This is a genomic window from Lonepinella sp. BR2271 (assembly GCF_051851515.1).
Classification (GTDB): Bacteria; Pseudomonadota; Gammaproteobacteria; order Enterobacterales; family Pasteurellaceae; genus Lonepinella.
Map to the genome: position 1 here is coordinate 1 of NZ_JBPDVF010000012.1, position 57,671 is coordinate 57,671.

The window sequence follows — 57,671 nt, forward strand, 5'->3', positions numbered from 1 at the left end:
AAGCTCGGGTAAAACCGACCCGAAAGACGCTCAACGTCTTGCGGCTTACGCTTGTATGCTAGACTCTCAAGGCGAAAGCGAAGTGTATTTGCACCGCATTTTATCGCCTGAAGAAATTGAGCTTCAAGCCTTGGTTACTCGCCATCAGCAGTTGGTTGAAATGCGTGTTATGGAGAAAAACCGTCTCCACACAGTGCATAAAAGCCAACGGCATAACGTACAAAATGTCATCGATTATCTTGACGAACAAATTCGTGCGTTAGAAAAAGATATTGATAAGATGAACGATCATTTTAACGATCAAACCGAAAAATTTATCAACATCAAAGGTGTCGGACGCAAAACCGTTGCCGTGCTGATGGCGTGTTTGCCAGAGCTAGGAAAGGTGTCAAACAAAGCTATAGCTGCCTTGGCGGGCGTTGCTCCCTATCCTAAAGATAGTGGAAACCTACAAGGCAAACGTCATTGCCGTGGTGGTCGAGCGTTACCACGCAGTACGCTTTATATGGCAACACTTTGTGCCGTGCGACACGAACCCGCGTTCAAACATTTTTACGAACGACTGCTAGAAAAAGGCAAATCCAAAAAATGTAGTTTAGTTGCCTGTATTCGTAAAATGATCGTCATCATCAATACCCTGTTGAAAACAGGGCAAAAATGGGACGCTGAACGTTATTTATTAACAGCTTAAAAAATGAGCAATTAGTGAGTTAACACGGTTGCTACAATATTAATATAAAATTCGAACATAGCCAGAAAAGAGATAACAGAATGACAAAATTAACTCATATCAATCAAAACGGTGAAGCCAATATGGTGGACGTGTCGGCGAAACAAGATACGGTACGAGAAGCACGAGCAGAAGCCTTTGTGACAATGTCACCTGAAACCTTGGCAATGATTGTTAATGGTAATCACCACAAAGGGGATGTGTTTGCCACCGCTAGAATTGCAGGGATTCAAGCCGCCAAACGGACGTGGGAATTGATTCCTTTATGTCATCCGTTATTGCTGTCAAAAGTCGAAGTGAATTTAACCGCACTTCCCGAGCAAAATCAGGTGCGGATTGAAAGCCTATGTAAACTCACGGGCAAAACAGGCGTGGAAATGGAAGCCTTAACCGCTGCAAGTGTGGCGGCGTTGACGATTTACGATATGTGCAAAGCAGTGCAAAAAGATATGATTATTTCAGGCGTGCGTTTATTGGAAAAGTGCGGTGGAAAATCGGGGAATTTTAAGGCGGAATAATGCTAAAGATTTTATTTTTTGCTCAAACTCGAGAACTGGTGGGTGTGGATCAGTTGGAACTGAACGCCGAATTTGACACTGCAGAAAGCGTGCGCCAGCATTTGGCTCAACAAGGCGATAAATGGGCATTGGCGTTACAAAAGGGCAAGTTACTGGTGGCGATTAATCAAACCTTGCTACCGTTAGAAAGTGCGGTTAAATCAGGCGATGAAATTGCGTTTTTTCCGCCAGTGACGGGGGGGTAAGCGATGGACGATATTTTAATTACAGTACAAGAACAACCCTTTGATCAAAATGCGGTGTATCGTTGGTTATCGGAACAACATAGCGTCGGTGCAACCACGATTTTTGTGGGCAAAGTGCGGGAAATGAATTTGGGTGACAAGGTGTCGAGTTTATATTTAGAACATTACCCCGCCATGACTGAAAAAGCGCTACATGAAATCGTACTAGCCGCCAAACAACGTTGGAATTTGCAACGGATCGCCGTGATTCACCGTGTAGGCTTGCTGCATACAGGAGATGAAATCGTGCTAGTTGGCGTGAGTACCGCTCACCGTAGTGATGCTTATGCGGCGAATGAATTTATAATGGATTACCTGAAAACCAAAGCGCCTTTTTGGAAAAAAGAGCAGACGGAACAAGGGGAACGGTGGATTGAGGGGCGTGAAAGTGATCTAGTTGCGGTGGATAAGTGGTGATAAAATTAGCCCTGTGTTTTTATTTTCAGGAAACAAGGCAAAATCGGGGGTGTGCTTTCTTTTTGATTACTTTTGCTTTGCACAAGCAAAGAAAAAGTAAGTCGCCCCAAGGGCGAAATTCAACCCTTTAGCCATCTAAACGTCTAAAAATTCTTGACAATTCCCCCCATAATCGGTAGTTTATAACCACTTTATTCAATATTATCTCTAAGGTATTCATGGCTGTACAAAAAGTTACCTTGTTTGAGCAAGAGCCGTTAAAACTCGTGTTTGGTGGACAGCTTGAGCAGATTGAAGTTGCTTACCAAACTTACGGTAAATTAAATGCCGATAAGAGTAATGCGATTTTGTTATGTCATGCTTTAACTGGAGATGCGGAACCCTATTCTATGGACCCTCATGCTGCGGGTTGGTGGCAGAGTTTTATGGGGAAAGGGTTGGCCTTTGATACAGAGAAATATTTCTTTATTTGTTCCAATGTGTTGGGTGGCTGTAAAGGCACAACAGGGCCTGCGTCAATCAATCCGCAAACGGGTAAGCCTTATGGTAGCCAATTTCCCAATGTGATTGTACAAGACATTGTGCGAGTACAAAAAGCCTTACTTGATTATCTCGGGATTACGCATTTACATGCGGTGGTCGGCGGATCTTTTGGCGGTATGCAAGCCACACAATGGGCAGTGTATTATCCTGATTTTGTGGATAATGTGGTGAATCTTTGTTCCTCTTTAACCTTTAGTGCGGAGGCCATTGGCTTTAATCATGTCATGCGCCAAGCGATTTTGAATGATCCTAATTTTAAGGGCGGGGATTATTATGACAGCGAACCGCCCGCTAAAGGATTAGCCATTGCACGGATGTTGGGCATGCTAACCTATCGTACCGATGTACAGTTAGCCAAAGCCTTTGGACGCGCCACCAAAGCCGAGGGGCAATATTGGGGCGATTGGTTTCAAGTGGAAAGCTATTTGACTTATCAAGGGAAAAAATTCCTTGAGCGCTTTGACGCCAATAGTTATTTGCATTTATTGCGGGCCTTGGATTTATACGATCCCGCTGTAGGTTTTGACAATATTAAAACCGCCTTAGCACGGATTAAGGCTCGTTATACTTTGGTGGCGGTGACCAATGATCAGTTATTTAAAATAAATGATTTACATAAAAGCAAAGCCTTATTAGAACAAGCACAGGTAAATTTGCAATATTTTGAATTTGCTTCGGATTATGGGCATGATGCGTTTTTAGTGGATTATGATATGTTCGACAGCAAAATTCGGGCTGGCTTGGAAAATGCCAATGCTCCCCCAACTAGTATAATGATTGATTTTATGATATAACTAGGCTAACAGTAGTTAGCCTTTTATTTTGGGAAAAAACATGCTAAATACCACCGCACTTACCCTTAAATCCACCCCTTTAACCAAAACCACGCTGATTGAGGCCTCCGCCGGAACCGGCAAGACCTACACCATGGCGAGCTTGTATATTCGTTTGCTATTGCAAGTGGGTGAACATAATTTTTCTCGTCCATTGTCAGTGGAAGAAATCTTAGTCGTGACCTTTACCGAAGCCTCGACGCAAGAGTTAAAAGAACGTATTCGTCAGCGAATTCATTTATCCAGAAAACAGCTAATGGCCTATCAAGTCACGCCGGATAAGGCCGTGTTTAAGGATAATCAAGCATTAGCGGAAGTGGTTGACTATATTGATGATATGGATCTTGCCATCCAACGCTTGCGTTTAGCGGAACAAAATATGGACTTGGCGTCGATTTATACGATTCATGGTTTTTGTCGCCGTATGTTAATGCAATATGCCTTTCATTCGGGGATTCAGTTTGAATTAGAATTGGTTAAAGACGAAACCCTATTATTAAAGCGTTTTGCCAATGAAGTGTGGCGTGAAAATTTTTATTCTTTGCCTCTGGTGTCCACTCTTTTTATTCAGCAACACTTCATATCGCCTCATTTTGTGATGTTTACGGAGGAAAATGGGAAACGTTCAGGGTTTAATTTAAGTCGGTATGTGGGGCGAGATAGCTTAGCGGTTAAGCACATTCCTCCAGCCTTGTTGCGTCTTTCGCTTGCTGATTTTCTTGAGCAGCAGCTCTATCCTAAGTTACAGCAAATTCAGCAATTAAAAGAACAATGGCAAAAAAGTGCGGTGGAAATTCGTCGATTAATTGAGGATGAGTTAGCGAAAAAATATGGCAAGGGTGAGAACAAACGGTTAAAACGCGCGAATTTTAAATCTAATCATGTGCCAAATTGGTTAAATCAAATGGAAAGTTGGGCGAATGATGATTATCAGTTGGATTTTCCAGATTGTGTGAAATATTTTTCACAACAAAATTTAAATACGATTTATGTAGAAGAGGGCGCAGAACCTATATCACATCCTCTTTTTAGTCGAGTAGATGAGATCAATAATCTTGACTTCACTCAGGAGCAGAACCTCATTTTGTATCATTTTTTGCAAGCGTTAAACCAAAAAATAACCGCGTATAAGTTAGATCATACAGAAAAAGGGTTTAATGATTTATTACGATTGTTGCGTGATGCGTTACGTGGTGAACAAGGGGAGGAATTGGCGCAGTGCATTCGTCAACAATATCCTTTTGCTATGATTGATGAATTTCAAGATACCGATAATCAGCAATATCAAATTTTTGCGAAGATTTACCAAAGCCAAGCCGATTGCGGTTTTATTATGATTGGCGATCCGAAACAGGCCATTTATAAATTCCGTGGCGCGGATATTTTTACTTATTTACAAGCTAGTCAGCAAGCACAACAACGTTTTACACTCGAAAAAAATTATCGTTCCAATGGTGCATTAATAGAAGCCATTAATCAACTGTTTGATTTCCCAAATCCGTTTATTTATCAAGACATTGCTTTTCATCCGGTGGGCGAGGGAAGTCGTCAAGCGGATTTTCTTTTCCAAGGTGAAAAACAAGCCCCTTTTGCGTTTTATTTAGGGGCTATGCAAAATGATAACAAAGACGAAAGCCAAATATTATTTGCTGAAACCTGTGCCAATGCCATTGCGCAATGGCTAAAAAGTGCGGATAAAAATACCGCAGTTTTTGTGAAAGAAGCGCAACAAAGCAAGGTGCAGGATAATGATATTGCAGTGTTAGTAGAAAATTGGCGAGAGGCGGAATTAATTCAACAAAGTTTACGCAAACGTGGCATTGCGTCTGTGTATTTGTCAGATAAAACCAACGTATTTGACAGTGATGAGGCGGTGGAATTAAGCCGAATTTTACAGGCTTGTTTACATCCGCAACATACCCAAAGGATTTTAAATGCCTTGTCGACCAGTTTGTTTGCCTTTAGTGCCTCTGAAATCAATCAAATCAAACAGCAAGATCGCTTATTGGAGCAGTGGGCAAATCGGTTTGAGCTTTATCGTCGCAGTTGGTTACATCAGGGCGTATTGGCCATGCTGTATCAGCTCTTTTTGTATAGCGATGAAAATCAGCCTAGCCTGTTAGAAAAAATTAAGGCCATGCCAAATGGTGAACGTCGGGTGACGAATTTATTGCATTTGAGCGAATTGTTACAACAAGCCACGCCAAAACAAGAAAGCGAGGCCAGTTTATTACGTTGGTTTGAGTTACAAATTCAAAATAAACAAGATCGTGATGATGAACAACAATTACGGCTCGAAAGTGAAAATCAGTTGGTGAAAATTGTCACCATTCATAAATCCAAAGGCTTGGAATATGGCTTGGTGTGGTTGCCGTTTATCGCGTTTTCGGCGATTAAAGCGGATCAGATAAAGACATATCATGATGAACAAGATAAACAGGAATATTGGGATATACAAGAACAGCAAACGGCGCAAACACGTCAAGAACAAATGGCTGAAAAAATGCGTTTGTTGTACGTGGCATTAACGCGGGCGAAATATCAGGTCAACATTGCGTTACCTTTGACTTTGCGAGAGGATTGGTGTGCGATTGGCTATGCGTTAACTCAAGGTGAGATGGGCTTAAATGAAAAAATAAATACTGCCTATGATAGCCAAATGTTATTAACGGATTTACAACAAAAATGGGGACAGGATAAGTTACAAATTACCCCGATTGGCGAATTGGAATTATCTGAAAAAACTGAATTGACAGCAATATCGCCATCTGATCATTTAACGCCAGCAACCTTTGAGACGGAGATTGAACGCAATTGGCGCGTGGAAAGTTTTACGGGGTTATTGAGAAATCATCAACAAAATGCAGGATCTTCCGTGAAAACGCCATTATCTTCAGGGATACATACAGAAAGTGCGGTGAAAAATAATTTCCTTTTTGATGGTGTGAAAGATAATGATCAGTTGGTGCAAGCGCATGAGTTAGCAACCTTGGATAGAACAACGGTTTGGCAAGATTATCCTGCTCAACGCGCGCCGGTAGATTTTCCCTATGGGGCAAAAGTAGGGACGGTGTTACATAGCTTTTTGGAGAAAATCAATTTTAACCAAGCCGTATCACCTGAACTGGCAGCAAAATATTGTCAACGCTTGGGATTAGATGAAAGTTGGCAAGCGCCATTTATGCAATGGATATCACGCATATTACAGACGCCATTGTTAGCGGACGGTTTTTCATTGGCGCAATTAGCCCCGAAAGATGGCTTAAAAGAACTGCAATTCTATTTTAATTTGCACCGCACTTTTGATGTTAAGGCTTTTAATCATGCGTTAGAAAAACATCACCCATATTGGCAAAACCCATGGCAATTTGATGAAATTCAAGGCATGTTACGTGGCTTTATTGACTTGGTTTTTCGTTATCAAGGCAAATACTATATTGTGGATTATAAATCCAATTTATTGGGTAAATCACCACAAGATTATCAACCTGATCAGTTAGTTAAGATCATGCAGCAAGAACATTATGATCTGCAATATGTGCTTTATGTGTTGGCCTTAAATCGTTATTTACGTTTACGTGATCCGGATTATGATTATGAAACCCATTTCGGTGGAGTGATCTATACTTTCTTACGGGGAATGAACGGCGAAACCACCTCTGGTGTCTTTTTTGATCGACCAAAGGCAGACTTAATTTCAACATTGGAGGCCTTATTCCATGCTTAATTTATTATTTACCCTTTGCCAACAGCAACATATTAGCCAAGCGGATTATTATTTTGCTAAATTGATTGCCGATAAACAGCAAGGTTTGGGTTATTCAGACCCCCAACAGCAATTGGCTATTTTATTGGCAGCACTTTGCCAACATAGCTTATCGCAAGGGAATACTTGTTTGTTTTTAGATCAGGATTTAGCCCATCATTATTTTGGTTTGCGTTCGGTTAAAGATGAACATCATGTGGATTATATCGCTCAAATTGAGCAAAAAATTGACCATTTGCCGTTATCACAATGGGCCGAAGTATTGCAAGATCATGTGGCTTTTACGCTCAATCCAACGGAAAAAATCGCACCGCTTGTGTTGCAACATAATGCGCTTTATTTTTACCGCACTTGGCAAGATGAATATCGTTTAGCCGACTATATAAAAAGTGCGGTGAAAAATACCGCAGATCTTGATACTGCAAAAATTAAGCAGAGTCTACAACGTTATTTTGGTGACGTTGGGGCGAATACGAATTGGCAAAAAATCGCTGTAGCGGTGGCGTTACGACAATCTTTTTGTGTGATTTCTGGCGGGCCGGGTACCGGCAAAACCTATACGGTGGCACGTTTATTGGCGGTACTGCAACAATTACATCAAGGCCAATTAAAAATTGGTTTAGCTGCGCCCACGGGGAAAGCAGCGGCACGATTAAGTGAGAGTATTTCGGCGGAATTTAATCCGAAAAAGGAAGATAAGGAGAAAGGCATTTTCCCCACGTTGTTAAAACAAGATGGCTTATTTGAAAAAATGCCAACCTCAGCACAAACCTTACATAGCTTACTGGGCGTACGACCTTTTACAGAGCAGACAAAATATCATGCGCAACAGCCCTTGCCTTATGATGTTTTAATTATTGATGAAGCCTCAATGATTGATTTATCTTTGATGAATAAACTGAGATCTGCTCTTGCGCCGCATTGTAAATTGATTTTATTAGGCGACAAGGATCAGCTTTCTTCCGTGGAAGCCGGTGCGATTTTAGGGGAACTAGGGGAATTTTTAGGGCTGTATTTTGATCCGCAACGACAAAAAAAGATCGCTTGTTACGATCAAGATTTTACCGATTATTTAACCGAGGTGACAGGGGAAAAATTAGTCGTCAGTAAAACGCCATTATCACCGATTTCCCGTTGTCTATGTTATTTGCCAGACAGCCGTCGTTTTGATGAGCATTCGGGCATTGGCCATTTAGCCACCGCCGTGAATAATATTGCGCCCACTTGTGGTGAAAAAAGTTGGGCGTTATTTCAACAAGAGTTTGACGAAGGTCAACTACATGTGGTGGAATTTTCATCTTCAATAGCAACGGATGAAAAGGCCTTTATGCAAGATTGTGTGCGACCTGTAGTGCAAAGTGCGGTGCAAAATTATCGAGATTATTTAGCATATTTACAGCAACATTCGTCACCATTAGAGAATTCAGATTATCAAGTTTTATTTGAGAAATTTAATGCCGTGCGTCTTTTAACGGCTTTGCGAGGCGGTGAATTGGGTGTGGAAAAACTGAATCAGCGGATTGCCTATGCCTTACAACAAGCTGGGCTAGTGAGTTTTAAAAATGAACGAGATTGGTATTTGGGTAAACCGATAATGATTACGCAAAATGATCGTAATGTGAATTTAGCTAATGGCGATATTGGCATTTATGTGGGGAATAATCAGGTCTGTTTTGATAGTTTGGATAAGCAAGGAAAATACCGTTTGATTTCTCGCCATCGAATCCCCGTGCAATATGAGCCAGCTTATGTGATGACGGTACATAAATCACAGGGATCTGAATTTAATCATACCTTGTTGGTGTTACCGCCGAATAATACGCCAGTATTAAGCAAAGAATTGATTTACACTGCCATTACTCGAGCCAAAAAAGAATTTACGGTATTTTCTAGTAAAGCCGTGTGGCAAACAGCAGTACAGCGAAAAAGCAAGCGCCAATCGGGTTTAAAATTTGTTTTGGATCAATAAATTGTAATAAAATCGGTAAAAACCGCCAAAAACTTGCGTTAGCGCAATAACGCTTTGGGTAAGTTGCCTTACAATCGTTTCCGTTTTATCGGAAAAGGATGTAGTTATGAGTAGTTTTTTTGTAACAGGTACAGACACCAATGTGGGAAAAACCGTGGCAACGCGGGCAATTATTCAGGCGTTACAAGCGCAAAATATTGAAGTTGTGGGCTATAAACCGATTGCTTGTACGCAAGATGATGAAGTCGTAGAAAATGATGTGGTACAAGAGGGGGATTATGGCGCAGAGGACAATGCGGATGTATTAACCTTGATGAAAACCACGCAGCAAGCGGTGAGCTATCGAGATATTAATAGTTATACCTTTGGGCATACCATGCCGTTGTTTACGGATCAGGGGGAGCAAATCCAACTGGAAAAAATTAACCAAGATTTAGATCGCTTAAATCAACGCTATCAAACCGTGGTGGTGGAGGGCTGTTTTGGTTGGTTGTCACCGATTAATAAGCATTTTAGCTTTGCCGATTGGGTAGTGACACATCAAATGCCTGTGGTATTGGTGGTGGGGATTAAAGAAGGGTGCATTAACCATACCTTGTTAACGGTGCAATCGCTGATGAATCTCGGCGTGCCGTTAATTGGTTGGATTGCCAATCGGATTAACCCGTGTTTGGGGCATTATGCGGAAATGATTGATACCTTGTGTGAAAAAATTGAGGCGCCGTTATTAGGGGAAATTCCCTATATTTATAAGCCCGAAACCCAAGATGTGGGAAAATATATGACCAATATTGAGCGTTTAACTTATTTTAAAACAGAATGGGTGAGATAATTTCTCATTTTCCGATAATATACTCAACTGATAATATACTCAACCGATAGCGATTTATGCTGTCGGTTTTTTATTTGTCGTGTTAAATTGCAAAAATTTCACTGATCACGACTTAAATTCTGATATTTCGTGCTTTGTTAATAAATTGTTATGCTATACTTTGAAAAAAGAAACTAATCATATTGAGAGGAATGCTTTATGCAACAAAAAACTTTTTTTGGGCATCCTTATGCGTTGTCTAGCTTGTTCCATGTTGAATTATGGGAACGTTTTTCATTCTATGGGATGAAAGCCATTTTATTCCTGTATTTGTATTATGAATACAGTCAAGGTGGTTTAGGAATAGATAAAAATATTGCGGGCGGGATTGTGGGTGCCTATGGCGGAAGTGTTTATCTTTCTTGTTTAGTCGGTGGTTGGGTGGCTGACCGTGTGCTAGGCGCAGAAAGAACCTTGTTCTATTCGGGTATTGTGGTGATGCTAGGGCATCTTATATTAGCCCTTGTTTCTGGATTAGAAGGGCTGATAGTCGGAATGATTTTGATTGCATTAGGTAGTGGTGGCGTGAAAACCACAGCCAGTGCAACCTTGGGATCTTTATATGAAACGGATGATACACGTCATATGCGAGATGCGGGCTTTTCCATTTTCTATATTGCGATTAATATTGGCGCGTTATTAGGTCCGTTGTTTACAGGCGTATTGCAAGAATTCTGGGGTTTCCATTATGGTTTTGGCGTCGCCGCCGTGGGGATGGCTTTGGGATTGATTATATATTCTCGGGGACGTAAAAATCTACCACAACGTCCCGTACCTAATCCGTTAAATCAAAAAGAGAAAAAACAAGCGGGTTTATCTTGGCTCGGTCTGGTTGCCATTGTCGCTGCCGCTATTTTTTCTGGTTTCCTCACTTTGCAAAATTTCCCCCAAATATTGTTAATTTGTGTGATTTGCTTAACTATCGGTTATTTTGTCCGTTTGCTCATCAGTCGTGATGTGGAAAATAAAGGCAATATTGTGGCGTTTATTCCGTTATTTATCATCATTAGCATTTTCTGGTCTTTATGGGCACAGTTTGATACGGCTATGATTTTGTATTTTGAACAAACAATCGATCGCAATATTTTCGGTTTTTCCATGCCTATTGCATGGTTAGGTTCATTACAAGGTCTATGGGTGATCATGTTAGCCGGTTTACTCGCGACACTTTGGACAAAATTGGGCGATAAACAGCCGAAAACGCCAATGAAATTTGTGATTTCCATGTTATCACTTGGTATCACGTATTTTGCTTTTTCTTTTATGGTGTCAGCGCAAGGTACGAGTTTCTTGTTGTTCTTTTTCTTTATTTTATTGATTACTATCAGCGAGTTGTTGTTAAGCCCAGTCTCTTTATCTTTGGCCACCAAAATTGCACCGAAAAATTTCCAAGCCTCCATGGTCGCCTTGACCTTTTTATCTTATTCGCTAGGTTTTACTTTAAGCGGTGTGATCTTTAAAAATGGCTTTGATGAAAACGATCCGACGAGTTTCTATGAAATGATTGGCGGGATTGGATTAGTGACTGCCGTCATCTTGTTATTATTGGTTCCGACGCTTAATCGTTTACTAAAAGGTAAGGATTAATTTAGGGCTTGTTGATTGTTAAAGAGAGCAAATTTGCTCTCTTTTTTGTTTATCGCTATAAAATATACAGAAAAATGACAAATTCTATTAAAAATCACGTGATTTTTTAATAAGTTAATATTATCATTAAGCGTATTTTTGAAAAACACATTAAATTTAAGAAGGGTAGGTATGCAAAACCTTAAAGAGATTACGGAACAGGCTCGGGTAGCCTTGGATGAATTACAGGATAAAGGCTTAGAGGCATTAGAAAATTTCCGTGTAGAATATTTTGGTAAAAAAGGACATTTTACTCAGTTAATGCAAGGGTTGCGTGATGTGGCCGCTGAAGAACGTCCTGCCGTGGGGGCGAAAATTAATGAAGCCAAACAGGCTATTTTAGATCATTTAAATGCGAAAAAAGAGCAGTTGGAACAAGCCGTATTAAATGCCAAATTAGAACAAGAACGTGTGGATGTCAGTTTACCGGGTCGCAAAGTTGAAACGGGTGGCTTGCATCCTGTGGCGATTACCATTGAGCGTGTAGTGAAGTTTTTCTCTGAATTAGGTTTCTCCGTGGAAAGTGGACCAGAAGTGGAAAGCGATTATTATAACTTTGACGCCTTGAATATTCCAAAACATCACCCCGCACGCGCCGATCATGATACGTTCTGGTTCAATCCCGAATTGTTATTACGTACCCAAACTTCTGGCGTGCAAATTCGCACCATGGAGAAAATGCAACCACCAATTCGAATTATGGCGCCAGGTCGGGTTTATCGTAATGACTACGACCAAACCCATACGCCAATGTTCCATCAGATTGAATTATTGTATGTGGATAAAAAAGCCAATTTCACCGAATTAAAAGGCTTATTACATGATTTCTTACGGGCATTTTTCGAAGAAGATCTACAAGTGCGTTTCCGTCCCTCTTATTTCCCGTTTACCGAGCCATCTATTGAAGTGGATATTATGCGCCAAAATGGCAAATGGTTAGAAGTCTTAGGTTGCGGCATGGTACATCCAAATGTCTTGCGTAATGTGGGGATTGACCCAAATGAATACAGCGGTTTCGCGGTGGGGATGGGTGTAGAGCGTTTAACCATGTTGCGCTACAACGTGACGGATTTACGTTCATTCTTTGAAAACGATCTGCGTTTCTTGAAACAGTTTAAATAGGAAAACAATTAAATGAAGATAAATAAATTAGTCACATTAGGTGTTTTAAGCCTATTTTCCACCGCACTTTTCGCGGTTAATAAGGGCGACTCGCCAAAAGTCTCTCATTTGCCAGCGCATCCGCAAAAAGAACCCATGGCTGCGTTGTTTGTATTGGACACTTCTGAGAAAACCCCTAAATTAATGGAAGGTACTCAGTTGTCACGCCATAAACCACGCAAACTGTGTTTTTCCTTGACCAATGTTAATCCGCAGGCAGAAAATCGTTTGGTGGAATATTTGGGTTCACCTGCACCGATAAAGGTAAAAACCTTGCCTAGCTCACAAGTTAAAGCAGAAGATGATAGCCAAACGCATTTCTTGATTTTTACGCCAGTGAAACAAGCGGAATTTAACAATAATGAATATGTGCGTTGTTGGATTTTTGATACCAGTGACCCTGTGGGGAAATATAATTTTGAAATTCAGTTTAATGACACTGTATTTAAAGGCTTATCCTTTGAAGTATTGAAATAAGAGAGAAGAATAGATGAAATTTAGTGAACAATGGGTCAGAGAATGGGTAAATCCTGCCATTACCACCGAACAATTATGCGACCAGATTACCATGCTAGGTTTAGAAGTGGATGGCGTGGAAAGTGTTGCGGGCGAATTTAGCGGTGTAGTTGTTGGGGAAGTGGTTGAATGCGCACAACATCCTGACGCAGATAAATTACGTGTGACCAAAGTCAATGTGGGCGGCGAACGTCTATTAGATATTGTTTGCGGGGCGCCAAACTGTCGTCAAGGCTTAAAAGTCGCCTGTGCAACAGAGGGGGCGGTATTACCCGGTGGTTTTAAAATTAAGAAAACCAAATTACGTGGTCAACCCTCCGAGGGGATGTTATGTTCTTTCAGTGAACTTGGTATTACAGAAGATCATAGTGGCATTATTGAATTGCCGGCTGATGCACCAATAGGGACTGATTTACGTGATTATTTACAATTAAATGATCAAGCGATTGAAATTAGTTTAACCCCAAACCGTGCAGATTGTTTGAGTATTGCGGGGATTGCTCGTGAGCTTGGTGTGGTCAATAAACTGGCGGTAAATGCACCGCAGTTTGCTAAAGTGCCAGTGACGATCAGCGATAAAGTTGAAATTAAGGTATCCGCCCCCGAGGCTTGCCCTCGTTATTTATTGCGTGCCGTGAAGAATGTCAATGTCAAAGCCGCTACACCAATGTGGTTAAAAGAAAAGTTACGCCGTTGTGATATTCGTTCTATCGATCCGATTGTAGACATTACAAACTACATCCTACTTGAACTTGGTCAACCTATGCACGCTTTTGATGCGGAAAAAGTGACGCAACCATTTGATGTGCGTATGGCCAAAGAGGGGGAGCAATTAGTCTTATTAGATGGTTCAACAGCAACCTTACAACCCAATACGTTAGTGATTGCCGATCAAACCGGTCCTTTAGCCATGGCGGGGATTTTTGGTGGTCAAACCAGTGGCGTAGATGCGGAAAATACAAAAGATGTGATTTTAGAGGCGGCTTTCTTTAATCCTTTAGCGATTACTGGACGTGCTAGACAATATGGCTTACACACCGACAGCTCACACCGTTTTGAACGTGGCGTTGATTTTGAGTTAGCTCGTCAAGCCATGGAACGAGCCACAGCCTTATTGATTGAAATTTGTGGCGGTCAAGCGGGTGAAATTTGCGAAGTGGCAAGTGAGGCAGATTTGCCGAAAGTCAAACAGGTTCAATTACGTCGTGAGAAATTAGACAGCTTATTGGGGCATTATATTGATAATGATACGGTTACTGATATTTTCCAACGTTTAGGTTTTGCGGTGAGTTTTGCCAATGATGTTTGGACGGTCACCTCAACCAGCTGGCGTTTTGATATTGAAATTGAAGAAGATTTAGTGGAAGAAGTGGCACGTATTTACGGCTATAATGAAATTCCGAATAATTCACCGTTAGCCCATTTAAAAATGCGTGAACATCATGAGGCAGAGGTGGATGTATCTCGCTTAAAAACCGCGTTAGTGGGAAATGATTTCTATGAGGCGATTACATACAGCTTTGTGGATCCGAAAATTCAGCAATTATTACACCCCGATCAACCAGCGTTGATTCTACCGAATCCGATTTCGGTGGAAATGTCGGCCATGCGTGTTTCCTTATTAACAGGCTTGCTCGGGGCGGTATTGTATAATCAAAACCGTCAACAAAACCGCATTCGTTTATTTGAATTAGGTTTACGTTTTATTCCAGATGAAAAAGCCGAATTTGGTGTGCGTCAAGAACGTGTATTTAGTGCCGTGATGACGGGGGCGCGTTTAAATGAACATTGGGCGAGTAAAGCAGAAACTGCGGATTTCTTTGATCTAAAAGGGTATTTAGAAAATCTTTTATCCTTGACGGCTTATGCAAATGAGGTTAAATTTATCGCTAAAGCTTTCCCAGCATTTCACCCTGGCCAATCGGCAGCGATTGTATTGCATGGTGAAGAAATCGGCTTTATCGGGCAAATTCACCCAAGTATTGCACAAAAAATTGGCTTAAATGGTAAAGCCTTTGCTTGTGAAATTTTGGTGGATAAAATTGCACAACGTAAAGTGGCCGTGGCGAAAGAGATTTCAAAATTCCCAGCCAACCGTCGTGATTTAGCCTTAGTGGTGGAAAATCATGTGGCTGCCAGTGATGTGCTTGAGGTGTGTCGCACGGTAGCGGGTGAAAAACTGACTGGCGTGAATTTATTTGATGTTTACCAAGGTCAAGGGGTGCCAGAGGGGTATAAGAGTCTGGCGATTAGCTTAACCATTCAAGACACTGAAAAAACCTTGGAAGAAGATGATATTAATGCGGTGATTTCTGTTGTATTAACCGAATTAAAACAACGTTTTAATGCTTACTTGAGAGATTAATTATGACATTGACAAAAATTGAAATTGCAGAAAACCTCATTGACAAATGTGGATTAACCAAACCCGAAGCAAAAGAATTTGTAGAAGGTTTTTTTGAGCAAATTCGTGTTTTCTTAGAAAGCGGCGAAGATGTAAAATTATCGGGTTTTGGTAATTTTGAATTACGTGATAAATCCACTCGCCCAGGACGTAATCCTAAAACCGGCGAAAGCGTACCGGTTTCAGCACGTCGTGTGGTGGTGTTTAGACCGGGTCAAAAACTACGTGCTCGAGTAGAAAAAGCAAAACCAAAAGGTTAAACTTTATGCGAAAAGCCGTTCATTTTGCTGATGAATGGCTTTAACACAACGTTAACGCAAAATAATAAAAAGGAAGATCGATGAACTATTCTCAGCGATTAGGTTTTCTATTCTTATTAATCCCCTTATTTTTAACAGGGTGTTCTTCATCTTCGCCATTTTCTTCTGCCGATAAAGAAGATTATGACGGGATTAATTATAAAGGTCAGTTAAATGACCCGATCATGGTGATCACCTTATTAAGCGAACAACAGCGAGAATGGGCGGGAGTACCTTATTTATTAGGTGGAAATACCCGATCGGGTGTGGATTGCTCAGGATTTACCCGCACGACGTTTAAAGACCGTTTTAACATTCAGCTTCCTCGAACAACAAAAGAACAATCTCATTATGGGAAAAAAGTGCCTCGTTCACAAATTCAAACAGGCGATTTAGTGTTCTTTAAAACAGGGCGAGGGCCTTTCGGCTATCACGTGGGCATTTACGTGAAAGAAGATAAATTTTTACATGCGTCAACCAAAGGTGGGGTGATTTATTCCTCATTAAACAGCCCTTATTGGACCAAGGTATTTTGGCAAGCTCGCCGAATTTAAGGGATAACGTTATTCGTGATATTTCCTAAATTTTGACGTCATTGTCATTTATTATTACATTTGCTTTATTTGGACATTCTTATGCAAGCTAAATACAGAAAAAATTATCGTACTCCCGATTTTACTATTCAACACATTTCTCTTGATTTTCAATTAGATCCCGTTCATACCGTGGTCACGGCGGTTAGCCAAGTGGTGCGTTTAAATCCAGAATCCACCAGCTTACGTTTAGACGGACATAGCTTTCAATTTGCCAGTATTAAATTAAATGGCACTGATTTTACCGCCTATCAACAAGATAAAGAAAGTCTAACCTTAGATTTAAGCGAACTAAGTGCTGAAAGTGCGGATCAATTTACGCTAGAAATTGTGACGTATTTGGTGCCATCAGAAAATACCTCATTACAAGGCTTGTATCAATCGGGGGATGGCATTTGTACACAATGTGAAGCAGAGGGGTTCCGTCAAATAACCTATATGCTTGATCGTCCTGATGTCTTAGCTCGTTATGATGTCACCATCACCGCAGATAAAAGCAAATATCCGTATTTATTATCTAATGGTAACCGCATTGCACAAGGGGATTTAGATGATGGTCGTCATTGGGTGCAATGGCAAGATCCCTTCCCGAAACCTTGTTATTTATTTGCCTTAGTAGCGGGAGATTTTGATTTATTACAAGACCATTTTGTCACCAAAAGTGGCCGTGATGTGTTGCTTGAATTGTATGTGGACCGTGGCAATTTAAATCGTGCCGAGTGGGCCATGCAAAGCCTGAAAAAATCCATGAAATGGGATGAAGATCGCTTTGGGTTAGAATATGATTTAGATATTTACATGATTGTGGCGGTGGATTTCTTTAATATGGGTGCCATGGAAAATAAAGGCTTGAATGTATTCAACTCGAAATTTGTGTTAGCCAACCCACAAACCGCCACTGACACCGATTATTTGGATGTAGAACGGGTGATTGCCCACGAATATTTTCATAACTGGACAGGAAACCGTGTGACTTGCCGTGATTGGTTCCAATTAAGCTTAAAAGAGGGCTTGACTGTTTTCCGTGATCAGGAATTTTCTTCCGATACGGGATCACGTGCAGTAAATCGTATTCAAAATGTACAATACTTGCGTACCCTGCAATTTGCCGAAGATGCAAGCCCAATGTCGCACCCTATCCGTCCAGAAAAAGTATTAGAAATGAATAACTTCTATACGGTGACTGTGTATGAAAAAGGGGCAGAAGTAATTCGCATGATGCACACTTTATTGGGCGAAAAACGTTTTCAAAAAGGCATACAACTGTATATTGCCGAAAATGATGGTAAAGCAGCCACTTGTGAAGATTTTGTGTCTGCCATGGAACGTGCCTCTGGTGTGGATTTAACCCAATTCCGCCGTTGGTATAGCCAATCTGGCACGCCAGAATTAACTGTGACTGACAGCTATGATGAGAAAAAACACAGCTATAAATTGATTGTGTCCCAAATGACGCCGCCGACAGCGGATCAAATGAATAAAGTGAATTTACATATTCCGCTTAAAATTGCCTTGTATAACCAAAAAGGCATTCCATTTACCTTATTGAAAAATGGCGAATTGGTGGATGACGTCTTGAATGTCACGGAAAATGATCAGGTATTTGAATTCCATGATATTACGAGCCGCCCCGTGCCAGCATTATTGTGTGATTTCTCTGCCCCCGTGAAATTAGATTATGATTACAGCCCTGAACAGTTAGTGATCTTATTAAAATCTGCGCAAAATGAATTTGTGCGTTGGGATGCGGTGCAAATGTTATTCAGCTTAGAATTACGCCGTTTATTAGAAGCCTATAAAAATGGTCTACCACTTGAATTTTCTCCAGAAATGTTAACCGCACTTTCTCAAGTATTAAGCAACTATCAAAGCAATATTGAGTTAACCACCTTGATATTAACGTTGCCAAAAGAAACGGAATTTGCAGAGCAATTTAAAGTGATTGATCCAGAAGGCATTGCCATTGTATGTGATTTTCTGCAACGCACTTTAGCAGAAAGCCTCAAAGCGCAATGGCTAGATACCTATAATCAAATTCGTTTAGAGGATTATCAAATTAATACGCAAGACATTGCAAAACGTGCCTTACGTAATCTTTGCTTGCATTATTTAGCCTTTACCGAGGTGGGTAATGTCTTAGTGAACAAACATTATTTGCATGCCAACAACATGACTGATAGCCTTGCTGCATTACAGGCTGCCGGCAAAGCGCAATTAGCTTGCCGTGATAGCCTGATGGCGGATTTTGAACAAAAATGGCAACAAGATGGCTTAGTGATGGATAAATGGTTTAATTTACAAGCCACCCGTCCTGACGAAAATGTGTTGAGCATTGTCCAACAACTTATGGATCACCCAAGTTTTAATTTTAACAATCCAAACCGCTTGCGTGCTTTGGTGGGCAGTTTTATTAATCAAAATCCACGGGCATTCCATGCGGTAGATGGTTCGGGTTATCGTTTCTTAACGGAAATTTTGCTCCGTTTAAATCAAAGTAATCCACAAGTAGCCGCCCGTTTAATTGAGCCATTAGTGCGTTTTAGACGTTACGACAGCCAACGTCAACAGTTGATGAAACGTGCGTTACAACGCTTATTTGAAGTGGAAAATTTGTCACGAGATTTATTTGAGAAAATTGAAAAAGCGTTAAATAGTTAGTTGAACCCTCACCCTAGCCCTCTCCCAAAGGGAGAGGGAATATTATAGCGAGCGTTATTTTTATGTATTCCCTAATTCGTAAAGCCCTATTTTCCTTGCAACCCGAAACCGCTCATCATGTGACGATTCAAGCCTTACATTGGGCGGGAAAACCGTTGTTGCAACCGCTGTTAAAAACGATTTTCCCTTGTCCGCAAGGCGTAGAAAAAAACGTCATGGGGTTGAAATTTCCCAATCCTATTGGTTTAGCTGCAGGGGTAGATAAAGACGGTGAAGCCATTGATGGCTTTGCGGCATTAGGTTTCGGTTTTATTGAGGTCGGAACCGTCACGCCATTGGCGCAAGACGGCAATGCCAAACCCCGCCAATTTCGCTTACCCGAAGTCGAGGGAATAATTAACCGTAATGGTTTTAATAACAAAGGGATAGATCATTTAATTGAAAATGTGAAAAAGGCTCGTTTTAACGGCATATTAGGCATTAATATTGGCAAAAACAAAATCACGCCGATTGAAAAAGGTAAGGACGATTATCTGTTTTGTTTAAACAAAGCCTATAATTATGCCGATTATATTACGGTGAACATTTCCTCGCCTAATACGCCTGACTTACGTCAATTACAATATGGCGAGGCCTTAGAAGATTTATTACAAAGCATTAAAGCCAGACAACAGATATTGTCGGCGCAATATCATAAATACGTGCCGATTGTGGTAAAAATTGCCCCAGATCTAACCGAGGCAGAACTGGTACAACTGGCGGACACCTTACGCCGTCACAACATGGACGGCGTCATTGCAACCAATACGACAATCGATCGAGAAAATGTCACAGGTTTAAAATATTCACAAGAAATCGGTGGATTAAGTGGCAAGCCATTACAACAAAAAAGCACTGCGATTATTCGTCGTTTACAGCAAGAATTGCAAGGCGAAATCCCGATTATAGGGAGTGGGGGAATTGATAGCGTACCGCATGCACAGGAAAAAATTGAGGCGGGTGCTAGTTTATTACAACTGTATTCTGGCTTGATTTATCATGGCCCCGCTTTAGTGAAAGCCTTGGTTAAGAATATCAAATAACAGAATATGAAAGTGCGGTGAAAATAACCGCACTTTTTCCGTTTGAAGTGAAAAAGATGAACGAAAAAATTTACGATCTGCATTGCCATAGTACCGCCTCAGATGGCGTGTTAAGCCCCGCCGAACTGGTACAGAGAGCGGCTGAAAAAGGGGTGAATGTGTTGGCCTTATGTGATCATGATAGCATTGCAGGATTAGCCGAGGCCAGAACAGCATGCCAAAAGCAAGGTATCCACTTGATTAATGGCGTGGAAATTTCCACCTGTTGGTCAGGGCAAGGGAAAGATCGGGGCATTCATATTGTGGGATTAGGCTTTGATGAAACTTCGCCAGAAATGACCGCACTTTTAGCCAAACAAGCCGCCTTACGTTTAGATCGAGCGATACAAATTGGCGAAAAATTAGCACAATTAGGCATTCCCGACGCCTATCAAGGGGCCAAAGCCTTAGCCAGTGGGGAAGTGACCCGTGCGCATTATGCTCGTTTTTTGGTGCAAATAGGCAAAGTCTCCAACGACACACAAGCCTTTAAACGCTATTTATCCGCCGGTAAACCCGCCTATGTAAAAGCCGATTGGGTGGATATTGCCACGGCCATTGACGTCATTCATCAAGCCGGTGGATTGGCGGTATTAGCCCATCCCTTGCGTTATAACATGACCAATCGTTGGATAAAACGTTTAGTGGTGGATTTCAGCCAATGGCATGGTGACGGAATTGAAGTCGCCGGTTGTGGACAATCGCCTGATCAACGCCAATTAATCGCCCGTTGGGCCAATGAACATCAATTATTGGCCTCGGTAGGGTCTGATTTTCATTTCCCTTGTGCTTGGATTGAGTTAGGAAAATCCCTCACCTTGCCTGAAAATGTGCTACCGATTTGGCAAAGATTGCTACAATAGGCTTGAAATTGAAATGGAAAGGCTTATAATAAAGAAAGGTCGTGGATAGGTAGCGAACCCACCCACTTCCTAGCCGTTAGGCTATTTTGCTTACAACTTCAAGTAGTATATTCAGTATAGCGAACACTTTAATACTACTTGCAAGTGCTAGTAAAACTAGCAACAAGATCAGAGTAATAACTTCTGATGTTTTCACATAAGTCACCCCCTTAGTGCTACAAGACTAAGCGACTAGGCAATGTGCTACTGGAATAGCACAACGCCCACGCCGATAGCACGAAAGGGATTATAACACAAACAACTGCTTTTCAAAGTGGTTGTTTGTTTTTTTATATAGTATTGATAAAAAATACAGCAGAATTAATATTTCCAACCATCACTTCTCATTTACGCTATTTTCTACAATAACACATTGTGCAAAAAAAAAACAATGTTAGTATTTAAATTATTCACTAATAAAAAGGAAACATTATGTTTAAAAAAATGAAATTGATGGCTTTATGTCTGTTTGGATTAACGATCCCATTGAGTGGTTATGCTGAAAATGATTGGCATGCTGATTGGAGTTCAAAATGGCATTTTGATTATGCAGATAAATTATCATCCAAGAAAAACGCAGAGTTTCTCGGTATGTATATAGGGCTATTAAATGTTGATATAATTTCAGATGCACATTTAAAAGAATGTCGTTCTAGTAAGGATAAAAATAGGATTTTGCTTGTTTGTCATAGGCTTGGGCAATTGTATTTATCACAAGAAAATTATTCAGAGGCAATAAAATACTTAAATAGATCTGCTAATGCGGGACATCCAGAAAGTCAAGCTCTGCTTGGAGAAATGTATTATTTTGGGACTGGGGTAAAGCAAAATAAGCGTACAGCTGTGGAGTGGTTGAAGAAAGCAATAAATCATAAATTTCCTTACCCAGGCGCGCAACATGATCTTGCTGCTATGTATTATTTTGGCGAAGGAGTTAAGCAAGATAGAGCTAAATCCAAAGATTTGTTTAATAAAGCCTGTCAAAGTGGCTTGCAAGAAGCCTGTAATGAATTAAATACAAAGTTTTAGAAAGCCCAAAACAGCCACTTTAATCGTGGCTGTTTTTTATCCCCCTAACTTCAACCCTTGCAAAAATCCCACAAACGCTTTGACTTTCGCCGCCAAATGGCGACGGTGTGGGTAAATGGCGTGTAAGTCTAGGGTTTGTGGTTTGTAATGGGTTAACAGTTCCACTAATTCACCAGAGGCCAGTTCTTTTTCAATGAGAAAATAAGGCTGATGGATAATGCCTAAGCCGGCTTTAGCCATTTCTACAAGGGTGAGGCCGTTGTTGGAAATGAGTTTGGACGGCATTTTTATGCGTTGAACTTGACCATCGTTATGAGTAAACGCCCAATAAATCTGATTGCCAGAATTTTTGTAGAGTAAACAATCGTGCTGTTGGAGTTCCGTGAGCGTTTGTGGTTGGCCTTTTCGTGCAATATAATCAGGCGAGGCAACGAGGTGCATGGTTGTGGTGGCGAGCTTTTGGGCCACTAAGGAACTGTCTTGCAAGGTGCCGATACGCAAGGCGACATCATATCCCTCCGATAACAGATCGACACGACGATCACTAAAATCCATTTCAATATGTAAATTGGGATTGGCTTTGGTAAAGGCGGCTAAATTCGGCGCAATAAAACGTAAACCAAAATCCATTGGGACAGACACCACAAGGTTGCCTTGTAAGGAAGAAGATAGATTACTAATGCTTGCGTCGGCCTCATGTAATTCTGTTAATATGGGTTGGCAATGTTGATAATAAACCAAGCCGGCCTCGGTCGGGGAGATTTTTCGGGTTGTGCGTTGCAATAAACGTGTTTGTAATTGTTCTTCCAGTTGAGCGACTAATTTACTCGCCATGGCAACAGAAATATTTTCAAGTTGGGCGGCTTGGGTGAAACTTTGGGTTTCAATCACCTTACAAAAGACCGAAATTGCGTTTAGTTTATCCATTTAACACCCTTTTGAAAAAAAATTGTTGACCTAATAACCATTCCTTAGGCAATATAAAAAAAGAAAGTAATCAATTTTACACAAATTAAACAAAATTAGGTATCTAAATATGAGCAAATCCTTAGTGATTGTGGAATCGCCAGCCAAAGCGAAAACCATTAATAAATATCTGGGCAGTAACTATGTGGTGAAATCCAGTGTTGGGCATATCCGTGATTTGCCGACCACAGGGACAGTTAGCGGCGAAAAAGCAAAGCCTATTTCCACCAAAGGACTCAGTGCGGAAGAAAAGGCCAGTATCAAAGCAGAGAAAGATCAGAACGCTTTAGTCAAACGTATGGGGATTGATCCTTATCATGGCTGGAAAGCCAATTATCAGATTTTGCCAGGCAAGGAAAAAGTGGTGGCAGAATTAAAATCCCTTGCCAAAAAAGCCGACCACATTTATCTGGCCACCGACTTGGATAGAGAGGGGGAGGCCATTGCTTGGCATTTGCGTGAAGTGATTGGCGGGGATGACGAGCGTTTTAGTCGGGTGGTGTTTAATGAGATTACTAAAAACGCCATTAAACAAGCCTTTGAAAAGCCAGAACATTTAAATTTAGACCGAGTGAATGCACAACAAACCCGCCGTTTTTTAGACCGAGTGGTGGGCTTTATGGTGTCGCCGTTACTTTGGAAAAAAGTCGCTCGAGGCTTATCCGCAGGGCGTGTGCAATCGGTGGCGGTGAAATTATTGGTGGAACGTGAGCGTGAAATTAAAGCCTTTTTGCCTGAAGAATTCTGGCAAGTGGCGGTAGATACGCAAACGGCCCAAAAACAAAAAATTCGTTTAGATGTCACCGCACTTCAAGGCAAAAAATTTGAGCCGAAAAACCAACAACAAGCACAAAGTGCGGTGGATTTTTTGCAAAAATCCGCCTTTGTGGTGTCTGATTTAGAAACCAAACCGACCACATCAAAAGCACGTCCACCGTTTATTACTTCCACTTTACAACAAGCGGCCAGTACAAGATTGAGTTTTAGCGTGAAAAAAACCATGATGTTGGCACAACGCTTATATGAGGCGGGTTACATTACGTATATGCGTACCGACAGCACCAATTTAAGTGCGGATGCGTTAAACATGGTTCGTCATTATATTGAACAACAATTCGGAACGGATTACTTACCCGCTAAACCGAATTTTTATTCCAGTAAAGAAAATGCCCAAGAGGCGCATGAGGCCATTCGTCCTTCTGATGTTAAGGTATTAGCAAGCCAATTATCAGGCATGGAAAAAGATGCTGAACGTTTATATGATTTAATTTGGCGTCAATTTGTGGCGTGCCAAATGCCACAAGCGCAATATGACAGCACCACGTTAACGGTAACGGCAGGGGAGTATGAATTAAAAGCCAAAGGCCGTATTTTACGTTTTGATGGTTGGACAAAAGTCTTGCCACAATTAACCAAATCGCCTGAAGATCAAGAATTGCCGTCCGTCAAGGTGCAAGACACATTGCAATTAGACGCCGTGTTACCAAGTCAGCATTTTACGAAACCACCGGCACGCTTTACTGAGGCCGCTTTGGTGAAAGAGTTAGAAAAACGAGGTATTGGCCGTCCGTCAACCTATGCAGCAATTATTTCTACCATTCAAGAACGTGGTTATGTACGCACCGAAAATCGTCGTTTTTATGCGGAAAAAATGGGCGAAATTGTGACCGATCGTTTAAATCAATCGTTCAGTGAATTGATGAACTATGATTTCACCGCAAACATGGAAGATACGCTAGATAAAATTGCTAACGGTAGCAAAAATTGGAAAACCGAACTTAATCAATTCTTTAAAGATTTTTCTGAGCAACTTAGCACCGCAGAATTAAATGAACTAGACGGTGGCATGAAACCGAATAGCTTGGTGGAAACCGATATCGCTTGCCCAACTTGTGGTCGCAAGATGGCGATTCGTACTGCCAGTACTGGCGTCTTTTTAGGTTGCACAGGCTACGCCTTACCGCCAAAAGAACGTTGTAAAAGCACGGTGAATTTAATTCCAGAGGCAGAGCTGTTAAACGTGTTAGACAGCGAAAGCGAGGCAAAAGCCTTGATTGCTCGTAAACGTTGCCCAAAATGTGATGCCGCCATGGACAGCTATTTATTGGATCCGCAACGTAAATTACATATTTGTGGGAATAATCCAAATTGTGATGGTTATGTGATTGAACAGGGCAGTTTCAAAATCAAAGGCTATGACGGCCCTGTAGTGGAATGTGATAAATGCGGTGCGGACATGCACTTAAAATTAGGGCGTTTTGGCAAATACATGGCCTGTACGCAATGTGATAACACCCGTAAAGTATTGAAAAATGGCGACGTTGCCCCACCAAAAGAAGATCCAACCCATTTCCCAGAATTGAAATGCGAAAAATCCGACGCTTATTTTGTGTTGCGTGACGGCGCCAGTGGCGTATTTATGTCTGCGCATAATTTCCCGAAATCTCGTGAAACAAGAGCGCCGAAAGTGGCTGAATTAGCGTTATATCGAGATCGTTTGCCTGAAAAATTGCAATATTTAGCCGATGCGCCACAAAAAGATCCTGAGGGTAATGCGGCGATTGTGCGGTTTAGTCGTAAGGAAAAACGGCAGTATGTGACATCGGAAGTAAATGGGAAGCAGACTAAATGGATTGTTGATTTTGATGGTAAGCATTGGGTTGAGCGGAAAAAATAAAATAATACTCTAACAAAATGGGGTCCCCGTATTTTTAGGAAATAAGACAAAGTTGGGGCGTGTTTTCTTTTTGCTTACTTTTTCTTTACACGAGTAAAGAAAAAGTAAGTCGCCATCGGCGAAACCCAATTTAAAAACAACAACATATTGTAATAAAAAGAAAAAATGACATTATTCAACACACTACAAAACGGCCAAACCTACCAAAAAACGTGGTTCCCTCACCCCAAACTCAACCAAATTTTCCCTGAAAATCGGGTCATTAAAACCACCAAATTTGCCCAAACCCTCATGCCTTTTATTGCCGTCTTTGCCATTGTCTGGCAACAATTTTTCGTACCACATAGTCAAGTAGCATTGGCGGCGGCAATATTAACAGCGTTGTTTGCCTTGTGTATTCCGCTACAAGGACTATATTGGCTCGGTAAACGTGCCCAAACCACATTACCTAAGCAAACTGCGGTGAAATTTCAGCAAATTTCTATGCAACTTCGCCAACAAGGTGTAGCGTTGCCACAGATGGATAAACCGACTTATCAAGATTTAGCTTTTTTATTAAACAAAGCCAACCAACATTTACCCGACACATTCTGGCAAGACCTCTAAATCTAAAAGCAATCGTTTTCTTTTTGCGGAATTTTCGGTAGAATAGCCAACGTTGTTTTTCCTATTTTTGAGATGATTATGTCAGTGATTGATTATATTATTATTGGTATTATTGTATTTTCCGTGATTGTGAGCTTATTACGGGGCTTTGTGCGTGAAGTGTTGTCACTGGCAACGTGGATTGTGGCATTTATTATTGCTAGTCAGTTTTACCCTTATTTAGCCGGTCTGTTAACCCAAATTGATTCTGAATATATCCGTAACGGCGTGGCTATCGGTATCTTGTTTATATTAACCCTGATTGTGGGGGGGATTGTGAATTATGTCATTTCGCAATTAGTGGATAAAACAGGGCTGTCAGGCACGGATCGGGTGTTGGGCGCCTGTTTTGGCTTTTTACGTGGTGTATTGATTGTTGCCGCTTTACTGTTCTTTGTGGATACCTTTACTAATTTTGAGCAAAGTGACGCATGGAAATCGTCGCAATTAATACCGCACTTTGGTTTTGTGGTCGAGTGGTTTTTCCAACAATTACAAGCCAATTCCAGTTTCTTAAATTCAACCTTAACCCCCGTGAAATAAAAGGAGCATAGCAAATGTGTGGCATCGTCGGTATCGTTTCTCAAACTCCCGTTAATCAAGCCATTTATGATGCGTTAATGGTGTTACAACACCGTGGGCAAGATGCCACAGGAATTGTCACTGTTGATGATGAAAACTGTTTCCGCTTACGCAAAGCTAATGGTTTGGTCACGGATGTGTTTCAGCAAGTGCATATGCAACGATTACAAGGGAATGCCGGAATTGGGCATGTGCGTTATCCAACGGCGGGCAGTTCAAATGTGTCGGAGGCGCAACCGTTTTATGTGAATTCACCTTATGGGTTAGCCTTAGTGCATAACGGTAATTTGACCAATTCGGATGAACTGAAAGAGAAACTATATAAACTAGCTCGTCGTCATGTTAATACCAATTCTGATTCTGAAGCCTTACTGAATATTCTTGCTCACCATATCGATCAGATCGACAAAGAAATCCTGTCTCCGCAAGATGTATTTTGCGCCATTCGTGCCACGAATCAGGATATTAAAGGCGCTTATGCTTGTGTGGCAATGATTATTGGGCATGGCTTAGTGGCGTTTCGTGATCCAAATGGTATCCGTCCGTTGGTGTTAGGACAACGGGAAGAAAATGGAAAAATGGAATATATGTTTGCCTCTGAAACCGTGGCGTTAGATACCGTTGGTTTTGAATTTGTGCGAGATGTAAAACCGGGTGAGGCCATTTATGTGACCTTTGAGGGGGAGCTTTTTTCTGAAATTTGTGCGGAACAGACGCAACTGACACCTTGTATTTTTGAATACGTCTATTTTGCCCGCCCTGACAGCACCATTGATGGCGTTTCGGTGTATGCGGCGCGAGTACACATGGGCGAACGTTTAGGCCAGAAAATTGCTCGAGAATGGAAAGATATTGACATTGACGTGGTGATTCCTGTACCAGAAACTTCCAATGATATTGCTTTGCGAATTTCGAACGTATTGGGCAAACCTTATCGTCAAGGCTTTGTGAAAAATCGTTATGTAGGACGTACCTTTATTATGCCCGGACAAACCCAACGGGTGAGTGCAGTACGACGTAAATTAAATACGATTTCTGCGGAATTTAAAGGCAAAAACGTGCTATTAGTGGACGACTCCATTGTGCGTGGCACGACCTCCGAGCAAATTGTGGAAATGGCACGTGCGGCGGGGGCGAATAAAATCTATTTTGCCTCGGCGGCACCCGAAATTCGTTATCCGAATGTGTACGGCATTGATATGCCAACCAAGAATGAATTAATTGCTTATGGCCGTAACGTTGAGGAAATTGCGCAGTTAATTGGGGTGGATGGTTTAATCTTCCAAGATCTGGAGGCATTAAAAATTTCCATTCAGCAAGAAAACCCTGCTATTCGGGAATTTGATGCGTCGGTGTTTACAGGCCAATATATCACAGGCGATATTACGCCTGAATATTTAGAACGTATAGCGGAAAAACGCAATGATAAAGCAAAAACAAAACGTGAGAAAGACGCGGCGAATTTAGAAATTCATAACGAACGCTAATCTCAAAAATAATGAAAAATTTACCGCACTTTGTTAAAAATAATGCAACGTGCGGTATTTTTTAGACAAAAATTTAGCTCTATTAAATTAATTGATTTTTACTGCTAAAAATCCTTTTTAATTTCTCTTTATTTAGGGTAGAGTTAGTGTAGTTTGACTTTTTTGTCATATTGACGGGTTGGATAGCCAGAAATGTTCTGGCTTATCCATTTATTTGTAATCAACCAATTTGAAGGAAACATTATGTTAATTGGTGTACCTAGAGAACTGCTTGAGAATGAAAGTCGGGTAGCGGCAACGCCAAAGACGGTTCAGCAAATTCAAAAACTCGGCTTTGATGTACTCGTAGAACAGGGTGCGGGGTTTAAAGCCAGTTTTGAAGATCAAGCCTTTATAGATGTCGGCGCAAAAATCGGTTCGGCGCAAGATGTTTGGAATGCGGACGTGATTTTTAAAGTCAATGCGCCAACGGATACGGAAATCGGGCTAATTAAAGAAGGCGCCACCTTGGTGAGCTTTATTTGGCCTGCGCAAAATCCAGAATTAATGGAAAAATTATCGGCGAAAAAAATTAATGTGCTAGCCATGGATTCGGTGCCACGTATTTCTCGTGCGCAAGCCTTGGATGCGTTAAGTTCTATGGCCAATATTTCGGGGTATCGTGCGGTGATTGAGGCCGCCAATTCATTCGGTAGTTTCTTTACGGGACAAATTACTGCAGCGGGTAAAGTGCCACCGGCTAAAGTGTTGGTGATTGGTGCGGGTGTTGCAGGCCTTGCAGCGATTGGTGCGGCAAATAGCTTAGGCGCCATTGTACGCGCCTTTGACAGCCGTCCAGAAGTAAAAGAGCAAGTGAAATCCATGGGTGCAGACTTCTTAGAAATTGATTTTGAAGAAGAAGGTGGTTCTGGTGACGGTTATGCGAAAGTGATGTCAGAAGAATTTAACCGTCGTGCTATGGAACTTTATGCCGCACAAGCCAAAGAAGTGGATATTATTATCACCACGGCAGCGATTCCGGGCAAACCTGCGCCACGTTTAATCACTAAAGAAATGGTCGATTCCATGAAACCGGGTTCAGTGATTGTGGATTTAGCGGCAGCGACTGGCGGTAACTGCGAATACACCAAAGCAGGTGAAATTTTTGTCACTGATAATCAAGTGAAAGTGATTGGTTATACCGACTTCCCAGCGCGTTTACCAACCCAATCTTCTCAACTTTATGGTACTAACTTAGTTAATTTATTGAAATTATTAGCACCAAATAAAGATGGTCAAATTGATATTAATTTTGAAGACGTTGTGTTGCGTGGCGTGACTGTCATTCGTGATGGTGAGGTCACATGGCCTGCTCCGCCAATTCAAGTATCGGCTCAACCGCAAAAACAAGCGGCAGCACCAGTAGCGAAAAAAGAAGAAAAACCAACCAATCCAAAAGTTAAATATGGTGTATTGGCATTAACGGGTATCTTGTTCCTGTGGCTTGCTTCTGTTTCGCCTGCGGCATTTTTATCTCACTTCACCGTGTTCGTGTTGGCTTGTGTGGTGGGTTATTATGTGGTGTGGAACGTCAGCCATGCCTTGCATACGCCATTAATGGCGGTGACAAATGCTATTTCGGGCATTATTATCGTAGGGGCAGTGTTGCAAATCTCTCAAGGTAGTTTCTTTGTGAGTATTCTCGCCTTTATCGCTATTTTAGTCGCCAGTATTAATATTTTCGGTGGCTTTAAAGTTACCCAACGCATGCTTGCCATGTTTAGAAAAGGTTAAGGAGAACAATATGTCATTAGGTTTAGTTCAAGCAGCATATATCGTATCCGCATTACTTTTTATTATGAGTTTAGCAGGGTTGTCTAAACACGAAACCGCCAAAGCAGGGGCGTGGTACGGCATTGTGGGGATGGCGATTGCTTTAATTGCTACCATTTTTGGTCCAGCCACCGAAGGGCAACTTTGGATCATCATTGCCATGATTATTGGGGCAGTGATCGGGATTCACCGTGCCTTAAAAGTGGAAATGACCGAAATGCCAGAGCTTGTGGCGATTTTGCACAGTTTCGTCGGTTTAGCCGCTGTTTTAGTGGGTTTTAATAGCTACGGTTTACATGTCACCCCTGAATTTGTGCCACCTCAAGGTTTGACCTTTGATAGCCCTGAACAGCTAGAAGCGGCCATTCAAGCGGCTAAAGTGGCATTTGATGCAGAATTGAATGTGTTAAACAACATTCATAATGTGGAAGTGTTCTTAGGCATCTTTATCGGTGCGGTGACGTTCACAGGTTCAATTGTGGCATTCGGCAAATTACGTGGGATCATTAATTCCAAAGCCTTAACACTGCCACATCGTCACAAACTCAACTTAGCCGCCGTGGTGGTGTCAGCGTTGTTAATGGTGGTATTTTTAAATTCCCCTGAAAACATCTTCCCTGTGTTATTAATGACAGCCATTGCGCTTGCATTCGGTTGGCATTTAGTCGCCTCTATCGGTGGGGCAGATATGCCAGTGGTGGTGTCAATGCTGAACTCTTATTCAGGTTGGGCAGCTGCGGCAGCCGGTTTTATGTTGAACAACGACTTATTAATCGTCACGGGGGCGTTGGTCGGTTCGTCTGGTGCAATCCTTTCTTACATTATGTGTAAGGCCATGAACCGTTCCTTTGTGAGCGTGATTGCAGGTGGTTTTGGTAATGATGTGGTAGCAAGTTCTGATGAAGAACAAGGTGAACATCGTGAAACCACCGCAGAAGAAGTGGCAGAATTATTGAAAAATGCGAGTTCTGTGATTATCACCCCAGGATACGGCATGGCAGTTGCTCAAGCACAATATCCAGTGGCTGACATCACCGCCAAATTGCGTGAACGTGGTATTAACGTACGTTTCGGTATTCACCCTGTGGCAGGCCGTTTACCAGGTCACATGAACGTGTTATTAGCCGAAGCCAAAGTGCCTTATGACGTGGTATTAGAAATGGATGAAATCAATGATGATTTCGCTGATACGGATGTGGTATTAGTTATCGGGGCCAATGACACCGTTAACCCTGCTGCATTAGACGACCCAAACAGTCCAATCGCAGGCATGCCAGTATTGGAAGTTTGGAAAGCACAAAATGTAATTGTGTTCAAACGTTCTATGGCGGTGGGTTACGCAGGCGTACAAAATCCATTGTTCTTTAAAGAAAATACCCAAATGTTGTTTGGTGATGCCAAAGAACGTGTGGATGATATTTTAAAAGCATTGTAATGGTAAGAAAAAAGTCCTAAACAATGAACCGCACTTTAAAAGTGCGGTTCTTTTTTTGTATTTTATTCCGTTTGTGTTGGTTTCTTCTCTAAAATATTATTTTCATCTAAGGTAAGCAAGCGAGAAATGGCATTACGATAAGAGATTTCTAGGCTTTCTCGACTGGTGGCTAATACGCCTTGATCCACTAAAAAGCCGTCATTAACATCATAAACCCAACCATGTAAGGATAATTTTGCACCACGCTCCCAAGCCGATTGCACAATAGAGGAGCGACCGAGGTTATATACTTGTTCTGCTACGTTGATTTTGGTCAGCATATCGGCCCTTTTTTCAGGCGACAGATTACCAAGCAAATGGCTGTGTTTGAACCAAATATCTCGAATATGCAATAACCAGTTATTGATTAGTCCCAAATCTTGATTTTTCATGGCGGCATTAATACCGCCACAATTCGTGTGGCCGCAAATAATAATGTGTTCAATATTTAACACATCTACCGCATATTGCACTACCGATAGACAGTTGAGATCGGTATGAATGACTTGATTTGCCACATTACGGTGGACAAATAATTCACCCGGTTCTAAATTGGTGAGCTTTTCTGCGGGTACACGGCTGTCGGAACAACCAATCCATAAATAATGAGGGGTTTGGTGTTCGGCTAATTCTTTGAAATAATGGGAGTTTTCTTCTTTCATGCGCAACGCCCAACTGTGGTTGTTAGCGAATAATTGTTCAATTCGTTTCATCATTTTTAGGTTTCCTATTGAATAATTTCATAACAAGGTTCGTAGGCATCACCCGTCGGTAATTTCATGCGGTGTTGCACAATAAAGTCCTGTAAGAGTTGATCGATTTTATTCATCAGTTGTTGATCGCCCCGTAGTTGGAATTTCCCTAAACTGGCAATCTTATCTTGGGTTTCCGCTTTAATATTACCTGCCACAATGCCTGAAAAAGCACGGCGTAAATTGGCCACTAATTCCACCGCACTTTGGTTTAAATGGAGGTTAAGATTCGCCATATTTTCATGGGTCGGCACGAAAGGCTGTTGGAATGCCTCGTCAATTTCCAGTGACCAATTAAAGCTGTAACTATCGCCTTTTTCAAAGCGTTGTTGTTGAATTTGGGTCATGGCGGCTTTCATGTGACGTGACACCGTCACAGGGTCATCAATAATAATTTGATACAGCGATTGTGCCTGTTCGCCTAAGGTGTCTTTGACAAAGCGATCAATGGCCTCAAAATACCCTTGGCTTTCTTTTGGCCCTGTGAGAATTAACGGCAAGGTTTGTGCTTGATTTTTCGGATTAAGTTTTATGCCTAAAATAAACATAAATTCTTCAAAAGTACCAGGGCCACCAGCGAAAATAATAATACCATGTCCCATGCGCACAAACGCCTCGAGGCGTTTTTCAATATCGGGCATGATAATCAATTCATTGACAATCGGATTCGGCGGCTCGGAGGCGATAATGGACGGTTCAGTAATGCCAATAAAGCGACTGTTTTTATAGCGTTGGTTGGCATGGCCAATTGCTGCGCCTTTCATTGGGGCCTCCATAACACCCGTGCCGCAACCCGTGATAATATTCAGCTCACGTAAGCCCAATTCTGTACCAACGGCACGGCAGTATTGATATTCCACCTCGCTAATGGAATGACCGCCCCAACAGACTACTAAATTCGGTTTTTCGCCTACTATCAAGGCTTTGGCATTGCGTAGAATACTAAACACCAAATTGGTGGTTTGCTCGCTAGTTAAATCTGTCTTTGAAATCATGCTGTTAACAAATAAAATATCACGTAACACGGCAAAGGAATGATATTGAATATTGCGAACCATCACGTCATCCACAAACGCCGTTTCAGGCGGGTGATGTAATTCAAGGGCAATGCCACGTTCCCTTGCGACTAAATTAATATCGAAATTATCATATTTGGCTAATAATGCTCGGCTATCGTCTGTTACCGCACCAGAATTTAACACCGCCAGAGTACAATTACGATAAAGTTGATAGAGTGGCGATCCTGCTTGTTTGGTGAGTTGGCAAACTTCAATATGGGAAAGCTGATCCATGCTGCCTTTCGGATTAATATAATACACTTGATTCATCTTATTGTCTGGCTAATCGTTGGTTAAGGGGAATCGGTTCAAAGTTAGAACGGAATGGATTAATATCTAAACCGCCACGACGGGTATAGCGTGCATACACCGTTAATTTTTCTGGTTGAGCATAACGCATTAAGTCAGTGAAAATCCGTTCGACACATTGTTCATGAAATTCATTATGTTGACGGAATGAGATGAAATAGCGTAATAATTTTTCTCGGTCAATTTGTTTGCCCACATAATGAATTTGTACGGAGCCCCAGTCCGGTTGACTGGTAATTAAGCAATTCGATTTAAGTAAATGGCTGACTAAGGTTTCTTCCACCGGTAAATTGTGGGTGCAATTTTGTAAGTAATCCGCATTAAACGCATAATCAGTGATTTCAATATCTTGATCATCAATACATTCGCCAGTAAAATCCGCAATCTTTTGCTGTCTGTAAAATTCGAGAGAATTTAACCGCACGTTGACATCACCGTTAGCGCATTGTGCTAAATCCTGTTGAATGGTTTGTTGTACCTGTTCAAAAGAATCAAATTTCGTTTGGTTAAAGCTGTTTAAGTAGAGTTTAAAACTTTTCGATTCAATTAAATTTAATGATCGGTAATCAATTTCCACGTCCGCAATGGCGACTTGTGGCAAGCCTTTTGGGTTGAGCCATGAAATTTCATAGGCCGTCCAAATATCTGCCCCCAATGTAAAGGGCTGCTGTTCCGTTATGCCAAGGCTATCACGGTTCAGTGAACGTGGCACAGGTTGCAGTAAAGTGCGGTCATAAATGGCACAATATTCTGTTTTTTGCCCGAGTTTTAACGCTTTTAAGCTGTCCTGATGGTCGTACATTATTTCTTCCAGATAATATGATATTCACGTTCATCTTCGTGATGTGAAATTAAAAATTTAGCAAATACGTCGTCCATGATGTCTTGCTCATTAACAAGACCCACCCATACTTCGACATATTCAGTTGGGTCAATTAGCACGCCAATTTCTTGCTCCCAATCTTCAGCGGTTTCCACCACTTCCACACCGCCTCGTTCTTCAAATTGCAGATTGAACAACAGAATATCGGCAGGATCTAAATTTTCACCGGCCATTTCAAGGAAAATATCATAGGCAATATCAATCGCCGTATCGGGATCCAGTTTTTTTATCGTTTCAGTCATATATGATTACGTTTGGGAAGTTTTAAAATAAAAAAGTGCGGTGATTTTCACCGCACTTTTGCTCTGTTTCGTGCCAGTGATGGATTAGGCTTTTTTACTTGGCTTAATGGCCAATAAATTACATTTTAATTTGCTAATCACATGTTCTGCCGTGTTGCCGAGGAGAGCAGCGGATAATCCCGTACGCCCCACGGTGCCTAAAATCACTAACTCCGCCTCAATGTCTTTGGCCACTTGCGGAATAATTTCTTCAGGGAATCCCTCATACACATGCGTATGATCTTCTGCAATGCCAAAATGCTGACGGAGGGCTTTCATATTAATTAAATGTTGGCCACGTACACCGTTGACGTATTCACTGGAATGAAATTCGGGTAAATCAATCGCCATGTTCATTGGGGTTGGCGGATAAGCCGCCACCAAATGCACATTGCCACGTTCCAACTGATCGGCTAAATCCATGCTGAGGGACACCAATTCTTTGTTGAAAATATCATGGTATTCTTCATCACCAGACACATTCACCGCCACTAAAATACGGCGTTGATGTTTCCAGTCGCCATCACGCACCATTAATAATGGGGTTGGGCATTTACGCAATAATTGCCAATCCATTGGCGTCACAAAGAGGGAAGTTAAACTTTCTTCTTCTTTGGTATATTTAATCACTAAATCATAATGATGATTGTCGATTTCTTCTACAATGGCCTCTGATTCATTGCTTGACCATACCACACGAGAGTGGAAGTTGATCATCGGATCGGCGTATTTTTCTAAATAAGGCAATACATCTTTTTGACGTTGTGTCACCACGGTTTGGTGCATTTCTTCCCGTTCTTCGGAAGATAGCAACGCAGACATTTCATAAGACAGATCATAGACGGGCAGAAAAACCGTGATGTTGACGGGCGTGTCACTTTTTTGTTCTTTGACCAAACGAACAGCACGTGCAAGACCGTATTGTTTTTCATTTTCTGGGTTAAGAATAACGAGAATATTATTGAATTTCATCATAACCTCCATGGAGATGTTGCAGTTCAGTTTTATTCAATTTTGAATACAACTAGCATAGTGCGGATTGCATAAAATAACAAGCAACAGTCTTTAAAAATGTGATCTAGCCGACAAATTTTATGTGATTTATGCACCGCACTTTTTATTCAAATGCAATCTTGGTGCGGTGAATACCCGCAATTTCGGTTAATTCTGGCAAACTGTTAATGGTAATATATTTGCCTTGCACCGCTAACACGCCGAGTTTTTGGAAACGCCCCAATAAACGGCTAATGGTTTCTACGGTTAAACCAAGATAATTACCAATATCGCCACGGGTCATGGTTAAACGAAATTCTCTGGGTGAAAAACCTCGAGCAGAGTAGCGTTTGGATAAATTGTAAATAAACGCCGCTAAACGTTCTTCCGCATTCATTTTGGATAACAACAAAATCATTTCTTGATCGCTTTTGATTTCGCTACTCATTAATCGCATAATTTGTTGGCGTAATTTCGGTAATTTGCCTGAAAGGTCGTTTAAAATATCAAAGGGAATTTCACACACCATGGCGGTTTCCAAGGCCTGAGCATAGCTTGGATGTTTCATATTCATAATGGCATCAAAGCCGACCAAATCACCGGGTAAATGAAAAGAGGTAATTTGCTCCTCGCCCGCCTCATTAATAGTGTAAGATTTAATGGTGCCAGAACGAATCGCATACAGGGAAACCAATTCATCTCCCGCTTTAAATAACAGGTGTGATTTTTGGATCGGTTTTTTTCGCTCGATAATATTATCGAGCTGATCTAATTCATGAGCATTCAGGGTAAAAGGAATACATAATTGGCTAATACTGCAATCTTGGCAGTGAATCGCACAGCCACCAGATTGGATACGACGAGTCATGCGTGGTTCAGATGATAAAATACTCATTATGCCTCAAAATTTATGATAAAATTGATCTAACTCAAAAATAATAGCATTAAAATGCAAAATTAAGAAGTAGAAAATGAAAAAAGGCCTTGAAAAAGAAATGAAAAAAGGGAAATTATGCCAGCAGAAAAATTAACCAAAAAACGTCTTATTCAAATTATCATTATGTTTGTGATTCTTCTTGTGGCGTTTGGTTATAAGACCTACCAGTATTATCATTAATTAGATATTAAAAACGAATAATCATAAAAAAAGCTGATGAAATCTTCATCAGCTTTGATCGATTTATGCGCAGATTAATTTAATGTCGCAAGATCTTTATCAATCATGAAAATAGATTTACCGTCTTCCCCTAAGATATTAAATTTATCGAGGATACTACCGAATAATTTTTCTTCTTCGTGTTGTTCTGCCACATACCATTGTAAGAAATTGAATGCAGAATAGTCTTTAGCCTCAAAGGTCGCACCCACTAATTCATTAATTTTACTGGTAATGAATTTTTCATGGGCGAACGTTAATTCAATGACTTCGCGTAATGATGTATATTCGTGAGCCACTTCTTCGATCGCAGAAATTTGTGCGCCTGCACCGGTTTCATTTAAATAAGTGAACAATTTACGCATATGTTCCATTTCTTCAGCCGCATGTTCACGTAAGAATTTGGCCGCACCGACATAACCTTTTTGATCACACCACGCACTCATTTGTAAATAAAGATTAGAAGAATAAAATTCCAAATTCATTTGTGCATTTAATAATTCAACGATTTTTTTTGCTAACATGATGTTGTCCTCTTATTCTAATGTGGATAATTCTTTATCAATTAAGTAAATGGCTTTACCGTCATTGCCTAAAATATCAAATTTATCAATGACGCCACTGAATAAGGTTTCTTCTTCGTGCTGTTCTGCCACATACCATTGTAAAAAGTTGAAAGTCGAGTAGTCTTTTGTGGCAAAAGTGACTTCGACTAATTCATTAATTTTCGCTGTCACGTGTTTTTCGTGTTCAAAGGCGATTTCTAATACTTCACGTAATGACGCATATTCGGTACGTGGTGCCTCAATTTTGCCTAAAATTGGCAAGCCACCGGTTTCGCTAACATAATCGAATAATTTTTGCATATGTTCCATTTCTTCATCCGCATGACCGATAAAGAATTTGGCGGCACCTTCGTAACCATGGTTTGCACACCAAGCACTCATTTGTAAATAGGTGTTTGATGAAAAGAATTCTAAATTGATTTGTTCATTCAATTTAGTAGTAATTGCTTGGTTTAACATTTTTTGTTTCCTCGTAAAAAAATAAAGTGGAATAAATCCAACGGCTGCTATTATAACCATCTAAATGAGAATTGCAATATTTATTTAAATATAAGTGATTAATTTAAAAGGAAAAATCAATAACAACTATTATCATTTAGAATAACTTAACAATTTCTTTACATAAACAAGTTTGGAAATAATTCGCATTTTTTAACCGCACTTTTATTTTGCTCGAAAAGAAAGTTGTCAGAACATTTGATTTATCTCATAAATTCACTATAATACGCTTTCTCAAAATGACTTTTGAGCAAATTATGGGAAATCGTTGGGTCGCCTGCGGTTTCTGTTTTTAAACAATCTTACAAGAGAACATGAAAATGGCATTTAAATTTAACGCTGAAGTTCGTCAAACGCAAGGTACGGGTGCGAGCCGCCGTCTGCGTCACAACGGTCAAATCCCTGCAATCGTTTATGGTGGCAGCGAAGCACCGGTTTCAATCATCTTAAACCATGATGAATTAAACAACGCACAAGCACATGAGAGTTTCTATTCTGACGTGATTACGTTGGTGATTGGTGGTAAAGAAGTGGCTGTTAAAGTACAAGCTATGCAACGTCACCCATTTAAACCAAAATTAGCGCATATCGATTTCAAACGTGTATAATTTTTAGTTTGTTTGTTGAAAAACACCAATAATCCCTGATTGTTGGTGTTTTTTTTATTATAATGAAAAAAATTAAACATAAGGAACAGAATATGACATTAAAAATCGGTATTGTGGGTGCGGGCGGACGCATGGGGCGTCAATTAATTCAGGCGGTACATTCTGCCAGTGGCGTAGAATTAGGGGCGGCTTTTGAACGCTCAGGATCATCTTTAATTGGGGCAGATGCTGGCGAATTAGCGGGTATCGGTGCGTTAGGCATTAAAGTGGAAGAAAAATTGGAAAATCAAGCGGATCAATTTGACGTGTTGATTGATTTTACTCGCCCTGAAGGTACATTGGAACATTTAAAATTCTGCGTAGCTCATCATAAAAATATGATTATCGGTACCACGGGTTTTGATGAGGCAGGTAAACAACAGATTCAACAGGCCGCTGAAAAAATTGGCATTGTATTTGCCTCAAATTATAGTGTTGGCGTAAATTTAGTATTTAAATTGCTAGAAAAAGCCGCCAAAGTGATGGGGGATTATTGCGATATTGAGATTATTGAGGCCCATCACCGTCATAAAGTAGATGCTCCATCAGGCACGGCGTTATCCATGGGTGAACATATTGCCAAAACCCTTGGTCGTGATTTGAAAACCCATGGGGTATTTTGCCGTGATGGTATTATTGGTGAACGTAAAGCGGATGAAATTGGTTTTTCCACCATTCGTGCCAGTGATGTCGTGGGGGAGCATACCGTGTGGTTTGCGGATATTGGTGAACGAGTGGAAATTTCTCATAAAGCCTCAAGTCGCATGACCTTTGCCAATGGGGCAGTGCGTGCGGCGAAATGGATTGAAAACCAATCTTCTGGCTTATTTGATATGACCGATGTGTTGGATTTGAATAATTTGTAGTTTACCCTCACCCTAACCCTCTCCCAAAGGGAGAGGGAATTTTTTAGGGGAAGATCTTTTATTTTGCGGAATAATATCCACCCATTGCACTATAAATGGCATTTTCGTTTTGAAGTACCGCATATTTTGCATTTAAGATAGCCACTTGAGAGGCTTTCTCGGTATTCGCCGCAGTTAACCATTCTCTTAACTCTGATACGCCAGCGTTATAACGATTTTGATAGTATTTGGTAATCCGTTGATCATAATCGTATTTTTTCTTCAAATTGGTATAATTTTGTTGCGATTGGGTATAAGCAAAATAGTTAGTATCAATTTCATTCAATGCCGTGGTAATGCCCTGTTCATAGGTTACACGAGCTGACTCATAAGCTGCCTCGGAAATTTTGACATTCCATTTTACGTGGTTCCAATCTAAGAACGGTAAGCTAATACCTAACGCACCGGCTGCAATAGGATTGCTTAAGGCGGATCCCACTGTGGTGGCACTAGAGGACAAGGTGCCACTCAAACTAAGCGTTGGGAACCAAGATTTTTGGGTCGCTTTAGCATCTTTAAATGCACTGCTTAAACGGAATAAATTGCCTTTTACATCTGGACGATTCGCAATAGTCGATACCGGTACATTTAAATTCACGCCAGCGGTTTTCACATTTAAAATATGTGGGAAGTTAATATTTAACGCTTGATCTGGTTTTAAATTCAATAAATTACGTAACGTTTGTTCTGCAGTTTTACGTTGAGTCTGGTACGCAATTAAACTGTTCCGAGCTGACAAAACTGCTTGTTGTGCTTGGTCGGTACTGGCACGGTCGGCCACACCTTGTGCTAAACGGTTTTGCATAATGTTGTTGATTTGTCCGTAGTAGCTAATCGTGTCGTTGGTGGCTGAAATCGCATCATTGAGATAAGCAAGTTGATAATAGGTCACCACAACAGAGTTAATTAACGATAAACGTGTTGCCTCTAAATCTTGTTGCGTAGCTTTGTAGGTCCATTCGCCGGCATCGGCTGCATCGGCTAAACGACGCCATAAATCTAAAGTATAACTTACGCCCAATGAGCCACCATGGCTAATGGTTGAATTGGCATGGGTATCGGTACGACGACTGGCAGAAGAACTGGCAGAACCATTAAAACTTGGCACTAAATCTGCCCCCAATAAATTGGCTTGGTAAAGAGCTGAGTTGACGGAAATAGCGGCTTTGGCTAAATCTTTATTATTTAATAAGGCTTGTTCAACCACTTGGTTTAATTGTGCATCATTGTACAATGTCCACCAGTTTTCTTTGATGTTGTATTGTTGAGTAAGCTGTTCATATTGTTGATAGTCTTGTTGGCTAGTTTGGTAACTATCTTCAATATTGCTTGCACAGCCAACTAAGGCTGTCGATAAAATCACAGTGAAAGCGATTTTGTTTAGTTTTAACATATTTTGTCCTTTAATATAATCGTTGGGACGTATTGCATACCCCCAAAACAGATCGAGCAATAGGGCGTATGCAATACGCCCCTACATCAAATTGTAATAAATGAACGTTCGTTCATTTTGACTTGCTTATTCTAACAGAAAAATAAAAATTTTCTACTATTCTCTCGCCAAAGCATTAATCGGATTTAACTGTGACGCATTTTTCGCTGGCATATAACCGAATACCACACCAATCAACGTGGAGCAGAGTACCGCAGAAATAATCGAGAAACTGGAAAATACCATGGTGAAATCCGTCATAAACAGATTAAAAATGGTACCAAATAACACCGATAATACAATGCCAGTCAGCCCACCAATTAAACAAATTAAGATCGCCTCAATCAAAAACTGTTGCAAAATATTGGCTTGTCTGGCACCGATTGCCATGCGAACCCCAATTTCTTTGGTGCGTTCAGTGACGGAAACTAACATAATATTCATCACACCAATGCCGCCGACCACTAAGGAAATCAACGCAATAGAGGAAATTAACAACGTCATGGTATTGGTGGTGGCTTCAATAGTTTGTTTAATGGTATCGGTATTCATCACGAAAAAGTCTTTTTTACCATGGCGAACTTGTAATAAATTAGTTAAGCCTTTTTCTGCCACCGTAGAATTGACATCATCACGAATTTTTACCGTAATGCTATCAATTTTTTGATTGCCTGAAATTTTATTCATGGCCGTCGTGTAGGGAAGATAAAGTTTCAAACTACTACTACTTCCACCCATATTATTGTTTGATTTAGCTACGCCAATGACTTTCAACGGCTTTTTATTCACCATTAAAATTTCGCCGAGTGGATCTTTATTGGGGAAAATTTGATTCACCGTATTATCATCAATCACCACCACATTTTCATTATTTTTCACCTCATCTGCGGTGAAAATTTTACCATTTTCAGTGGTTAACCCTTTCACATTAAAATATTGTTCGCCTACACCATATACTTGTGCAGTAAAACTTTGGCTACCATAAGTTAGCGTACCACTGACCGAACTATTTGGGGTGGAACTTTCAATATAACTTTGTTTGGCCAAAATATCGCTGTCATTGACGGTTAAATTCTGGTTTTTATCAGCGTGTCGATCACCAAAGCCGGTACCGTTAAAAATATCCATAGTATTGGTTCCCATGGAATTAATATTGGCCAGAATTTTTTGCTGAGAACCGTTACCTAAGGCCACCACACAAACCACCGACGTGATCCCAATAATAATCCCCAACATGGTTAATAGGGAACGCATTTTATGTGCCACAATAGCTTTGACCGACATGCGGAATGATTCCATAAATTGATCTTTATAGAAACTAAATGCGTTTTTATTGATTTTGGGCGTGGTGTCTTTGTGGGCAATTAAATCACTTTTGCGAGTATCTTCAATAATCCGACCATCTTTAATTTCAATCACTCGATTAGCAAATTCCGCCACATTTTTGTCATGGGTCACCAAAATAATGGTATGCCCCTCGCCGTGGAGTTGAGTTAAAATCTCCATCACAGTTTCGCCACTTTTGCTGTCTAATGCCCCTGTGGGTTCATCCGCTAAAATAATTTCCCCACCGTTCATCAAGGCTCGAGCAATACTCACACGTTGCTGTTGACCGCCTGAAAGTTGGCTCGGTTTATTTTCTAATTTATCGCCTAAGCCTAATTTATCCAGCAAACTCCCTGCACGAGCTAAACGAGTTTGTTGATCGACGCCGGCATAAATTGCTGGAAGAGCCACATTTTCCACCGCACTTAAGGTGGAAAGCAAATTATAACGTTGGAAAATAAAGCCAAATTTTTGCTGACGTAAATCAGAAAGTTGGTCACGATTTAAATGACTAACTTCTTGGTTGTCAATTTTATAAGATCCAGACGTCGCCGTATCCAAACAACCAATAATATTCATCAGGGTGGATTTACCTGAACCCGATTGTCCAATAATGGCAATAAAATCGCCTTTTTTAATATCTAGATCAATGTCTTTTAAAATCTGCGTACGGTTTTCGCCCTCACCAAAAAATTTGGTAATGCCTTTGATTTCAATAATATTCATAAAATTATCTCTTTTTACACCGCAGTTTTAAAATATTCTTGGGCCACGATTGCTATTGCCCACGGTTTCACCCTCAGCTACTTGTGAAGTGATGACTTTATCGCCTTCATTTAAACCCGATAAGATTTGCGTATTCACATCGTCATTTAAACCAATGGTCACGTCACGTTTTTCCACTTGTTTATTCTCGTTTAACACATTGACATACACGTTATTACCGTCTTTTTGTAAACTTGTGGTCGGCACTAATAAGGCATCTTTCACATCGGCAATGGTAATGGTATTTTGCGTGGTCATCCCAATACGTAATTTGCCCTCTGGGTTATCCACTACCACATTTGCATAGTAATACACCGCATTAGTATCCGTGACATCTTCGGTATAACCGTTATCGGTTAAGGTCGTCATGGCTGGATCCACGGAATTAATTTCCGCATGATATTTCGTATTCGGATCGGAGAGCGTGGTAAACTCAATGGGCATGCCTTGTTTCACTTTGGTAATATCGCCCTCGGAAATTTCAGGCTTAATCAGCATTTTGCTTAAATCTGCCACTTGTACGATAGTCGGCGTAGTTTGATTGGCGTTCACGGTTTGTCCAACGGAAACCGGAATCGAAATCACCGTACCGTTTAACGGAGAAACAATTTTGGTATAACCTAAATTGGTTTGAGCCGTACTCACTTCAATTTCCGATTGTTTAATCGAGGCTTCCACGCTTTCAATATCGGCTTCGGCACTAGATAGGGTATTTTTCGCCGTATTCACATCATCTAGGGTGGCAGAATTTTGTTTGTATAACTTCGACATCCGATTATAAGCAGACAATGCCACATCATAAGCGGTTTTCTTGGCTTTTAACTGTGCTTGATAAGAAGAAAGTTGTGCTTGAGCCGTGTTCAGGCTGTTAATTTGGGTTTTGGAATCAATTTCCGCAATTAAATCGCCCTCTTTCACCTCTTGCCCTAAGCTCACGTGAATTTTCTCAATTTTTCCTGAAACCTGTGCACCCACTTCTACACGGTTATAGCTCCGCACTGTGCCACTGGCAATCACTGATTTTTGCAAATTGCCACGGCTTACCGTTTCGGTTAAATAGGTGACTTGTGATCCTTGATCGGCTTTAAAATAAAACCAAGCTGCTGCACCCAAAGCAAGGATAATGACCGCAATTAATAATTTTTTCATCATAATATGTCCGATAATAAATAAAAGTAATAGAAGTATAAAGGATAAATCTTAATAAATCCTTAAGTATGATTGATAGATTGCATTTTTAGGAAAAAGTTGCAGGAAAAATTTCAAAGATTTTGTCCGCACTTTGTAATCTGACCGCAAACCGTGTAGAATAACCCCAATTTTTTAACCGTTTAACTTTTAATGATATGACAGCAGAAAATATTGAAACAAACGAAACTCGTCCGACGAACTTTATTCGTCAAATTATTGATGAAGATTTAGCGTCCGGTAAACATAGCAATGTTTACACGCGTTTTCCACCTGAACCCAATGGCTATTTACATATTGGCCACGCCAAATCTATTTGCTTGAATTTTGGTATTGCACAGGATTATCAAGGTAAATGTAACTTGCGTTTTGATGACACTAACCCAACCAAAGAAGATGTGGAATATGTGGACAGTATTAAGCAAGATGTGGAATGGCTCGGTTTCCATTGGGAGGGTGAACCGCATTATGCGTCAGATTATTTCGATCAGCTTTATGGTTATGCTATTGAATTAATTGAAAAAGGTTTAGCCTATGTAGATGAACTTTCACCGGAACAAATGCGTGAATATCGTGGTACTTTAACCGAAGCAGGTAAAAACAGCCCATATCGTGATCGTCCGATTGAAGAAAATTTAGCCTTATTTGAAAAAATGAAAAACGGCGAAGTAGCCGAGGGCAAAATGAGCTTACGAGCCAAAATTGATATGAGTTCGCCATTTATGGTGATGCGTGACCCTGTGATTTATCGGGTGAAATTCGCGAGTCACCATCAAACAGGGGATAAATGGTGCATTTACCCAATGTACGATTTCACCCATTGTATTTCTGATGCCATTGAACGCATTACTCACTCAATTTGTACCTTGGAATTTCAAGACAACCGCCGTTTATATGATTGGGTATTGGAGCATATTTCTATTGAACGTCCATTGCCACATCAATATGAATTTTCTCGTTTAAATTTAGAGGGAACCTTAACTTCTAAACGTAAATTATTAAAATTAGTGGAAGAAAAAGCCGTAGATGGTTGGAATGATCCACGTATGCCAACGATTTCAGGCTTACGCCGTCGGGGTTATACGCCAGCTGCTTTGCGTGAATTTTGTCGCCGAATTGGGGTGACCAAACAAGATAACGTGGTGGAATTTTCGGCGTTAGAAAGCTGTATTCGTGATGATTTAAATACCAATGCACCACGAGCCATGGCCGTGATTAATCCGTTAAAAATTGTGATTGAAAACTTAAAAAATTCGGAAATTTTAACCGCACCTAATCATCCAAATCGAGATGAATTAGGCACAAGAGAATTGCCGTTTACTCAAGAGCTTTATATCGATCAAGCAGATTTCCGTGAAGAAGCCAATAAACAATATAAACGTTTGGTATTGGGCAAAGAAGTGCGTTTACGTAATGCTTATGTGATTAAAGCCGAACGGGTGGAAAAAGATGCGGACGGCAATGTGACTTGTGTATATTGTTCTTACGACCCTGAAACCCTTGGTAAAAATCCTGCGGACGGTCGCAAAGTGAAAGGCGTGATTCATTGGGTGTCAGCTACGGAAAATAACCCAGCGGAATTTCGTCAATATAGCCGTTTATTTGATATGCAAAACCCTGGGGCAGAAGAGGATATTATTGCCGCTATTAACCCAAATTCGTTGGTGGTAAAACAAGGTTTTGTAGAAAAATCTTTAGTCAATGCGAAAGCGGAACAAGCCTATCAATTTGAACGTGAAGGCTATTATTGTGCGGATAACAAAGACAGCCGTGCAGATCATTTAGTGTTTAATCTCACCGTGAGTTTAAAAGAAGGATTTTAAATGAAAAAATTAGTGTTAGTCATGTTGACAGCTTGTGTGTTAGTCGCCTGTTCCCAACCGAAAGATATTTATTTCAATGGGGCAGAGGGATCACATTCTGGTATTAAATATGATAAAAGTAGTGAATCCTTTGGGCTAAATCCTTAGTCCCTCACCCTAACCCTCTCCCAAAGGGAGAGGGGATTTTGTATTTATCATCAACCATGACAACATCTCAATCACTCCCTTTTTGGCAACAAAAATCCCTTTCTGAAATGACCGAGTCAGAATGGGAATCCCTTTGTGACGGCTGTGGAAAATGTTGTTACCGCAAATTTATTGAGGGACGAGGCAAGCGTGAACGCTTATATTACACCCGAATTGCCTGTGATTTATTAAATCTCGAAACTGGGAAGTGCGGTGATTATTGCAATCGTTTTACATTAATTGACGACTGCACCAAACTGACCAAGAAAAATCTTGCTCAATTTAGTTGGTTGCCAGATACTTGTGCTTATCGTTTACTTTATGAGAACAAGCCATTATTTGACTGGCATCCGCTGATTTCCAATAATCCCAACTCCGTTAAACTCGCTGGTGTCATGATTAAAAACGGCATTCACGAAAAAGATGTGATTGATTGGTTTGAGTATGTTATAGATTAAATCTCACTTTTATGCCTGAACCAATCTATTCGCTTTAATTTCCATTCGTAAATTTAAGGCTTTCATGACTTTTAGCACGGTTGAAAACGTAGGATTGCCTTTGCCTGATAAGGCTTTATAAAGCCCTTCACGAGTAACGCCAGCTTCACGAGCAATTTGACTCATATTTCTTGCACGGGCAATATCGCCTAATGCGGATAAAATCAATTCCACGTTATCTTCTTGTAATATTTCATTTAAGTAAAGTTGAATTTGTTCTTCGCTTTTTAAATGTTCTGCTATATCAAAATTTTGTAGTTCAACCATATATTATACTCCGAGTTCTTGAGCCAATTTTTTCGCTTTTTTAATATCGCTATCTTGGGTAGATTTATCCCCACCACATAACAAAATAACTAAAATGCCATTTTGGTTTTTAAGGTATATCCGATAGCCTTTACCTTCTGTGATTCGCAATTCCGAAATACCTCCACCCACCGCTTTAACATCACCAAAATTGCCGAATTGTAACCGTTTAATTCGCATTTGAATTTTGGCTTTTGCGTTTAAATCCTTAAGTTCGTCAAGCCAGCGGTTAAAAAGAGAGGTTGCTTTAATTTGAATCATATTTTTCTCTGATATTATAAATCAAGTTTAAAAAATGTAAACTATAATTAACAATTAAGTTTAGAACATCATTAGCATAATAGATTTTCTAGATTATCACGAGAAACAAAATTAAAATTTGGAATCCAGATCACAAAAATAGAAATTTACTCTGTACTGACACATTGAATTTAAATGCAAAAAGTCGTTTAAATTGATTGAGTTTATTTGTGGGATTGTTAGAATGTAACCTTAAGAAAGAACTATTATTTGAGAGGGTAGCGTGAAGGTAACCGAAGAAAATCTGCAAGTACAACAACAGAAAGCAAAAGATCTTGGAATTTGTACATCTCATTATGATATTGACGGGCATTTAGTTGAGGCAAGTGCAGAAACGTTGGATTTTTTCACCGCACTTTTCTCGGCAGAAAGTCCACCTTTGGGAAACGTTGCTCATCATGAGGATTTTTTTGATGATGTGGTGGTAATAAATGCAGAGCAAGTAGCAGATTATGCTTTAAAGGATATTTTTTCTGTCAGTGAGCTGAACAAACCTATTCATTGTCAGTTAATTAATGAAAAAAATGAGATTATTTTTACCACTTCTGAACAACAGAAAATTCGCTTCCCCGCTTTGCCGATTGGCTATTATCAATTAACCCTTTCCACTTCAAAACAAAAACGTCAAGTCCGTGTATTGGTGCAACCCAAAACCACTTTTCAATCCCCCGTATTAACCAAACACAAGGCTTGGGGCATTAATGTGCAACTTTATAGTTTGCGTTCTGCTCGTAACTGGGGCATTGGCGATTTTGCCGATTTAACCTATTTAGTGAAAAGTGCGGTGCAATTTGGGGCAGATTTTATTGGCGTCAATCCGTTGCATAAAATGTATGCCGCTGTACCAAATTGGGCAAGTCCTTATAGTGCCACTTCTCGCCGTTGGTTAAATCCCATTTATATTGCGGTGGATAACTTGCCAGAATTTAAACTGGCAAAATCCGTGCAAACTTGGGTTTCACAACAACAAGCTGAAATTGAGAAGTTACGTCAGCAAGATTGCGTGAATTACGATCAGGTTTTTCAACTTAAATTTACCGCCCTTGAACAGCTTTTTGCCTTTAGTCAACGCAGTAAAACAGCGAAAATTGTCCAACGCCGTCAGGATTTTTTAGCCTTTGTAAAACAACAAGGGGATAACTTGTTAAATCAAGCCTTATTTGATGTGTTGGATAGCATTGAGCATGCTGATCATCAAGCCAATGAACAAAATATTGGCTGGTTGGGTTGGCGGAAAGAATGGCAACAATTAAGTGAAAAAAATCGCAAAGCCTTAATTAAACGATATCAACCGCAAATTGAATTTTATATGTGGTTGCAATGGTTGACCGAACAACAATTAGCCGAGGTGCAAGCCACGGCGCAAAAAGTCGGGTTATCTTTGGGGATTTATGGCGATTTAGCCGTGCAAAGTTCCCGAGGCAGTGCGGATGTGTGGAGCGATCCGAATTTGTATTGTGTCAACGCCAGCATTGGCGCACCGCCTGATCCCCTTGGCCCGGTGGGGCAAAATTGGAATTTACCGCCTTATAACCCAACCCAATTAAAAGCCCGTGGTTTTCAGCCATTTATTGATATGTTGCGTGCCAATATGCAACACTTTGGCGTGTTGCGCATTGATCATGTGATGGGATTATTCCGTTTGTGGCTCATTCCTGAAAACAAAACTGCCGTAGACGGCGTATATGTATTATATCCCTTTGATGAACTCATGGCGATTTTAGCCATTGAAAGTCAACGTAATCAATGTGTGATTGTGGGGGAAGATTTGGGTATTGTGTCGGATGAAGTGCGGTGTAAATTAAAAGAGTTTTTGATTTATTCGTATTTTGTACTGTATTTTTCCCAACAAAACGGTGAATTTCCAAAAGCGGAATATTTTCCAACACAGTCGTTTGCTACCGTTGGCACCCATGATGTTCCCTCATTAAGCAGTTTCTGGCATTGCAAAGATTTAGCATTGTTTGAACAACTCGGTGTGTTACAAGGGGATTTCTTACAGCAAAAATATCAACAACGCGTACAGGATAAACAAGCCTTATTAAATAGTTTACACCGCGACCAGTATTTACCCGAAGATTATCAAGGGGATGCCATGACAATGGCCATGCACGATCATCTCAATTTTGTGGTTCATCGTTATTTGGCTCAAAGTGAAAGCCGTTTAATTGGCGTGCAGTTAGAGAATTTGATTGTTCAGGAAGTGTCGTTTAACTTACCTGGTACATCTGATGAATATCCTAATTGGCAAGTGAAACTCGCTTTGCCATTAGAGCAGATATTTAGTGACCAACGCATTCAAGCGTTGCTAAATGAAATTAACCATAATAGGAAGTCATTATGAAAAAATTAGTAGAACAATCCGTAATTGATGCGTTTTTTAATGGAACGCACGCTGATCCATTTTCCGTGTTAGGTATGCACGAAACAGAAAGAGGGATTGAAGTTCGCGTGTTAATGCCTGACGCAGATAGCGTAGTGGTGATTAATCGTGCCACGCAAGAGGTGGCAATCCAATTAGAAAAAATTGATGAACGTGGATTTTTCACTGGCGTGACAGCCCAAACCCATGATTTCTTTGATTATCAACTTCAAGTCACTTGGGGGCATGAAACCATTGTAGTAGAAGACCCATACCGTTTCCATCCAATGATTGAAGAATTAGATAACTGGTTATTAGCTGAGGGTTCACATTTACGCCCTTATGAAGTGTTGGGTGCACATTTCACTGAGTGTGACAATGTCACAGGGGTGAACTTTCGTTTATGGGCGCCGAATGCCAAACGTGTGTCTGTGGTAGGGGATTTCAACTATTGGGACGGTCGCCGTCATCCAATGCGTTTCCATGCGAACAGCGGCGTGTGGGAACTCTTTATTCCGAAAGTGGCTTTAGGACAATTATATAAATTTGAATTGTTAGATTGCAATAATCAACTGCGGTTAAAATCCGACCCTTATGCCTTTGCCGCACAATTACGCCCAGATACCGCCTCACAAGTGAGTGCTTTACCTGAAATCGTGGAAATGACTGAAGCTCGCCGTAAAGCGAACCAATCGGATCAACCGATTTCCATTTATGAAGTACATTTAGGTTCATGGCGTCGTAATTTAGAAAATAATTTCTGGTTAGACTATGACCAATTAGGGGATGAATTAATTCCTTATGTGAAAGATATGGGATTTACCCATATTGAATTGTTACCCATTTCTGAATACCCATTTGACGGTTCGTGGGGCTATCAACCGTTAGGTTTATATGCACCGACTAGCCGTTTTGGTACGCCAGAGGGCTTTAAACGCTTTATTGCTAAAGCACACGAGGCGGGTATTAATGTGATTTTAGACTGGGTACCAGGGCATTTCCCAAGTGATACCCATGGTTTAGCTGCCTTTGACGGTACGGCATTGTATGAACATGCGGATCCGAAAGAGGGTTATCACCAAGACTGGAATACCTTAATTTATAACTATGGCCGTCATGAAGTGAAAAATTTCTTGACTGGTAATGGCTTATATTGGTTAGAACGCTTTGGGTTAGACGGCTTACGTGTGGATGCCGTGGCGTCTATGATTTATCGTGATTACAGCCGTAAAGACGGAGAGTGGATTCCAAATGAATACGGTGGTCGAGAAAACTTAGAGGCCATTGATTTCTTACGTCAAACTAACCGCATTGTGGGTACCGAAGTCCCTGGGGCAACCAGTATTGCGGAAGAATCGACCTCTTTTGCTGGCGTCACCTTACCTCCTGAAAATAACGGTTTAGGGTTCCATTTTAAATGGAATATGGGCTGGATGAATGATACCCTTTCTTATATGAAACTGGATCCGATTTATCGCCAATATCACCACAATAAAATGACCTTTGGTATGGTGTATCAATACAGCGAAAACTTCTTATTACCGTTGTCCCATGATGAAGTGGTGCATGGTAAATGTTCGTTGTTAGGCAAAATGCCGGGGGACGCATGGCAAAAATTTGCTAACTTGCGTGCTTACTATGCCTATATGTGGGGCTATCCGGGTAAAAAATTACTCTTTATGGGTAACGAATTTGCTCAAGGCCGTGAGTGGAATTATCAAGAAAGTCTGGATTGGTACTTATTGGATGATTTCCACGGCGGTGGCTGGCATAAAGCCGTGTTGCAATTAGTCAAAGACTTGAATAAAACCTACAAAGAAAACGCCGCACTTTATCAATTAGATAACAAACCAGAGGGTTTTGATTGGTTAGTGGTGGACGATTATCAAAATTCTGTGTTTGCCTTTGAACGTCGTGACAGCAATGGCGAACGTATTTTGGTGGTGAGTAACTTTACCCCAGTGGTGCGTGAAAACTATCGTATTGGTGTCAATGAAGCAGGGGAATATGAAGAAATTCTTAATACCGACTCGGCTTATTATAAAGGCTCCAATGTGGGTAATTCTGGTGTGGTCGCCAGTGAAGAAATTGAAAGTCATGGCAGAAAACAATCTATTTCAATTGTGATACCGCCATTGGCAACGGTTTATTTGCGTTGGAAAAAAGTCGCAAAAAAGGTCAGAAAAACAGCCGTTAAACGTACGAAAAGTGCTGAAACTGCGGTAGAAAAACCAGCCAAAACAGCTAAAAAAGCGACCACAACGAAAGTAAGCAAGGCGAAAGCAACGAAAGCGGAGAGTGTGAAAGTGGCGGTGGCCGAAAGCAAGGCGACTAAAGCAAAAACAACCCGATCTAAATCAGTAAAATCGGATACGGTAAAAATGGATGTGAGTAAGATAACTACACCTATCGAAACCGAAATTGTGCCTACCACGGCAACAAAAACGACCGCTAAAAAGGCGACCAAAGTCACCACTAAAAAAGCGGCGTTAGAGGCCGAACCGGCGAAAAAAGCAGTGAAAGCAAAGGCGGAGCCTAAAACCACTAAAGCGAAAGCAGTGAAAAAAGCCACCTCAGAAACTGAAACGGTGAAAAAAGCAACCAAAGCAAAAGCGAAAAAAACGGCCGAAGTATAACAGGTAGAACATTGCGTAACGGAGTGGTGTAGTTAACTACACCATTCCAAACGCTTTGATGTTAATGGATTATTTTTAAATTATTATTTTATGAGTACATTATTAGGGGCGAATGTTGAATTTCGCAATAATCAACAAGGGGTGAATTTTGCCCTCTATTCAAGCCAAGCCAGTCGCATTGAGTTATGTTTATTTGATGATAACGATCAGGAACAACGCATTGCCATGGCGAAAAATGAACAAGATATTTGGCATTGTTGGTTAGCCAATGTGGCGGCAGGGACAAAATACGCTTACCGTCTTTATCCTAAAGATGAAAAAAGTTTGAACAACCCCAACAAATTAATGTTAGATCCTTACGCCAAAAAAGTCGTTGGGAAACCCGATTTATCTACCGCCACCAAACGAGCGTGGTTTTTATTAAACGACCCTCGTGATAATGCGAAAGTTGCCCCGAAAGGCGTCGTGACTGCGCCCTCTGATTTTGATTGGCAAGGTGATGACCTGCTACAAATTCCGTGGGCAAACAGTATTCTTTATGAATTACACGTGAAAGGCTTTACCCAATTAAGAGGGGATTTGCCCGCACATATTCGAGGCACCTATGCGGGTTTAGCCCACCCGAAAAGTATCACCTATTTAAAACAATTAGGCATTACAGCGGTTGAATTATTGCCCGTAAATTATGCGGTAGATGAACCGCACTTACAAGAAAAACGCTTACACAATTATTGGGGTTATAACCCCTTAGCCATGTTTGCATTAGAACCTCGTTATGCGGCGACGGATAATCCAGAAAATGAATTTAAACAAGCGGTCAAAGCCTTGCATCAAGCGGGGATTGAAGTGATTTTAGATGTGGTATTTAATCACAGTGCCGAGGGCGAAAAACATTTTCCAACCTTTAGTCAACGAGGCATTGATGATGAGGCTTATTATTATCACAACGCAGACGGATATTATGAAAACTGGACAGGCTGTGGTAATACCTTAAATTTATCGACGCCACAAGGCCGAGCTTGGGTGTTAGATTGTTTAAGATATTGGGTGGAAGAATACCATATTGATGGTTTCCGTTTTGATTTAGCCAGTAGTTTAGGGCGAGAACAACCGCATTTTAATCCGCATTCTTTATTATTTCAGGCCATAGAACAGGATCCATTATTATCCCGTTGTAAAATGATCAGCGAACCTTGGGATTTAGGCGAGGGTGGCTATCAAGTCGGCAATTTTCCACCGTATTTTGCCGAATGGAATGATCGTTATCGTGATGATATCAAACAGTTCTGGTTATGGAAAAATGGCGCATTAGGGGCGTTGGCAGAACGCTTTGCGGGGTCAAGTGATATGTATCGCAAAGATCACCAACAACCGCATAAAACGTTAAATTTTATCACCGCACATGATGGCTTTACTTTACGTGATTTAGTCAGTTACAACCATAAACATAATCTGGCCAATGGCGAAGATAACCGTGATGGACGTAATGAAAATTACAGTTACAACCATGGCGTGGAGGGCTCCGCCGAGGGCTTGCCATTAGCTGAAAAAAGTGCGGTGGAAAAACAACGATTTTTAACCAGTGTGGCGTTATTACGTACGTTGTTATTATCCAATGGGACGCCCATGTTATTGGCCGGTGATGAATTTGGGAATACACAATATGGCAACAACAACGCCTATTGTCAGGACAGCCAAATTGCTTGGTTGAAATGGTCGGCATTTAATCATGATTTATTTACGGCCACCCAGAAAATGATTCAGTTACGTAAAAAAATCAGCAGTTTATCTCGTGATCAATGGTGGACAGACCAGAACGTGACTTGGTTAAATGAATTTAGCCACCCTATGCAAGTGGCGCATTGGAACGATAAAGCTGTAAAAGCCATGCAAATCTTATTAGATGATGAATGGCTGTTCGTGATCAACGCAAAAGATGAATTGCAGAATTTTGTATTACCGGAGGGAAATTGGGAAATTTTAGCGTCACAACAAGCCAAGCTATTAAAAGGGCAAGGTTTATTGCTTGAAACCTTAGATTTCTGTGTATTACAACGAAAATAAACGTTTTTTTTAATTAATTTTTTCAAAAGTTTGAAGTCTATCACAGAATTTTATTTTTATTTTCTGTATAGTGATAACAGATGATGAAGTTCTCACCATTTTAACTAAACGATTAACCCGAAATTTTATTTATGGAGAATAATTATGAGTAGCAAAGTAGCAGTACCCAACAGATTCGAACTTGTTAAAGAAACCTTGGTGTTAATTTTAGCGGGTGGACGTGGTTCTCGTTTACACGAATTAACCGATAAACGTGCAAAACCTGCACTGTATTTTGGTGGTAATCGTCGTATTATTGATTTCGCTTTATCAAACTGTATTAACTCGGGATTAAACCGCATTGGCGTGGTAACACAATATGCGGCACATTCTCTGTTGCGTCATTTGCAAAACGGTTGGTCTTTCTTGCCACAAGAACGTGGGGAATTTGTGGATATGTTGCCAGCACGTCAACAAATTGATAATTCCACATGGTATCGTGGCACGGCGGATGCGGTATATCAAAATATGGCGATTTTGAAAAATCACTATAAACCAAAATATGTATTGATTTTAGCCGGTGACCATATTTATAAACAAGATTATAGCCAAATGTTACTCGACCACGTTTCCAGTGGGGCAAAATGTACCGTGGGTTGTATTGAAGTGCCACGTTCAGAAGCGTCCGAATTTGGTGTGATGGCCGTGGATGAACATTTAAAAGTCAAAGAATTCGTGGAAAAACCTGAAAATCCGCCAGCTATGTTTGGTAAACCAGATGTTTCATTGGCCTCCATGGGGATTTATGTGTTTGATGCGGATTATTTATATGATGTATTAGATCGTGAAGTTAAATCACCTTACACTTCCCATGACTTTGGTAAAGATATTTTACCGAAATCCTTGGAAGAGGGCGTATTGTATGCACATCCGTTTAGCCGTTCTTGCATGGGGCGCAATACCGATGGCGAAATTTACTGGCGTGATGTGGGTACCTTAGACAGTTTCTGGCAATCAAACATTGACTTAGTGTCTGAAAAACCGCAATTAGATATTTACGATCAGCGTTGGCCAATTCGTGGTAATCCGGAACAAACTTATCCATCCAAATTCTTCTACAATAACCCTCATGTTAAACCGGTAGATAACTCGTTGATTTCTGGTGGCTGTTTGATTACCGACGCAAGCATTAGTTATTCCGTGTTATTCAACAATGTAAAAATTAAAGCCAATTCCAGTGTTGATCACTGTGTTATTTTACCGCAAGTGACCATTGGTAAAGATTGTGTGTTGAAAAACTGTATTATCGACCGCCACGTGGTGATTCCTGATGGCACTCACATTGGAGTAAACATTGAAGAAGATCGCCAACGTTTCCGTGTCAGCAGTACAGGTAAAGTCGTGTTAGTGACAGAATCCATGGTTAAAAAATTAACCGGTGAACACATTGGTGACGAAACCCATTTAGATTAATTTTATTCACCCTCATTACCCTCACCCTAGCCCTCTCCCAAAGGGAGAGGGGATCTGGATTTTCGGGTGGTGAGGGTTTTATTTATTCAAGGAAAACAAAATTAAATGAGAGTATTACACGTTTGTTCTGAACTCTATCCATTACTCAAAACTGGCGGATTAGCCGATGTGATGGGGGCATTACCTTTTGCACAAAAGCAAGAAGGGATTGATGCACGCGTTTTATTACCAGGTTATCCTGCGATTTTTGCAGGGATTCCAGAAACCTATGTGGTGGCTGAATTTTACAATTTTGCTGGCCGTATTTTATTACGTTATGGCGAATACAATGGGGTAGGCGTGTATATTATTGACGCACCCCATCTCTATGATCGCCAAGGCAATCCGTATCATGATCAATGGTATCAAGACTACACCGACAACTATAAACGTTTCGCTTTACTCGGTTGGGTCGGGGCAGAGTTGGCTACCGGTTTAGACAGTTGGTGGCATGCCGAAGTGGTGCATTCTCACGACTGGCACGCTGGCTTAACCAGTGCGTATTTATATAACAAAGGTAAACCGGCTAAATCCGTATTCACGATTCATAATCTCGCTTACCAAGGCCGATTTGAATATCATCATTTATACGAAATTGGTTTACCTGCGGGCATGTTCCATGTGGATGGCTTAGAATTATACGGCGAAATGTCTTATTTGAAAGCCGGTTTATATTATTCTGATGCCGTCACCGCCGTGAGTCCAACTTACGCCCAAGAAATCACTCGACCAGAATTTGCTTATGGTTTACAAGGCCTATTAGGCACCTTAGCTTATCAAGGACGTTTACACGGCATTTTAAATGGGGTAGATGACAATATTTGGCATCCAAATAACGATCCTTATATTACGGACCACTATAAATTAAAATTTATGGCCGGTAAGAAAAAGAATAAGGAACAGTTACAAGCCTATTTCAATTTACCACAAAATCCAGATGTGCCTGTATTCGTCATGATTACCCGTTTAACTGAACAAAAAGGTGTGGATTTATTATTGGAAACCACCGACGAAATCGTTAGCCAAGGCGGACAGTTAATTGTGTTAGGATCTGGTGCTCAACATTTTGAACAAGGATTGTGGGGCTTAACCCAATATTATCCAAACAATGTGGCGGTGAAAATCGGTTATGATGAAGCCTTATCTCACCTTATGGTCGCAGGTGGTGACGTTATTTTAGTGCCAAGTCGTTTTGAACCTTGTGGATTAACCCAATTATATGGTTTAAAATATGGCACATTGCCTTTAGTCCGCAAAACTGGCGGTCTTGCTGACACCGTAGTGGACAGCACCAGTGAGAACATTAAAGCCGGTATTGCTACTGGTTTTGTATTTGAACATGCTGACCCACAAGGCTTGCGTTA

General features: G+C 40.8%; 47 protein-coding genes and 1 pseudogene (1 of these 48 running past the window's edge). 34 read left to right on the forward strand and 14 right to left on the reverse strand.

The window, feature by feature from the left end:
- From ACTG7X_RS09410 to ACTG7X_RS09495, 18 genes are all read left to right on the forward strand, one after another.
- Nucleotides 1–691: IS110 family transposase (locus ACTG7X_RS09410; RefSeq protein ID WP_439258216.1), on the forward strand; the 691-nt coding region annotated here is incomplete at its 5' end.
- Nucleotides 692–771: 80 nt separating this feature from the next.
- Nucleotides 772–1,248: a cyclic pyranopterin monophosphate synthase MoaC gene (moaC, locus tag ACTG7X_RS09415; RefSeq protein ID WP_439258217.1), complete on the forward strand. Its 477-nt coding sequence runs from the start codon at nt 772–774 to the stop codon at nt 1,246–1,248.
- The gene (gene moaD, locus ACTG7X_RS09420) at nt 1,248–1,493 is read left to right on the forward strand and encodes a molybdopterin synthase sulfur carrier subunit (protein ID WP_439258218.1); all 246 of its coding nucleotides are present in this window, start codon (nt 1,248–1,250) and stop codon (nt 1,491–1,493) included. The genes moaC and moaD overlap by 1 nt, the downstream gene beginning before the upstream one ends.
- 3 nt (nt 1,494–1,496) lie before the next feature.
- Nucleotides 1,497–1,949, forward strand: coding sequence for a molybdopterin synthase catalytic subunit MoaE (gene moaE / locus ACTG7X_RS09425; RefSeq protein WP_439258219.1), 453 nt, complete (start codon nt 1,497–1,499; stop codon nt 1,947–1,949).
- A gap of 218 nt (nt 1,950–2,167) precedes the next feature.
- On the forward strand, nt 2,168–3,286 hold the full coding sequence (gene metX / locus ACTG7X_RS09430) for a homoserine O-acetyltransferase MetX (RefSeq protein ID WP_439258220.1): 1,119 nt from the start codon (nt 2,168–2,170) through the stop codon (nt 3,284–3,286).
- A 40-nt stretch (nt 3,287–3,326) separates the two neighbouring features.
- Nucleotides 3,327–7,052, forward strand: coding sequence for an exodeoxyribonuclease V subunit beta (gene recB / locus ACTG7X_RS09435; protein WP_439258221.1), 3,726 nt, complete (start codon nt 3,327–3,329; stop codon nt 7,050–7,052).
- On the forward strand, nt 7,045–9,060 hold the full coding sequence (recD, locus tag ACTG7X_RS09440) for an exodeoxyribonuclease V subunit alpha (protein ID WP_439258222.1): 2,016 nt from the start codon (nt 7,045–7,047) through the stop codon (nt 9,058–9,060). The genes recB and recD overlap by 8 nt, the downstream gene beginning before the upstream one ends.
- A 106-nt stretch (nt 9,061–9,166) precedes the next feature.
- The gene (gene bioD, locus ACTG7X_RS09445; RefSeq protein WP_439258223.1) at nt 9,167–9,892 is read left to right on the forward strand and encodes a dethiobiotin synthase; all 726 of its coding nucleotides are present in this window, start codon (nt 9,167–9,169) and stop codon (nt 9,890–9,892) included.
- Between the two features lie 198 nt (nt 9,893–10,090).
- Nucleotides 10,091–11,518: a peptide MFS transporter gene (locus tag ACTG7X_RS09450; protein ID WP_439258224.1), complete on the forward strand. Its 1,428-nt coding sequence runs from the start codon at nt 10,091–10,093 to the stop codon at nt 11,516–11,518.
- Between the two features lie 171 nt (nt 11,519–11,689).
- Nucleotides 11,690–12,679, forward strand: a complete 990-nt coding sequence (gene pheS, locus ACTG7X_RS09455; RefSeq protein WP_439258225.1) for a phenylalanine--tRNA ligase subunit alpha — start codon at nt 11,690–11,692, stop codon at nt 12,677–12,679.
- 12 nt (nt 12,680–12,691) lie between these two features.
- Nucleotides 12,692–13,195 carry a hypothetical protein gene (locus tag ACTG7X_RS09460; protein WP_439258226.1) on the forward strand — a complete coding sequence of 168 codons (504 nt, stop codon included), beginning with the start codon at nt 12,692–12,694 and terminating at the stop codon, nt 13,193–13,195.
- 13 nt (nt 13,196–13,208) lie between these two features.
- On the forward strand, nt 13,209–15,599 hold the full coding sequence (pheT, locus tag ACTG7X_RS09465; RefSeq protein WP_439258227.1) for a phenylalanine--tRNA ligase subunit beta: 2,391 nt from the start codon (nt 13,209–13,211) through the stop codon (nt 15,597–15,599).
- Nucleotides 15,600–15,601: 2 nt separating this feature from the next.
- Nucleotides 15,602–15,898: an integration host factor subunit alpha gene (locus ACTG7X_RS09470; RefSeq protein ID WP_439241634.1), complete on the forward strand. Its 297-nt coding sequence runs from the start codon at nt 15,602–15,604 to the stop codon at nt 15,896–15,898.
- A gap of 80 nt (nt 15,899–15,978) precedes the next feature.
- The gene (locus ACTG7X_RS09475) at nt 15,979–16,491 is read left to right on the forward strand and encodes a C40 family peptidase (protein ID WP_439258228.1); all 513 of its coding nucleotides are present in this window, start codon (nt 15,979–15,981) and stop codon (nt 16,489–16,491) included.
- A gap of 75 nt (nt 16,492–16,566) precedes the next feature.
- A complete protein-coding gene (gene pepN / locus ACTG7X_RS09480; protein ID WP_439258258.1) occupies nt 16,567–19,188 on the forward strand; it encodes an aminopeptidase N in 2,622 nt (873 codons plus the stop codon).
- Between the two features lie 62 nt (nt 19,189–19,250).
- On the forward strand, nt 19,251–20,270 hold the full coding sequence (gene pyrD, locus ACTG7X_RS09485; RefSeq protein WP_439258229.1) for a quinone-dependent dihydroorotate dehydrogenase: 1,020 nt from the start codon (nt 19,251–19,253) through the stop codon (nt 20,268–20,270).
- A gap of 56 nt (nt 20,271–20,326) precedes the next feature.
- On the forward strand, nt 20,327–21,172 hold the full coding sequence (gene rnm / locus ACTG7X_RS09490; RefSeq protein ID WP_439258230.1) for an RNase RNM: 846 nt from the start codon (nt 20,327–20,329) through the stop codon (nt 21,170–21,172).
- A 471-nt stretch (nt 21,173–21,643) separates the two neighbouring features.
- Nucleotides 21,644–22,240 carry a tetratricopeptide repeat protein gene (locus tag ACTG7X_RS09495; RefSeq protein WP_439258231.1) on the forward strand — a complete coding sequence of 199 codons (597 nt, stop codon included), beginning with the start codon at nt 21,644–21,646 and terminating at the stop codon, nt 22,238–22,240.
- A gap of 36 nt (nt 22,241–22,276) precedes the next feature.
- On the opposite strand, the gene ACTG7X_RS09500 is transcribed toward ACTG7X_RS09495, so the two are convergent.
- Entirely contained in the window at nt 22,277–23,167 is an 891-nt protein-coding gene (locus ACTG7X_RS09500; protein ID WP_439258232.1) for a LysR family transcriptional regulator, read from the reverse strand.
- A gap of 109 nt (nt 23,168–23,276) precedes the next feature.
- Between ACTG7X_RS09500 and topA the strand changes: the two genes are divergently transcribed.
- The 6 genes from topA (at nt 23,277) to pntB (ending at nt 31,844) form a co-directional block, all read left to right on the forward strand.
- Complete coding sequence (gene topA, locus ACTG7X_RS09505) at nt 23,277–25,883, forward strand: type I DNA topoisomerase (protein WP_439258233.1); 2,607 nt, start codon at nt 23,277–23,279, stop codon at nt 25,881–25,883.
- Between the two features lie 165 nt (nt 25,884–26,048).
- Nucleotides 26,049–26,489: a terminus macrodomain insulation protein YfbV gene (gene yfbV, locus ACTG7X_RS09510; protein ID WP_439258234.1), complete on the forward strand. Its 441-nt coding sequence runs from the start codon at nt 26,049–26,051 to the stop codon at nt 26,487–26,489.
- An 84-nt stretch (nt 26,490–26,573) separates the two neighbouring features.
- Nucleotides 26,574–27,071: a CvpA family protein gene (locus ACTG7X_RS09515; RefSeq protein ID WP_439241934.1), complete on the forward strand. Its 498-nt coding sequence runs from the start codon at nt 26,574–26,576 to the stop codon at nt 27,069–27,071.
- Nucleotides 27,072–27,085: 14 nt separating this feature from the next.
- On the forward strand, nt 27,086–28,597 hold the full coding sequence (gene purF / locus ACTG7X_RS09520) for an amidophosphoribosyltransferase (protein WP_439258235.1): 1,512 nt from the start codon (nt 27,086–27,088) through the stop codon (nt 28,595–28,597).
- Between the two features lie 243 nt (nt 28,598–28,840).
- Nucleotides 28,841–30,370 (forward strand): Re/Si-specific NAD(P)(+) transhydrogenase subunit alpha, encoded by a 1,530-nt coding sequence (gene pntA / locus ACTG7X_RS09525; protein WP_439258236.1) that lies wholly within the window; start codon nt 28,841–28,843, stop codon nt 30,368–30,370.
- A gap of 10 nt (nt 30,371–30,380) precedes the next feature.
- On the forward strand, nt 30,381–31,844 hold the full coding sequence (gene pntB, locus ACTG7X_RS09530) for a Re/Si-specific NAD(P)(+) transhydrogenase subunit beta (protein WP_439258237.1): 1,464 nt from the start codon (nt 30,381–30,383) through the stop codon (nt 31,842–31,844).
- A gap of 62 nt (nt 31,845–31,906) precedes the next feature.
- Here the strand turns inward: pntB and can are convergent, their stop codons facing one another.
- From can to ftnA (ACTG7X_RS09570), 8 genes are all read right to left on the reverse strand, one after another.
- On the reverse strand, nt 31,907–32,596 hold the full coding sequence (can, locus tag ACTG7X_RS09535; protein ID WP_439258259.1) for a carbonate dehydratase: 690 nt from the start codon (nt 32,594–32,596) through the stop codon (nt 31,907–31,909).
- Nucleotides 32,597–32,610: 14 nt separating this feature from the next.
- On the reverse strand, nt 32,611–33,963 hold the full coding sequence (ppnN, locus tag ACTG7X_RS09540) for a nucleotide 5'-monophosphate nucleosidase PpnN (protein WP_439258238.1): 1,353 nt from the start codon (nt 33,961–33,963) through the stop codon (nt 32,611–32,613).
- A 1-nt stretch (nt 33,964) separates the two neighbouring features.
- Nucleotides 33,965–34,804 carry an NADPH-dependent 7-cyano-7-deazaguanine reductase QueF gene (queF, locus tag ACTG7X_RS09545; protein ID WP_439258239.1) on the reverse strand — a complete coding sequence of 280 codons (840 nt, stop codon included), beginning with the start codon at nt 34,802–34,804 and terminating at the stop codon, nt 33,965–33,967.
- Nucleotides 34,804–35,127: an HI1450 family dsDNA-mimic protein gene (locus tag ACTG7X_RS09550; RefSeq protein WP_439241553.1), complete on the reverse strand. Its 324-nt coding sequence runs from the start codon at nt 35,125–35,127 to the stop codon at nt 34,804–34,806. The genes queF and ACTG7X_RS09550 overlap by 1 nt, the downstream gene beginning before the upstream one ends.
- Nucleotides 35,128–35,211: 84 nt before the next feature.
- A complete protein-coding gene (uspE, locus tag ACTG7X_RS09555) occupies nt 35,212–36,138 on the reverse strand; it encodes a universal stress protein UspE (RefSeq protein ID WP_439258260.1) in 927 nt (308 codons plus the stop codon).
- 145 nt (nt 36,139–36,283) lie between these two features.
- Nucleotides 36,284–37,054, reverse strand: coding sequence for an FNR family transcription factor (locus ACTG7X_RS09560; RefSeq protein WP_439241557.1), 771 nt, complete (start codon nt 37,052–37,054; stop codon nt 36,284–36,286).
- Between the two features lie 296 nt (nt 37,055–37,350).
- Nucleotides 37,351–37,839, reverse strand: coding sequence for a non-heme ferritin (gene ftnA / locus ACTG7X_RS09565; protein WP_439258240.1), 489 nt, complete (start codon nt 37,837–37,839; stop codon nt 37,351–37,353).
- A 12-nt stretch (nt 37,840–37,851) separates the two neighbouring features.
- Nucleotides 37,852–38,340, reverse strand: a complete 489-nt coding sequence (gene ftnA, locus ACTG7X_RS09570; RefSeq protein WP_439241561.1) for a non-heme ferritin — start codon at nt 38,338–38,340, stop codon at nt 37,852–37,854.
- Nucleotides 38,341–38,699: 359 nt separating this feature from the next.
- Here ftnA (ACTG7X_RS09570) and rplY point away from each other — a divergent pair, with 359 nt between their 5' ends.
- On the forward strand, nt 38,700–38,987 hold the full coding sequence (rplY, locus tag ACTG7X_RS09575; RefSeq protein ID WP_439241563.1) for a 50S ribosomal protein L25: 288 nt from the start codon (nt 38,700–38,702) through the stop codon (nt 38,985–38,987).
- A 92-nt stretch (nt 38,988–39,079) separates the two neighbouring features.
- On the forward strand, nt 39,080–39,892 hold the full coding sequence (gene dapB / locus ACTG7X_RS09580; RefSeq protein WP_439258241.1) for a 4-hydroxy-tetrahydrodipicolinate reductase: 813 nt from the start codon (nt 39,080–39,082) through the stop codon (nt 39,890–39,892).
- Nucleotides 39,893–39,950: 58 nt separating this feature from the next.
- On the opposite strand, the gene tdeA is transcribed toward dapB, so the two are convergent.
- From tdeA to ACTG7X_RS09595, 3 genes are all read right to left on the reverse strand, one after another.
- Nucleotides 39,951–41,324, reverse strand: coding sequence for a toxin/drug exporter TdeA (tdeA, locus tag ACTG7X_RS09585; protein ID WP_439258242.1), 1,374 nt, complete (start codon nt 41,322–41,324; stop codon nt 39,951–39,953).
- Between the two features lie 156 nt (nt 41,325–41,480).
- On the reverse strand, nt 41,481–43,415 hold the full coding sequence (locus ACTG7X_RS09590; protein WP_439241571.1) for a MacB family efflux pump subunit: 1,935 nt from the start codon (nt 43,413–43,415) through the stop codon (nt 41,481–41,483).
- Nucleotides 43,416–43,442: 27 nt separating this feature from the next.
- Nucleotides 43,443–44,606: an efflux RND transporter periplasmic adaptor subunit gene (locus ACTG7X_RS09595; protein WP_439258243.1), complete on the reverse strand. Its 1,164-nt coding sequence runs from the start codon at nt 44,604–44,606 to the stop codon at nt 43,443–43,445.
- Between the two features lie 194 nt (nt 44,607–44,800).
- On the opposite strand from ACTG7X_RS09595, the gene glnS reads away from it, so the two are divergent.
- The 3 genes from glnS to ACTG7X_RS09610 are packed head-to-tail and all read left to right on the forward strand — an operon-like array spanning nt 44,801 to nt 47,109.
- Entirely contained in the window at nt 44,801–46,465 is a 1,665-nt protein-coding gene (glnS, locus tag ACTG7X_RS09600; RefSeq protein WP_439258244.1) for a glutamine--tRNA ligase, read from the forward strand.
- Nucleotides 46,466–46,612, forward strand: a complete 147-nt coding sequence (locus ACTG7X_RS09605; protein ID WP_439258245.1) for a hypothetical protein — start codon at nt 46,466–46,468, stop codon at nt 46,610–46,612.
- Nucleotides 46,613–46,668: 56 nt separating this feature from the next.
- On the forward strand, nt 46,669–47,109 hold the full coding sequence (locus tag ACTG7X_RS09610) for a YcgN family cysteine cluster protein (RefSeq protein WP_439241579.1): 441 nt from the start codon (nt 46,669–46,671) through the stop codon (nt 47,107–47,109).
- 9 nt (nt 47,110–47,118) lie between these two features.
- On the opposite strand, the gene ACTG7X_RS09615 is transcribed toward ACTG7X_RS09610, so the two are convergent.
- Both ACTG7X_RS09615 and ACTG7X_RS09620 read right to left on the reverse strand, forming a co-directional pair.
- On the reverse strand, nt 47,119–47,415 hold the full coding sequence (locus ACTG7X_RS09615; protein WP_439258246.1) for an addiction module antidote protein: 297 nt from the start codon (nt 47,413–47,415) through the stop codon (nt 47,119–47,121).
- 3 nt (nt 47,416–47,418) lie between these two features.
- Nucleotides 47,419–47,715 carry a type II toxin-antitoxin system RelE/ParE family toxin gene (locus tag ACTG7X_RS09620; RefSeq protein WP_439258247.1) on the reverse strand — a complete coding sequence of 99 codons (297 nt, stop codon included), beginning with the start codon at nt 47,713–47,715 and terminating at the stop codon, nt 47,419–47,421.
- Nucleotides 47,716–47,977: 262 nt separating this feature from the next.
- On the opposite strand from ACTG7X_RS09620, the gene malQ reads away from it, so the two are divergent.
- The 5 genes and pseudogenes from malQ to glgA all read left to right on the forward strand — a co-directional run.
- Nucleotides 47,978–50,098 (forward strand): 4-alpha-glucanotransferase, encoded by a 2,121-nt coding sequence (malQ, locus tag ACTG7X_RS09625; protein WP_439258248.1) that lies wholly within the window; start codon nt 47,978–47,980, stop codon nt 50,096–50,098.
- A pseudogene (glgB, locus tag ACTG7X_RS09630) lies at nt 50,095–52,398 on the forward strand (1,4-alpha-glucan branching protein GlgB); the annotation flags it as partial. The gene malQ and the pseudogene glgB, both read left to right, overlap by 4 nt.
- A 444-nt stretch (nt 52,399–52,842) precedes the next feature.
- Entirely contained in the window at nt 52,843–54,816 is a 1,974-nt protein-coding gene (glgX, locus tag ACTG7X_RS09635; RefSeq protein ID WP_439258249.1) for a glycogen debranching protein GlgX, read from the forward strand.
- Nucleotides 54,817–54,960: 144 nt separating this feature from the next.
- Nucleotides 54,961–56,268: a glucose-1-phosphate adenylyltransferase gene (gene glgC, locus ACTG7X_RS09640; RefSeq protein ID WP_439258250.1), complete on the forward strand. Its 1,308-nt coding sequence runs from the start codon at nt 54,961–54,963 to the stop codon at nt 56,266–56,268.
- 105 nt (nt 56,269–56,373) lie between these two features.
- Nucleotides 56,374–57,671, forward strand: partial view of a glycogen synthase GlgA gene (gene glgA / locus ACTG7X_RS09645; RefSeq protein WP_439258251.1) — the 5' portion only. 133 nt of this gene lie beyond the right edge of the window; the window shows 1,298 of its 1,431 coding nt (coding positions 1–1,298); its start codon is at nt 56,374–56,376; the stop codon falls past the right edge of the window.

Coding starts and splice junctions, on each gene's coding strand:
- moaC (WP_439258217.1), top strand. CDS start 772: ATGACAAAATTAACTCATATCAATCAAAACGGTGAAGCCAATATGGTG.
- moaD (WP_439258218.1), top strand. CDS start 1,248: ATGCTAAAGATTTTATTTTTTGCTCAAACTCGAGAACTGGTGGGTGTG.
- moaE (WP_439258219.1), top strand. CDS start 1,497: ATGGACGATATTTTAATTACAGTACAAGAACAACCCTTTGATCAAAAT.
- metX (WP_439258220.1), top strand. CDS start 2,168: ATGGCTGTACAAAAAGTTACCTTGTTTGAGCAAGAGCCGTTAAAACTC.
- recB (WP_439258221.1), top strand. CDS start 3,327: ATGCTAAATACCACCGCACTTACCCTTAAATCCACCCCTTTAACCAAA.
- recD (WP_439258222.1), top strand. CDS start 7,045: ATGCTTAATTTATTATTTACCCTTTGCCAACAGCAACATATTAGCCAA.
- bioD (WP_439258223.1), top strand. CDS start 9,167: ATGAGTAGTTTTTTTGTAACAGGTACAGACACCAATGTGGGAAAAACC.
- ACTG7X_RS09450 (WP_439258224.1), top strand. CDS start 10,091: ATGCAACAAAAAACTTTTTTTGGGCATCCTTATGCGTTGTCTAGCTTG.
- pheS (WP_439258225.1), top strand. CDS start 11,690: ATGCAAAACCTTAAAGAGATTACGGAACAGGCTCGGGTAGCCTTGGAT.
- ACTG7X_RS09460 (WP_439258226.1), top strand. CDS start 12,692: ATGAAGATAAATAAATTAGTCACATTAGGTGTTTTAAGCCTATTTTCC.
- pheT (WP_439258227.1), top strand. CDS start 13,209: ATGAAATTTAGTGAACAATGGGTCAGAGAATGGGTAAATCCTGCCATT.
- ACTG7X_RS09470 (WP_439241634.1), top strand. CDS start 15,602: ATGACATTGACAAAAATTGAAATTGCAGAAAACCTCATTGACAAATGT.
- ACTG7X_RS09475 (WP_439258228.1), top strand. CDS start 15,979: ATGAACTATTCTCAGCGATTAGGTTTTCTATTCTTATTAATCCCCTTA.
- pyrD (WP_439258229.1), top strand. CDS start 19,251: ATGTATTCCCTAATTCGTAAAGCCCTATTTTCCTTGCAACCCGAAACC.
- rnm (WP_439258230.1), top strand. CDS start 20,327: ATGAACGAAAAAATTTACGATCTGCATTGCCATAGTACCGCCTCAGAT.
- ACTG7X_RS09495 (WP_439258231.1), top strand. CDS start 21,644: ATGTTTAAAAAAATGAAATTGATGGCTTTATGTCTGTTTGGATTAACG.
- ACTG7X_RS09500 (WP_439258232.1), bottom strand. CDS start 23,167: ATGGATAAACTAAACGCAATTTCGGTCTTTTGTAAGGTGATTGAAACC.
- topA (WP_439258233.1), top strand. CDS start 23,277: ATGAGCAAATCCTTAGTGATTGTGGAATCGCCAGCCAAAGCGAAAACC.
- yfbV (WP_439258234.1), top strand. CDS start 26,049: ATGACATTATTCAACACACTACAAAACGGCCAAACCTACCAAAAAACG.
- purF (WP_439258235.1), top strand. CDS start 27,086: ATGTGTGGCATCGTCGGTATCGTTTCTCAAACTCCCGTTAATCAAGCC.
- pntA (WP_439258236.1), top strand. CDS start 28,841: ATGTTAATTGGTGTACCTAGAGAACTGCTTGAGAATGAAAGTCGGGTA.
- pntB (WP_439258237.1), top strand. CDS start 30,381: ATGTCATTAGGTTTAGTTCAAGCAGCATATATCGTATCCGCATTACTT.
- can (WP_439258259.1), bottom strand. CDS start 32,596: ATGAAACGAATTGAACAATTATTCGCTAACAACCACAGTTGGGCGTTG.
- ppnN (WP_439258238.1), bottom strand. CDS start 33,963: ATGAATCAAGTGTATTATATTAATCCGAAAGGCAGCATGGATCAGCTT.
- queF (WP_439258239.1), bottom strand. CDS start 34,804: ATGTACGACCATCAGGACAGCTTAAAAGCGTTAAAACTCGGGCAAAAA.
- ACTG7X_RS09550 (WP_439241553.1), bottom strand. CDS start 35,127: ATGACTGAAACGATAAAAAAACTGGATCCCGATACGGCGATTGATATT.
- uspE (WP_439258260.1), bottom strand. CDS start 36,138: ATGAAATTCAATAATATTCTCGTTATTCTTAACCCAGAAAATGAAAAA.
- ACTG7X_RS09560 (WP_439241557.1), bottom strand. CDS start 37,054: ATGAGTATTTTATCATCTGAACCACGCATGACTCGTCGTATCCAATCT.
- ftnA (WP_439258240.1), bottom strand. CDS start 37,839: ATGTTAGCAAAAAAAATCGTTGAATTATTAAATGCACAAATGAATTTG.
- ftnA (WP_439241561.1), bottom strand. CDS start 38,340: ATGTTAAACCAAGCAATTACTACTAAATTGAATGAACAAATCAATTTA.
- rplY (WP_439241563.1), top strand. CDS start 38,700: ATGGCATTTAAATTTAACGCTGAAGTTCGTCAAACGCAAGGTACGGGT.
- dapB (WP_439258241.1), top strand. CDS start 39,080: ATGACATTAAAAATCGGTATTGTGGGTGCGGGCGGACGCATGGGGCGT.
- tdeA (WP_439258242.1), bottom strand. CDS start 41,324: ATGTTAAAACTAAACAAAATCGCTTTCACTGTGATTTTATCGACAGCC.
- ACTG7X_RS09590 (WP_439241571.1), bottom strand. CDS start 43,415: ATGAATATTATTGAAATCAAAGGCATTACCAAATTTTTTGGTGAGGGC.
- ACTG7X_RS09595 (WP_439258243.1), bottom strand. CDS start 44,606: ATGATGAAAAAATTATTAATTGCGGTCATTATCCTTGCTTTGGGTGCA.
- glnS (WP_439258244.1), top strand. CDS start 44,801: ATGACAGCAGAAAATATTGAAACAAACGAAACTCGTCCGACGAACTTT.
- ACTG7X_RS09605 (WP_439258245.1), top strand. CDS start 46,466: ATGAAAAAATTAGTGTTAGTCATGTTGACAGCTTGTGTGTTAGTCGCC.
- ACTG7X_RS09610 (WP_439241579.1), top strand. CDS start 46,669: ATGACAACATCTCAATCACTCCCTTTTTGGCAACAAAAATCCCTTTCT.
- ACTG7X_RS09615 (WP_439258246.1), bottom strand. CDS start 47,415: ATGGTTGAACTACAAAATTTTGATATAGCAGAACATTTAAAAAGCGAA.
- ACTG7X_RS09620 (WP_439258247.1), bottom strand. CDS start 47,715: ATGATTCAAATTAAAGCAACCTCTCTTTTTAACCGCTGGCTTGACGAA.
- glgX (WP_439258249.1), top strand. CDS start 52,843: ATGAGTACATTATTAGGGGCGAATGTTGAATTTCGCAATAATCAACAA.
- glgC (WP_439258250.1), top strand. CDS start 54,961: ATGAGTAGCAAAGTAGCAGTACCCAACAGATTCGAACTTGTTAAAGAA.